We start from the raw sequence: 57,671 nt of genomic DNA, 5'->3' as shown, positions 1-57,671 counted from the left end.
CCGGTACATATATATTTTGTTCCAGTGGCATTAGCTGTCTCTTTAGGTGTAAATGTAGCGTTTGGTGAGTTGTTTCCGTTATAACTATCTGATGAGGGTAATGTTATCTCTACGGGGGTTGCTAAGCTCATAGAAGTTGAGGCTATCAACCCCGAAGATATTAAGAACCAGTAGACTGGATGTTTCATATATTCATGCTCTGGGTGATTTGAGATTTCTTAAAACGATCACAAAGATATTTAAAAGTCAATAGAATTACATAGAGTGTTTAGAGAACCCCTGCCCGGAATAGGGCAGGGAAGATGAGAGAAATTAGAACTGGATCTTAGATCCAAGATCTACATTGTAGGTTCGAGAAGAGTCTCTGAGTTCGAAACTAAATTGACTGAAGATTTCGAAATTCTTGCTAAAAGACTTATAATTTCCTGCTCTTATAGCAAAAGCTTGTCTGGCTAAGTTTGTTGCTGTTGTTGTCCAAATAGCTCCAGTAGGATTGGATAGAAGAGAGGTTGTGCAATTAGGATTGCTTCTGACAATATCAGGAATATAAGTAAGTGTTAGATTGTAAGAAGAACGATTGTTTTTAGCAGATTTTTCATATCGTATTCCTATAGGTAAGGAGACGTTTGTTAGATGACTGTTTTCAAAATGTCTTCCTCTATCATTGTTGTGTTCTTTAAAGTCCTCTTGATGAGCATATACGAACTGAACTTTCATAAACGGAGCATATGTATCAAAGAAAGCGTAGCCTAATTCGATAGGTGCTGTAGCTCCAAGCTCTACTGCAATGCAGTCATTACCCCAATCGCCTTTAACTTGTGAATAAATAGTATCTTGAGGAGGAACAGTTCCAGGAGCATTTGTTTTTATCTCATTGGAAGCATGACTATAAGTTAGTTGAGCATCAAGAATTAAGGCTACTTGTAGACCTAAAGCTCTGGTTAATAATCTCTCCCAAGCAGCAAGGGATGAGATATGCTGATAGTAGATAGATCCTGTGTAGATATTAGCAGTATTTTTTGAGACGAGATAATCCTTATCTCGACCAAATAACTGACCAAATGCAGCACTAAATATATCTTCCGAAGGTGTTTGATTAAATACTCCCAAGAGGTATCCAGCACTATCGTGACGGAATCTAAGTTTTGTTGCAGTACCACTTTTATGTAAAAAGTTTGCTAATCCTGATACCCAGAAGCCTCTATGATAGTTAGAACCATTTGCATTAACTTCCATAAGGTTTTGAATTGCTCTTACATCTGAAAAAGCTCCCCATAACGTATTAGGAACTAAAGTTCCTCGACGTTCAGGAGAGGGAGCGTAACCGGTTTTGTTCCAGATTAATGTTGCGGTTTTTGTATCCCCGGTTCCTGCCCAGGTCACTGTCCAGTTTCCTTGATAGCCATAGTGAGTTGGGGGAACATAATTAGTCAGATTTTGTGCAGGAATATCAGGAGTGCTAGCTGTAGCTGCAGTAATTTCTATACCTGTGAAAGGCTTGTTTGTGGCAAGTATAGGGTAGTCATAACCATTACCATTATCATCAACAAAGCTAACCGAATTAATGGTAACTTTCTTTCCGGTTGTTGTTGCTTTAATTTTAGCAGGAGTAGCAACTCCACCATTGCCTAACGAAGCAACATTAATAAAGAGATTAGTAAGGGTTATACTGTCTCCATCTGCATTCGGAGTCTGTAATGTAGTTCCTAAATCCATAACAACAGAACCGCCCGTTTGTGTGAAAGATTTAGCTTCTAAAGTTACACCATCTTTGAGAATTAATGATCCTGCAGATAATGTGACGGGTTGTTTTAATGTTGAATTTAGATTTTTAGGTTCTTGTTTTTCTTGAGGAGTTAGTTTTTCTCCGGAGAAGACAATTTTTCCAGTATAGGTTGAATTCCCTTCTGACTGATTAATAGTTAAGCTGGTTGCTTGTGTTCCTGATGATGTCACAGGATCGTAGAAAAAAATACCAAAACCGTCTTTAGCTCTCAGTTGAGTGAATTTCCCATCAGTACCAAGATCTATAGAATTTCTAGTAGGTTTTTGATCAGCGACTATGGTATTCCCTACAAAAGTAATATCACCAAGATTCGCACTTAGACTGCATTCTCCTGCAGAATCTTTTAAGCAAATAGCACCACCTTTGGGTGAGGTAGTGTGATGTACAGAGTTATTAGAAAATAGAGTAGGACCGCCGGACGTAATGGTTAACTTATCAGCATAGATTGCTCCGCCGCTAGTTTCGGTTATATTATCTGAAAATATGAGATTTTTATTATTCTCTAATTTTAATTCTGGATGATTAGTAGTATCACTACAATTAATAGCTCCCCCGGAGCAATTGGTTGCGGAATGATTATTCGTAAAAAATACTTTATTATTACTAGAAATGGTAGTTGTACCTGTTGCGTAAATTGCTCCACCGCTCTTTACAGATTGATTGTCTGTAAAATTAGCAGTTCCGGTGACGCCTGTTAACGAGAAGGCTTTACAATTGATTGCTCCACCGTTTTCTTTAGATTGGTTCTTTTGAAATAGAACATTGAAAGTATTTTCAAATTTTACTTCTCCTACAGATTTAATAGCTCCTGCTGCTTGTATAGCTGATTTCTGTGATGGTGGACAGTAGGAACATGAGAAAGAAGAAAATCCTGAAATAAGGAGAGTTTTTTCAGCTGTTACATCAATAGCAGCAGGTTTTGGATTTCCAGTATCAGTAGTAATATTCTCAAAGCATAATTTACGCCAATTACCTATAAATGTCAGATCTCCCGCAGTCTGGGTGAAACAACTAGTTGTTAGAGGAGTTCCTTTCCCTGCATAGGCAATACAAATATCTCCACTACATCTATAGATAGTTCCCTCATTATTGGATGTAGATCGTGTTGTGAATGTTGCATTCGTGCCATCGTTTCCGTTGAAACTATTTTCGGAAGTTAAGATTTCTTCTGTTGCTGCGGAGAAGCATAAAGAGGTCGAGGCTATCAACCCAGAGGATAAGAACCAACAAACTGGATATTTCATATTTTTAGATCATAGATAGGTTTAGATAGACTAAAACCATCATAAAAAATTTTAAAAGTCAATGATATTGAAAGAGTTGGTAGGCCCTGCCCCGTGGTGGGGGCAGGGGAGGTGGAGGTGAGTTAGAACTGGATTTTAGATCCGAGATCTATATTATAGGTTCTGGAAGAGCCTCTGAGCTCGAAACCGAACTGACTAAAGATTTCAAAATTTGGACTGAAAGATAAGTAATTTCCAGCTCTTACAATGAAGGCTTGTCTAGCTAAGTTTGTAGCTTTAGTTAACCAAACAGCTGTAGTTGGGCTAACTAGCAGAGACGTCGTACAGTCAGGATTGCTTCTTGCAATGTCTGGTGAGTAGGCCAGAGTTAAATTGTAAGAAGCACTATCGTTCGCAGAAAATCTTTCGAACTTAACTCCAATAGGCATGGAGAGATTCGTAAGATTGCTGCTCTCAAAGTATCTTCCTTCAGTACTGCTATTTTCTTTAAAGTCCTCTTGGTGAGCATGAACAAGCTGGAATTTTAAGAAAGGCGAATACATATCGAATAGGGTAGAGTATTGAGACGCGATAGGCACAACAGCGCCAAGTTCTACTCCGAAGCAATCGTTACCCCAATCACCCTTGATCTCTGAGTAAACGACATTTTGCGGAGCATACTTATCAGTCATGTTGGTCTTCATATCATTAGAAGTATGACTGTAGGTGAGTTGTACATTTAATACTAACGGAGCTTGCGCGCCGATAGTATTTTGTAGCAGCCTATCCCAAGCACTCCAGAAGGAAGTATGCTGATAGTAGATAGAGCCTGCATAGATGTTAGAGCTGTTTTTAGATACTAAGTAATCTTTATCTTTTCCAAACAACTGACAGAAAGCAGCACTGAAGATATCTTCAGAAGGCGTTTGAGCAAAGGCTCCTAACAAGTATCCTACACTGTTATGACGGAACTTGCGTTTTGTTTCTGTACCACTTTTGTGTAAGAAGTTAGCCAATCCTGATACCCAGAATCCTCTTTGATAGTCAGCGCCATTGACACTAATGTCCATAAGATTCTGAATAGCGCGTACATCCGAGAAAGACCCCCATAATGTATTAGGAACTAATGGACCTTGACGTTCTGGATTAGGGAGATAACCAGTTTGTTTCCAATCAAATGTAGCTTTTTGTTCTTGTGCATTTGTTCCTTGCTTCCAGGTGACAGACCAATCACCTTGGTAACCATAATGAGTGGACGGGATAAAAGGATTAGAAGATGTTGTAGGAAGTGTTATTGAACCGTTATTACCAGCTTTTGCTGCTATAACAGATGTGAATGGTTGTGTTAAGGAGAATATAGGATATTCGTAGGCATTGCCATCAGAATCAACTAAACTAAGATTAGTGATAGAGACCGTTTGACTTGCTGTTGTTGCTTCGATTTTGGCAGGCGGGATACCCCCCCCCCCCCCCAATGAGGCGATATTAATGGAGAGATCGGTTAATGTAATAGACTCACCACTACTTGATGGGGCTTGTAAAGTTGTGCCTGAATCCATGACAACAGCACCACCCGTTTGTGTGAAGGATTTAGCTTCTAAAGTTACACCATCTTTAAGAACTAATAAGCCCGAGCCTATTTTTACTTTTTGTTTGAAGGTGGATTTGAGATTGTCCGCAACTTGTCTTTCTTCTTTAGTTAAACGTTCTCCAGAAAAGACAATTTGACCTGTATAAGTATTATCAGCTTCTTTTTTATTGATCTCTATCTCATCGGTACCACCATTATCGGCAATAGGGTCATAGAAGAAAATACCAAAACCTTCTTTGGCATTTAATTTCATGAATTTTCCACCAGTACCTAGATCTATGGAATTTCTGACCGTTTTCGCGCTATTCCCAGTTGTTATTATTTTGTTTCCATCGAAAATAATATCACCTAGGTTAGCTGTTAAGTTGCATTCTCCATTGCTGTCTTTTAGACAAATAGCCCCGCCTTTAGGACTGTTGTCTTTTGACGCACTATTGTTGGAGAATATCGTAGTTCCACCAGAAGTAATAGTTAATTTATTAGCATAGATTGCTCCGCCACTACTTTTAGATGAATTTTCTGAGAATACCAGATGTTTGTTTCCTTCGAATTTCAATTCTGGATTGCTACCATTACTACAGTTAATGGCTCCTCCTTCTGATGTTGAGCAATTTCTATTGAAGATAAGGCTAGTGTTATTTTTTATAGTTGTATTCCCCACAGCTTTAATAGCTCCTGTTCCTGTTGTCCCTGGAGGACAGAAGGAACATGAAAATAAAGAAAATCCTGAAATATCCAGAGTTTTATTAGAACCGCTGACGTTAATAGCTCCAGGATTACTGGCTCCAGCATTAATATTATCAAAACAAAGAGAATGTCCATTACCTATAAATGAAAGATTACCTGCACTATCAGTGAAGCAACTTTTATTTAAAGCTGTTGTTAATCCTGCATAAGCAATACATACGTCACCCTCACATGTATAATTAGTGCCATTGTTATTGCTAGTTTCTTTCGGTTTGAACGTCTCGTTTGTAGTATTTCCATTAAAACTATCATTAGAAGACAGGGTTTTGTTATCTGCTTGAGCAAAGCTCAATGAGGTCGAGGCGATCAACCCCGAAGATATTAAGAACCAGTAAACTGGGTGTTTCATATTTCATGCTCTGGGTGAATTGAGATAGCGTTAACCGATCACAAAAATAATTAAAAGTCAAGGGGATTAAGAGTGTTGAAAGGAAGAAGCCCTGCCCAGGTATGGGCAGGGGGGTGCTTTTTAGAAAGAGACTTTAGCTCCAAGATCTACGTTATAGTTTCTTGAAGAGCTTCGCAATTCGAAACCAAATTGACTGAACATCTCAAATCCAGATGTTAAGGCGATATGGTTACCTGCACGAACTATGAAAGCTTGTCTAGCAAGATTCGTTGCTGTTGTTAACCAAGTAACGTCATTAATAGCTAGTCCTGTCATACAGCTTGGATTATGACGATACACATCAGGTACATAGACTAATGTAAGATCGTAAGCTGTTCTTTCTCCATAGACAAGTTTCTCAAACTTTATACCGATAGGTACGGAAACATTGAGAAGATCACTACTTTCAAAGACACGACCTTCGCTTGTAGGTTCTTTGAAATCTTCTTGATGAGCATAGACAACTTGCAATTTTGCAAATGGTGCATAGCTATCAAAGAAAGAAGAACTAAATATGGGAATGGGCACGCTAGTAGATAACGCTACACCAACAGTATCATTACCCCAAGAGCCTTTAACTTCAGGATAGTCTGTATAGGTAGTTGTCATATTATTGCCGGAGTGACAATAGGTAACTTGAGCATCTAAGAAAATAGGGATTTCTTTAGAGAATCCTGAACAACAAGTGTTTGGTCCATTAAATAGTCTTGTTAGATCATCAAACTTACTTACATGTTGATAATAGATAGAACCTGCATAGATATTCGCAGCATTTTTTGCTACAAGATAGTCCTTATCTTTTCCAAATAGCTGGCAAAAAGCTAAGCTAAGAGTATCTTCCTTAGAGGTGTTTGTTGTCGCACCTAGTACATATCCTGAGCTGATATGACGGAATTTACGATTTGCCGCACTTTGATCTCTATGGAAGAAATTCCCCACTCCAGAAACCCAAAGACCGCGACGTGTTTCTAATATGCTATCTACGCTACGTTCCATTACGTCCTGAATAGAACGTACATCCGTGAAGGATCCCCAAAGACTATTCAATACCAGGGGAGCACGACGTTCAGGATTTGGAATGTATCCTGTTTTATTCCATTTAAAAACAGCTGTTTGTGTTTTGGGATCAGATGTAGCATCTTTTACCCAAGCGACAGACCAATTTCCTTGATAACCGTAATGATGTTCAGGAACACCTACAGTTGCACTAGGTACGTTTGTTGTTGTTACAGCTCCTTTTGCAGAAAGTTGGATTCCTTGAAGAGATAGCGTTTCATTTAGCTTATGATCTTCATAGAACTTTCCGGTAGGATCAATAACACCAATAGCTCCTGACAAAGTTACATTTTTAGTATTTGCAACTGCAGCAACTACGGCTAATTTTTTTCCATCCAAAGAATTTGGATTGATAGCTAAGTTTGTCAAGGTGACGTCTTCTGTTTTCGCAGAAAGCTTTGTTCCTGTATCCATCAGGATTTGAGAACCTGCTGTTTGCGAAACAGTTTTTGCTTCTACTTCAACACCATTTCTTAAAATAAGCTCACCAGCTGCTAATGTAATAGGCTGTGTGAATATAGTCTTTAAGTTATCGGCAACAGCAGCTTCTTCTTGAGTATGCTTTTCTCCAGAAAAGATAATTCTACCATTGTAGACTTTATCGCCTTCGGCTTTGTTTAAAGTAAGAAGATCTGCAGCAGTACCCTCAACAACTACAGGATCGTAGAAGGTAATAGTTTTCCCGGAAGCAGCACGTAGATTTATGAATTTTCCATTGCCTTCAATGTTAATCGCATTTCTCTTTATCGTAGCATTGTTAGTTGTAGCTGTAAGGTTATTTTCAAAGGTAATATCCCCATGTTCAGCTGTTATACTACATTCTCCGCTAGCAGCAATACCAATAGCCCCTCCCTTAGGCGAAGCATTGACAGCTTTGTTATTTGCAAATAACGTAGGACCACCAGAAGTTAGATAGAGCTTATCTGCATAAATAGCTCCGCCTTTCGCTGCAGAAGTATTTTCCTTAAAAATCAAGACTTTGTTATCTCTTATAGTAAGGACCGGTGTCGAACCTGTTTTGCTACAATGGATAGCACCACCGCAACCATTTCCTGTTCCAGAAACAGCATTGTTGTTAAAAACAATAGAGCTGTTTCCTGAAATAGTCGTATTGCCTTCTGAATGTACTGCTCCTCCAGAATTAACAGCAGTATTTCCAGAAAATACGATTTTTCCTTGGTTGTCTGAGATGTTAGCAACTCCCGTAGCGGCAATCGCACCACCCTTTTTCGCAGTCGTATTGGTGGTGAAGCTGATTTCCTTGCTCGAGCCGGTTAGAGAAAAAGCTTTGCAAGAAATGGCTCCACCATCTTCAGCGGAGTGGTTCTGATCAAAAAGAATACTAGTATTATTTGCTAAGTTTAATGCTCCTCCAGAATTAACAGCTCCTTTCCCAGTATTTACCGTAGCCTCTGGGCATTTTGTGAAACTTAGTTTAGAGAAATCTGTTAGAGTAAGGACTTTATCCGCAGTAGAAACGTTAATCCCGCCAGGATTTGCTCCGGAGTTTACGTTTTCTATGGATAGGCTATGCCCATTTCCTTTGAAAGTTAGATCGGCTGCAGTTTGCACAAAAGCAGCCGAAGCAAGAGCCGCTGCTTGTCCTGCATCTACAATAGAAATATCGCTCTCAACATTGTAAGTAGTTCCTCCCGCAGTGCTTGTAGATTGCGGACTGAATGCTCCATTTGCATCGAGAATAGATTCTTGAGTTAAAGCCACTTCCGCATGCAATTGCGAGAAGTGAAAAGATAATGGTATCGTCAGGGTTGACGATATTAAAATCTTATATAAAGAAGGCCTCATTTTATACACTTGTGGTGAAATGAAAAAAACAGTTTCGTTAAATACTCATTAGTACAAAAGAAAGCAAGTCTAATACAGAAAAGACTTGACATGTTTTATTCATTTCTGGTAAGAGGCCCGGTCGTTTCAGAGAGAGCGGGGTTTTAGAATTTGTACCTACCTCCTAGATCAAGGTTGTAGTTTCTAGAAGATCCGCGTAGTTCGAAAGCTCCATGACAGAAGACCTCGAAACTATCTGTTAGATGGTGATGATTACAGCCATCAATTATTAAAGCTTGTCTAGCTAAGTTTGTTGCTCCTGTGGACCATCTAGTATCTATAGAGGGTAGAAATACTTTAGATTTTGGAGCATCACGATAGATATCAGGCTGATAGATAAGGCTGATATTATAAATGTTGTACTTGTTTGTTTTCTCAAACTTCATACCAATAGGTAAGGAAACATTTACAAGGTGCGCGCTTTGGAAATTCCTATTTGCATTTCCTTTAGTTTCTTTGAAATCTTCTTGTTGTACGAAGACAACATGAAGTTTCATGAATGGAGAGAACTCTTCAATAAAAGGATTATCAATGACTATAGGAAGATAGCTTCCTAGTTCTCCGGCTACGCAATGGTTATTCCATTTCCCTCTTGATGAGGGATCGGGAGTGTGTTTTGTAGTCATAGAGTTATGACTTAAACTGTAGCTAAGTTGAGCATCAAAGATTACAGGAATTTGTTCAGGAAGTTTAGTAAGGATAGAACCTTTTTTATTTGAGAGCTTGTAGTGATTGATTAGTTTTTCACGTTTTGTATGGATAGATGCTGCATAAATATGCGATCTAGTTTTTGCAAGATGGTAATCTTTAGATTTGCCAAACATCTGACAGAAAGCAATATCAATAACCCTATCAGTGATGGGTTGTGTGCTTGCGCCCACAACATATCCCGAACTGATATGACGGAATCCTTTCTGTACTTTCATGGAGTCTCTATGGAAGAAGTTAGAGATTCCTGAAATCCATATACCCTTATGGAAGTCTTCGCCTTGGGTGCTAACTTCAACAAGTTGTTGAATAGCACGAATATCAACAGCAGAGCACCATAAGCTGTTAGGAACTAAAGTTGCACGGCGATTTGGTGTAGGTGTGTAACCTGCGGATATCCATTTGAGTTCAAAGGAGACTTTACCAGTATTAGTATCTTTAACTTCCGTAACCTCCCATTTTCCTTGATAGCCAACATTAGAACTGGTTGATCCTTGAGGGATCATATTAAAACCGGTAGTATCTACTTTTCCTCCAGCAGATGTAGAAATATCTAAGATATTTGCAGAGAAGTTTTTGTTTAACATTGGATTGTCGTAGAAATTCTGACTGCTATCTTGGAATTTCAAATCTCCAGTTATAGAGACATTTCCTGTTCCTGTCGCAGCAAGAGTAATGACCTTATTTTCGCTTAGAGAATCTAAGTTAACAGCAAGGTTGGTGATTGTAATTGATCCATCTGGGTTTGTTACTTGTGAGTTAGATACAGCAGGCGCAGATGCAGAAGGACCTATTGGTTTAAAGTTCATCAAAGAGGAAGCTACTAAATCAGATATAATTTTCAGGTTTGATTTAGAGGACACATTTACAACAGGAACTACATTATTAGGAACTGCTGGCACTGCAGGAGCCTTGGAACTAGGATTTTCAGCAGCTGGGACATTCGTTATGATTGATGTTCCGCCATCCATAATGATCAAAGAACCCTCTTTCTGTACAAAAGAATCTAAAAGAAGACCAGCTCCGTTTCTTAAAACAAGAGTTCCTGCTTCAAGAGATACGTCGGTATTGAAAACGCTCATTGCATTCAATGAATTCTTAGCTTCATCAGCTGTTAGTTTTTCTCCAGAGAATACAACCGTACCATTATAAGTGGCTTGTTTTGTTTCTCCAGAAACAGCTCCTTCTTTTGCTTCTGGTGCCTGTGCATCAGGAGCATTGATTTTTAGAGGAGTTTTAGGTGTTGCAGCTTGAGCTGCTCCAGGTGCAGCGGCAACTGCGGCAGCTCTTACAATTACAGAATGTCCTGAAGGACCTGCAGGTCCAGAAGATCCTGGGCTAGCAGCAACTGGTTTTGTAGTTGTAATAGGATCGTAGAAGAAAATCGTTTGTCCTGTTCCAGCACGTAATTGTGAAATTGTCGCTCCACTACCTAAATGAATAGCATTGTGGGAGGGTTTCGTAGGAGTTTGGGATTGGTTTTGATCTGCTTTAGCGTCTACTTGAGCTTTATTAGCAAAAGTTACAAACGCGGTTAGAGCTTTATCTACTTGCGGTTGTACATTATTTTCAGCTTGTCCTGATTGGGCTGCATTTGCTTGCACATCACCGGAAACAGCAGCATCTCCTGATCCTGCTTGTGGTTTAGCAGGAAGAGTAATTTCTTCAGCCGCTGTAACCTTGTTGCCTTGGAAAGTAATTGATCCTGTAGCAGCAGTAATGCTGATATCTCCATTATCAGTAATGAAGATAGCTCCACCTTTCCCGGAAGAGTTATTAGAGAAGGTGATATCTCCATCAGAAGATAGAACTAATTTCTTAGCATAGATAGCTCCACCACTAACAGTAGAGGAATTATTATCAAATGTAACAGTAGTATTTCCTGAGATGGTTACACATGGATCAGCGGCTGCAGCGGCATTTACTTGTTTTGGTGCGGGAGTACTATCTGCTGATAGCGATACAGCTCGTATAGAAGGAAGAACTCCTCCTGTAGCAGCGGCAACAACTTTTTCTGGAACTTTAACGGCCGGAACGGAAGCATCAGTAGCTGCTAGACAATGGATAGCTCCACCAGTTCCTGTAGCCGGTGTTTGAGATTGATCTGAAATAGCAGCCTTTTCAGCAGCAGGTTCTTTGGGAGGTATTTCTTTGGCTTGATTACCAGAAAAGACGACTGTTGTGTTTCCAGTGATATCGAAATTTCCAGTAACGGATACAGCACCACCTTGATCTTTGGCATTGTTATTTGAGAAGGTGCACGTCCCGGTATTGTTTTGTATTGTTGCTGAGCCTCCACTGACGTTAATGGCTCCGCCAGCTTTTTTAGAGGAGTTACCAGAAAATGTGATATTGACATTTCCTTTAAGAATAATGGCAGGAGCAGATGCATCAGGTGCAGCTTCTTCAGCTTTTGGACTAGCAATACCATTTTCACCGGAAACACCTTCAGCAGATATAGCTCCGATTTCAGGTGCACCGGTATCTGAAGATATCGTCCAGAGGTTTGCTGCAGCATTTGGTTCTGATGCGCTATTACTCACAGAATTTTCGGGAATTAATCCGCCAACTCCTGGAACTCCTCCAACAGATCCTCCGTTACCACCTCCTGATTCGGTTTTTTTAGGTCCTACATAGATAGCACTGTCTGCTTTTGTTTGATCCTGGTTCGTAGATTTAGCGAAGGATAAGTTATTAAATCCTGATAATGTTAAAGCTGATCCAGCACTATTATTAATAGCAGCTCCTTGAGCTTCTATAGTTATAGTATCAAAAGTGAGGGAATGACCAGATCCAACAAAAGTAAGAGGGCCTGCAGTATTTAAGAAACAGCTTTTATTTGCTGCTTGGGCTGCTTCAGGGGAGCGTTGGGATCCTTGGTCTTGAGATCCTCCAGAACTCGATGAGCTGCTATCTAAAGCGGTAGCATCAGCTCTTAGTATCCCAGCTAAAATTCTAGATGTTGTTACCGTTTCAGTATCTGAACTTGATGAAACTTCAGTGTCAGAAGTAGAGTTGCTTTCGGTGCTAACATCCGTCGTAGTTGATTCTGGTGAAACTTCTGTTCTGGATGATTCTGAGACTTCAGGCCTGGGTGATTCTTCTGTTTTTGGTTCTGAACTTGAATGATCTCCTTCAGAATTCGCTTTCTTGTTTTCCTTGTCTACTTCTGAATTTGAACTCTTATCTGATACTGGACTAGATTGAGATTCAACTCCATTTTGTACTTCGGGTTTTGCTTGTGACTGTGGTTGAGACTGAACTTCAGGTTGATTGCTGGAAGCCGGTGCTTGGGTAGAAGTTACATTAGATATAGATACGTCACCATTAAGAGTATAAGTAGTTCCTCCTTCGGTCGATGTTTCCTTGTAAGTAAATCCAGATCCATTACCTCCTGTTCCTGGATAATTATCGCTAGGACCTAAATTTACGTTTCCATTTTGAGGTTGAGAAACTTTTGGTTCAGGAAGTTCTACCACTGCTTCTTCGGCAGCAACAATAGAGGATAATGGAAGTGTAATTGCTGAGGAAATTAACAACCAAGGAACGGAAGACTTCATAACAAGGTTCTTTTGGTGATATGGAAGATTCATTCACGCAATAGGAGATAGAAATTAAAAAATCAAGAGACAACAGAAGAGTAAAAAGAGAGGAAATACTTTGAGTATTGGAAATGAAAAACATCAAAAGCCACATTATTTTATGTGACTTTTGATTTTCTCGTTGATGTCTATAAAACTAGGAGAACTATTTTAGGAAGAAATCTCAGGTTTTGAGAAGAGAAGGTCTAATTTTTAGGATCGCAATGATGAGATGTATGACCCTTTGTACAGCAGTCTCCACCTTGATGCTTCTTAGAACAACAACTACAATAGCTTATTAAAGAAATAATCCCGGCGATTCCAATAACAATATAAGTAATTTGTGTTGCTGTTGCGCTTGCGCCTCCGCATAGTCGAGCAATAAGGTTTACTTTATGATGAGTTAATCCTATAATTCCTACGTTCAATGCACAAAGAACAACAATAAGAGAGGATAGTCCCCGAACGAGTTTGCCTAGCATTGCTTTTCTCCTAAGTGATGTATACTTAATTCCATCTTTTAATCTTTTTTATAATTTAATAAAGTTTTTTTTTGTTTTCAGGCATTTGGGGAGACATTGACTTTTTGCATACAACGAGTTAAGTTGAGCAAGAAGTTTTTTTCATGAAAAACTCAAAATGGACATTAGCTTCATTACAATAAATTATCGGGATTAGGAAATGACACAACCCTATGTAACTAGAGAAGAAATTTTACTTTTGGCGAAGAGCTCAGCTTTAGAATTAAGCGAAGAGCTTATTCAAGAATACGAGACTTCGTTAAACGAAGTCATCGGCATTATGAAAGAATCTATTTCTATGGATGTAACAGATGTAGTTATTGAGGTTGGTTTATCCCATGTCATCAGTCCTGAAGATTTAAGAGAAGATGTCGTCGCCTCAAGTTTCTCTCGTGAGGAGTTTCTTATTAATGTCCCCGAATCTTTAGGGGGATTAGTAAAAGTGCCCACAGTAATTAAGTAGAGATCGCGGTTTTAGGAATATGTATCAAAAGAGTGCCTTAGAGTTAAGAAATGCTGTAGTGAGCGGGGAATCTTCAGCTACAGCGATAGCAGAGTATTTTTATAATAGAATAGAAACGGAAGATAGTCGCATAGGAGCCTTTCTTTCTCTTTGCCAGGAAAGAGCTTATGAAAAAGCTGCTAGTGTAGATGCGAAACGAGCAAGAGGAGAGCCTTTAGGGAAACTCGCAGGTGTGCCTATAGGGATAAAAGATAATATCCATATTATGGGATTGCGTACGACCTGTGCTTCTAAGATGTTAGAAAATTACATAGCACCTTTCGATGCTACTGTAATTGAACGTATAGAAGCTGAAGATGGGATTATTTTAGGCAAACTCAATATGGATGAGTTTGCGATGGGATCTACAACTCAGTATTCTGCTTTTCATCCAACAAAAAATCCTTGGGATTTATCTTGTGTTCCTGGGGGATCTTCCGGAGGATCTGCAGCTGCTGTTTCTGCAAGATTTTGTCCTATAGCTTTAGGTTCTGATACTGGAGGTTCTATACGTCAGCCCGCAGCATTTTGTGGTGTCGTTGGATTTAAGCCTTCATACGGTGCTGTGTCTCGTTATGGTTTAGTTGCTTTTGGTTCCTCATTAGATCAGATAGGCCCTTTAACGACCGTTGTTGAAGACGTGGCTTTAGCTATGGACGTTTTCTCTGGTAAAGATGAAAGAGATGCTACTTCTCAAAAGTTTTTCTCAGGATCTTTCCAAGATGCATTATCCTTAGAAGTGCCTAGTTTGATTGGCGTGCCTATGGGATTTTTAGAAGGCTTGAGAGATGATGTTAAAGAAAACTTTTTTGAATCATTAAATATTTTAGAGCGTCAGGGCAGCCGGATCGTTGATATAGACCTCAATATTTTACATCACGCTGTTTCTGTATACTACATAGTAGCTTCTGCAGAGGCTACTACGAATCTCGCAAGATTTGACGGTATCCGTTATGGATACCGTTCTCCAGAAGCTCATAGTATGGAAGATGTCTATACTATTTCTCGCGTTCAAGGTTTTGGTAAGGAAGTTATGCGTAGGATCCTTTTAGGAAACTATGTGTTATCTGCAGAGCGTCAAAGCGTATACTATAAAAAAGGTACAGCAATTCGTGCGAAAATCATTCAAGCTTTCCAAACAGCTTATGAAAAATGTGATGTAATTGCTATGCCGGTATGTTCTTGCCCTGCATTTGCTGATGGGGATATTCTCGATCCTATCTCTTTGTATCTACAAGATATCTATACTGTTGCTATGAATCTAGCCTATCTACCTGCTATCGCTGTTCCTTCAGGGTTTTCTAAAGAAGGTTTACCTTTAGGATTCCAGGTGATTGGTCAGAAAGGGAAAGATCAGCAGGTATGTCAGGTTGGTTATAGTTTCCAAGAACATGCAGGAATTAAGAATTTATACCCTAAAGGATGTAACAAACTTTTTGATGGAGAGGTGAAATAATGAGCGATGTTTATGCTGATTGGGAATCCGTCATAGGTCTTGAAGTCCACGTAGAGTTAAATACCAAATCAAAGTTATTTAGCTGTGCACGAAATCGTTTTGGTGATGAACCTAATACGAATATCTCTCCTGTGTGTACAGGAATGCCAGGGTCTTTGCCTGTATTGAATAAAGAAGCTGTAAGAAAGGCTATTTTATTTGGTTGTGCGGTTCAAGGTGAAGTAGCTTTATTAAGCCGTTTCGATAGAAAGTCCTATTTTTATCCCGATAGTCCTAGGAATTTTCAAATTACGCAATTTGAGCATCCCATAGTGCGGGGAGGACATGTAAAAGCTATTGTTCAAGGTGAAGAGCGTTATTTTGAACTTGCGCAAGCGCATATTGAAGATGATGCGGGGATGTTAAAACATTTCGGAGAATTTGCCGGAGTAGACTACAACCGGGCCGGTGTACCTTTAATAGAAATTGTTTCTAAACCTTGTATGTTTTGTGCAGACGATGCTGTTGCATACGCTACAGCTCTTGTATCTTTATTAGATTACATTGGGATTTCTGATTGTAATATGGAAGAGGGATCTGTGCGTTTCGATGTGAACGTTTCTGTACGCCCTCGGGGTAGTGAAGAACTACGCAATAAGGTAGAAATTAAAAATATGAACTCGTTTGCTTTTATGGCGCAAGCTTTAGAAGCAGAACGTTGCCGACAGATAGATGCCTATTTAGAAAATCCTAATAAAGATCCAAAAACTGTCATTCCTGGAGCAACATACCGTTGGGATCCTGAAAAGAAAAAAACGGTATTGATGCGTCTTAAAGAGCGAGCTGAGGATTACAAATACTTTATAGAACCGGATCTTCCTGTATTGCAGTTAACAGAAGCATATATCAATGAAATACGTGATACGCTTCCTGAACTTCCTTATGACAAATATCAAAGATATTTGCGTGAGTATGCTCTTGCTGAGGATATCGCTGCTATTTTAATTAGCGATAAGCATATCGCAAACTTCTTTGAATTAGCTGCTACAGAATGTAAGAACTATCGAGCTCTTTCTAACTGGGTGACTGTGGAGTTTGCAGGACGTTGTAAAACACAAGGTAAGAACCTTGCCTTTTCGGGGATTCTTCCTAGCAGCGTAGCTCAGCTTGTCAATTTTATTGATAAGGGAGTGATTACTGGGAAGATAGCTAAAGATCTTGCCGATATGATGATGGAATCTCCAGAAAAGAGTCCTGAAGCTATTCTTAAAGAACATCCTGAAATGTTGCCAATGACAGATGAAAGTGCTTTAGTTGCGATTATTACTGAAGTTTTGGGGGCTAACTCACAATCTGTTATCGATTATAAGAACGGTAAGACTAAAGCTTTAGGATTTTTAGTTGGGCAAATTATGAAGCGCACTCAAGGAAAAGCCCCTCCAAATAGAGTGAATGAGCTTTTGCTTATTGAATTGGATAAATAATAGTTGAAAAATCTCAAGATTTTTTGTAAGCTGTTGAGTATCTAAGGGAAAAAATGGCTCTTTTGAGGTTGAAAAACATCAAGAGAGCCCTTTTATTTTTATCCTTAGTTAGAAAAAAAGTCTTAAAAAAACCTAGCTTTTCTTCCTTTTCTTTCTTCTACTTTGTTTACGTTGTTGTGAATCGGAATTCTCTAGATCTGAAGATTCATCATCACCTTGACTTTGATCTCTTTCTTGTCTTTCTTCATCTTCATTTCTATTTCTAGATCGCGATGATCCTGCAGCTCCTATGCGAGATACTCTCCTAGGTGTTGAGGTGACAGGGCCTGTTGTAGTAGTGTCACTAGAGACAGGCAGACCTAAAGGAACATTTTGTATGGCAGAGGAGGAATCTTCTAGAGATTGAGGAGGCTGATATACGGATGAGAATGGGTTATAGGCATCATGTAAAAAAGAAAAGTCATCTTCTGCTTGAGGAGAAAATTCATCGCCTGGAGATAGATAATCGGAATCAGCTTGTTCAATTTCTATTTGGTTTCTCGATCTATGTTGCAGCACTCCCTGAGAGCTTCTAGAGATATGTCGATGACGCGTATGCGTGCGTGTTTCTTGATCTTCGCACTCACGTCTAGCATCTGCAGCATGATCTCTTCTTCTCTCTTGAGAAACACGCTTCACATCTTTTTCGGAAGGCGTAGTCGGAGTTATTGATTGCTCGGAAACTTCAATAACCTTTTGCTGAGCTTTTATCAAAGCTTCGGTTTTAAAATGTTGGAATGTGACCTTGCTCAATGAAACTAAAGCTAATCCTATAGTCATGAAGCCCATGAGGAATTGCGGATTAGCAAGAATAAGAGTACTTCCTCCAGCTGTAAAGTATGCTGAAGCGATTAACGCTGAAGCTATTCCCAAAAGAATGAACGGTAAAAGAACAGCGGTAATGGTATCGGCGATTTTTTGAGATCTTGGTGTGTTGGCAACATCAGAAATGAGCATAGTCACTCCTAAGGCACCAAAGATAAGCCCAGGGATTAATCCGAAAAGCAGTAATCCTTGCCCCTGAGAGGCAACAAGAATACCAATGATGGAAATAACAGCAATCGCGATAATCCCAATATCGAAAACATAACGCATCTTGGGATTGCGATCGGGGAGGGAGAGAAGTCTTCCGAAAAATCCTGTGGAAGAAGCACGAATACGACTTCCAATGCCCGTATGTGGTGCGGGTACCTGACTTTTAGGAACAGGTCGGTGTGATTGCCCTAAAGGATCTATGGGATTACTCATGCACGTAGCTCTGCTTTTTTATATTGTTTTAGATATGAAAATAACTATTTTAAAATCGTTATTTCATAACTACTTGGTTATATTATAAAAGTTATTGCTGTTTAGTTGTGATAGTTTTGTTTTTTAACTATGTTAATTTTTGGTAAAGACCCTAGTGTTTATTGAAACATTAGGTAACGATTTTCCAAGAAAGAGTGAGGATGGAAGTAATAAAAAATTAAGAATTTTCGTTTTCTAAAGTAGTTTCCACGTTGTGGTTCGCAAATTCGGAAGAACCTTTCCGGCTAGGATGAGAGAGGTCCAGAGATAATGATGAGGAAGAAGATGAGGTTTCTTCTGAAGTTGAGGATTTTTTAATCTCTTCAGTTTGTAAAGATCTTAAAGCAAATAATTCCCTATGGATATTTAAAAGCGTAGCGCTGGCGCCTACAGCTCCGCAAATACCGATCATAAAGAAGACGACCTCGGGAGCGACCATAACTAAGCCAAAAATAGCGCCAATAATAAGAGCAGAGACCAAAAGACTGATGAACCATGCTGCCAGATAAGGAAGAGCATGTTCGCAACTTCTTGTGGAAATTGCTTTTAATGCGCAGGTAAAAGGAATCAATCCTAAGGCCGAGAATGTGGCTAAAGGGAAGGTAATAATTTTGATTGTCCCAAGGATAACAGATACCACTACCTCAATAGCCATTGCCGTTTTCGGATATTGCTGTGCTTTATTTTGACAGCGACGTGCAAGGACCCTCTCAGGAAATGTGCAATCGAAATAAATTTGTGAGCTTTTTTTACAAACTTCACGACAATTCATTTTAACCTAAAAATGAACTTATACATTAGAATGCAAAAAGTTTAGATAGTTGTAAAATTTAGTACAACCGAAATTCTAATTAAAACTAAATTATTCAACGTATCTACATAAGATTTTTTTTATTCTTATTTAGAAAGAAAGTACAGCAGATCCACCAAAGAAGGCAGAGGATTTAAAAGGATGGTTTGTCACGTTGTTATTGTGACTATCTGCTAGAGAAATGTCACTGCCGATAGACCATCCATAAAAGAGCTTAATAAAGCTTCCTGGCCAAGGGCAGAGTCTTACATTACCTTCGATTTCACGGCCTTGATATTCAAAAATACCTTCCGAAGAGGCAAGATCATTGGAATGAAGTTTCTTTCGTAACCGCGTTAGACGGTAGGCGGCTCCAAAATCACAAACAGAGGTGCAGTTATATTCTATGGAGAAGTTCACCGGATAGATGCAGTTGATCGTGAGTTTATCATTAGGTTTGTAGGTGGCACCTAGTAAAGGCCAGGCCTTCTCTTGGTGCAAGCCTGTTTCATTGATTACACCAAAAATCACAGAAAGCTGTTGCGTAGCTTGATATTTTCCAGAAAGTACTGCTTGATATAGCCCATAGCCTGCTTCCATATTTTCTGGATCGATAAGGCTAGAAAGAACCACAGACCATTGCCAATTTCTTAAGGATAGTGTGTAGGCACCTGCAGATAGCAAAATATAGCTATAATATGACTTGTCTTGGAAAGTATAGTATCCTAGAGAATTTGGATCCCCAGGTACGGGTTGAGTATTATCCCAAAGAATATTTGCCCCTACATAACCTGTAGAAAATAGTATTCCCGATTGTGGAGTTAGGGGAAGAGTACAAAGGAAAGTTGCATCAAATTGGCGATAGCCAAGAGATTGATTGGGGAGTTTTTTAAAGTCAGCACTTTCTACTTGTAGGTATTGCGTTTGTAGAGAAAAAGGACGTGGCCTGGGACAGGCATCACGAGCTTCTTTATCAATGCCGCAGGCATCATGAACAATGTAGATGGGTGTGGAGAGTAGATGACCAGCAAGAGTCATCACATGAAATAACAACTTCAACATATCTCTATTTACAGCTCCTGCAGGAAATATCTCTCAGAATATCTTGTGAAGAGGAAGAGATGCTATCCCGGTTTTTGGAAATGAGTCTTAGCTATTTTGATCTATCTTAATAAAAGTTAGACTATACTTTCATAGGATAGATTACTACTTATTTTCACAGGAGTTAATGATGAGCGTATTTTTTATTTCAATAGCAATCGCCGTTCTTTCCACACTATGTTTTTAAGAGGTTGTAGAGTCACAAATTTCATCAAACGTTTTAAAATGTGTCTTGCAAACAAGAGATAAAACATCTTTCCCATGTGTTTTGAGGATAGATTTTCCAGCAGTCTTTACATGTGCTGAGGCGCCTTTCGGAAGCTTAATAGAAAAGCGTTGTTCTAACTTTGTCATTGTAGTGACAAAAGCTTCTCGAGCGAGTATAGATGCAGCAGCGACAATGATATCTTGTTCTGCGCGCACTTTCTGAATTACCGAGATATCGGTATTTTTCTTTTTCAAAGCATTGAGTAAAACGCTTTCTGAAGAGGCAAATTGATCAGAAATAGCAAATACTTCGCCCGAGGGGTGTGGAGCTAGATTATCAATAACTGTAGCATGTGCCCAAGCTAAAAGGATGTTGAGATTATGAAACTTCCCATAGAGCTGATTATATTTTTCAGGGTAAAGAATCATGACATCATAGCTACAGCACGCACGAATAGTTTTTGCTAATGATACAATTTGTGTATCATTGAGCAGTTTTGAATCTTGAATTTTTGTCTTATAGAGATTCTTTAGAGTATCTTCATCATGAGCATAAACTCCTGCAATACATAAAGGACCGAAAAAATCTCCTTTTCCTGATTCATCTACACCTAGGCGAGGACGGAGATCTTCTTCTATACGGTTATGGGTAAATGTCAATAGGATTTCAGGTTCTAGGAAAAACTCGATAAATTCTTGAGATCCCTTTCCTTGTACAACAAGTTTCCCTGAAGTATAAAGAGTGCAGCTTACTGATGGAGAACGTGCTTGAAAAATCGTATATTGAGGTTGTGTTAAAGTAAAACCTTTTTCCTCAAGACGATCTTTGAGTAAGCCGTGTAAAGAAGGAGATAGTTGGGTAACAAACGGTGTGGACATAAAAAGAAAGCGTCAAATTATCTTGGCGTACCAAGGATAGAAATTCCTATCCTTATGTTTTACTAGGCATATTTATCGTTATGCTATACATAGCACAAGGATATATAGTGTATATGCGGATTTCGGAGTACAAATTAAACGTTAATCCTGTATATTCCTGCAAGTGGGCAGGATCTTAAAACAGGGGAGAGTTTCTCATTTTCTATAAATGAGAATTAGGAAACCTCTAAAAATATTTAGAGGTTTTTATTTAAGGTGCCTGCAAAGGAATCTCTATGGCGGAACAAATTCATAAAGAGCTTTTACATTTAGGAGAGATATTTCGCACGAAACGTGAAGAACAATCCTTATCCTTAAAAGATGTGGAAGCAGCAACATCTATACGTTATTCATGCTTAGAAGCTATAGAAAATGGCTATTTAGGCAAGCTCATTTCTCCAATTTATGCTCAAGGATTTATAAAGAAATACGCAGCCTATTTAGGATTAGATAGCGAGCGTATTCTTCAAGACCATCCTTATGTTATGAAAATCTTTAAAGAGTTTTCAGAACATAATATGGAAATGCTTTTAGATTTAGAATCTATGGGGGGAAGAAACTCTCCAGAAAAAGCTATTCGTAGTTGGTCAAATCTTTGGTGGGCAGGACTTATCGTAACAAGCGGTATTGTAATTTGGTGGTTAGGATCCCTACTATCTATTTTCTAGAATAATGAGAAATCTTATTGTAAAATATAAAATAGGCAAAGCTTTGCCTATTTTATTTATCTATTTTAATCTGTCTTGAACTCCTTATCCAAGGATTCCGGCTAAGCTATTTACTCCTCCAGAAAGCTTGAGTAGGTCGTCTTGATGCTTGTTGGAGAACCAATCCTCATCCTCAGGACCTTGATTATTTCCTGTACTTGACGAGGATGAAGTGCTACTTGATTGATGTTGACCATCAACTTCGGAATCATCATTTGGATTGTCAGGATCTCCTGGTCCAAATATGTGGGTATTATGATTTCTTCGTTCTCGTAAGAACTGTGAAAGTGTTGTTAAATTAGGAAGTGTAGTTGTGGGAGCTCCTCCGTCTTTATCTGTAGGAGCATAACCTAATGATAGAAGAGAAAGAAGAATCAATTTTAATAATTTATCAGAGGTAATTGTAAGACCATAGCCCCCCCCTTCTTCAAAGCATGATGCTCCTTGAGTTAGCCAATATAAGGTATTTTTTAATACCTCTATAGCTTTTTTCCCTTCTTTCCCTCCTAAAGGAAAGTTGTCATTATTATCTAATTGTATAACGCTAAGATGATTTAATTGGTGACGAAGTTTTGTCCAGTCTAACTGCTTAGTATAGTGAATCTTTGAACCCCCAACAGCTCCTGCAGAATCATCTTTAGAACCTTCGTCATTATCATAGATAATCCAAACAGACGGAGGTCTATGATATATTCCACTTTCGACATCACCATAACCTCGTTTTGTCATGAGAGTATCATTGTCATTTATTTTTGGGAGTTTTTTAGGATCATTAGCTGTTTCAAATAACTCTTTTTGAAGACCACCCATTAAGAGCTTTTTTAAACTAGCTTTTATCTCTGAACATTGTTTATCGAAATTGTCTTTTTGATTCTGACTTAAAGTTTTTCCTTCAGATATAAGAGAGGGGAAATCTGTTCCACCATGCTGCATCCCCATCCCTAAGACAATGGAGCCATGCTTTTCTTTCATATCTGATAGGAATTGTGAAAGATCTTGATTTGTTCTTTGAGAATCACTGGGATTTATAATACAAGTGCATAAACATTGGAAACAATGTGATAGCCAATTCGGGCAGTGACTATCACACCAGGGCCCACAATGTTCTCTACAATATCCAGCCCCACGTTGTGTACTAGGAGCATTTAATACCGTAGATACTATTTTTCCTGCGCATTTTATTTTGTCTAGTATATCATTCCCATCACCGAGCTTCATCTCTAAAGATATTTTTCCCCCAGGCTGTGTAGTTATAGGATTCTGTAACGGTTGGTTTTCTTGCTGGTTATGACCATTACCTTCTTGTACAGTAAATTTACAACCACAGCCAATGGGACAGCACATAGCTCTTCTCCGAAATTATAGTAAAAGACAGGGCATAAGATGTTCATGGCCTGTATTTTGTGATTAAAAAAATACAACATAATCTCAAAATGTGATTTTTTTTAGCCAGGAGTTTTTTCGATAAGGCATTGAAAATCTGTGAGATGAGCAATAGGGTTGTAAAGATAGATACAAGGATCAGAGTTGTGTGAAAATTCCTAGATTTTCACGTAGTCAAGATTGTTAGATATCTGTATAAGTTGAAGGGCTTGTTGGATCGAAGAGGCGGAGGAAGCCGCCTCTAAATCGTGTGTTGATGATTATCTTAAAAATAGACTTGAAGTCATAGCAGTGATGCTTTTAGCTGTTTTCAAAAGAGCTTCTTGAGATTTAGGATTTGTAGGATCCCAAAGCTCAGCACCATTTTTGGCTCCTGGTGTTACTCCATCGACGCACGATGCTCCAGCACTACTTACTGTGCTTATAGGTAAACGTCCGTTAAGAATCACTCTCTGTCCATATTTAGGTAGAGGAAGATTTGCTCCAGCATTGACTCGTACTTCGGTTCCTAAGGAGCGTGTATCGAGTCTGGGAGATTTAGGAGCACTTTTATCTTTTGTGCGTAGTTCCTTACTTGTATTTTGTAATTGCTCTAAGCATATAGGCTGTTCTTGCTCGGCACCTAAAGGAACAAATCCTAAAGATAGTAAAGAAAGAAGAAGTAAAGTACGGTATTTTGATTCTTCAATGTTTAAGCCAAATCCTGGGGAATCAAAGGTATTTCTCGCTTCATCTACATATTTATTCAAAGTGAGTTGTAAAACATTCACAACTGCTCGAGATTGAAACCCTAAGAAACCAATATCTTGAGAATTTAAATCCAAGACTTCTAATTGGCTAAGCTGATGCTGTAATCTTTGGATATTGAGATTATAGCCTGATCTTTGGTCATTAGAAGCTCCTTCATTAGCTTCAGAAGGATAAAGAATCAAACATGTAGGAATAGAAGGAATAGACGCACCATCAATAGATTCTTCTAAAGACTTTTTCACATTTTCTACTTCTGTAGATCCTTTTGAAGGGAGTTGATGAGCACTATTCGCTACTTTAAAGAGTTCTTGCTGGGACCCACCTTTTAAGCATCTTCCTAACTGATCTTTTGCTTCTCGACATTTCTCAGAGAATTGATATTTCTGTTCTGCAGATAAAGTAAGACCTTCTGCTAACAGTTTAGAGATATCCCAGGGCCCATTTTTCATTGCGACACCAACACAAATAGGGCCAAATTCATCTCTTTGATTTTGTATGAATCCGGATAGATCGTCGTATTTCTCTTCGGATCCTACTTGATCATCAGGGGTGATCATACAAGTGCAAAGGCAGTCAAAAAAGCAAAGGAAAGGACTCCAACAATTATCGGCACACCAGGGTCGGCAAGAATCTTGACAAAACTGGCTTGTACGTTGAACTCTCGCAGAATTTAAAGCATCTGAAACAAGATCTCCAGCAGCTCGAATCGTATCTAATAATGATGGATCACCCACTTTCAAATTAAATTCTGAAGTGGATCCAGGTTGTTTTGTAATTCCATTTAAAGAAACTGTTTCTTCTGTGTAGGCATCTTGATTTGAGCGGCAGCTCATGTTAATCCCAGGGCAGCACATAATTTACTCCATAAATAACAATGTTTTTTACTAAGAATCCTCATACTATCGATGATTCTTAATCCCATGCTAAATGGCTTTATGCACTTTTAAAGTTGTTTTTAAGAGGGTTCATAAGAGTTATTCACCCTTATGAAATTGGGGAGTATACATTGCTAAGTTTGAAGAAAATTTTTAAGAAACCAAAGCGTGGATTATCCTCATTTTCTGTGCTAACAAGCATTTAGGCGGGCATATATTATTCAAGAAATTATTTTAAGTCTATAAATTTTTTTTGAATTTAAGTGATCTCTTATTTCAAGAAACCACTTAAACAAGTTTGACGAAGATGATTTATATCCTTTTATTAAATATTTGCATGGCAGCAAATATATCCTTTAGACCATTAGAGCTGCCGATGAGCATTCTCTGTTGGAAAATATCGGTATCATCATCATCGTCATCATCATTACCATCGATCATGTTCTTTAGCCAATCATCATCATCCCGGGGTTGATAATCATCAACAGGGTTATGTATGCTATGTTGACGTTGAAGTATTCTTCTCTGTGATCGGCTAGATCCATCTGTACTCGTTGTTGAAGTCGTGGACACAATTGTTCTTACAGAAACATGAGAACTTCCCGATGTTCCTAGAGGGAAAGTTATTGGTTGATGTGTTATAGCGCCACCAACAGCTCCAAGTGGCGTTTCGGTTGTTGCAGGTGCAGTTGCCTTTTGTTTTTGGGTATAACTACATAGAGATCGTTTATATATTTTTACAAATGGATCAGTATCATCATCATGTTTTACGACCGTATCCCCATCTTTATCCACAGGGACATAACCGCAGCAAAGCAAAATTAACATCAAGAGTTTGATAAATTTGTTTATATCGTAGCAGACACAGCCACCACTGAGTACTAGAGGGGAATGTTCACCAGCAACTAAACAGAGAAAGAGTTCAAATATTGTAATAACTAGATGAGCTTCCTTTGCTCCTAGTTTTCCCACAGCTCCAGTTTCAAGGGATAATACATCAAGATTCGCGAGGCATTTTGTCATTTTTTTCTTATCATATTTTGTAGCCGTGGCTCGATCATAGTTTTCATTTTCTTCTGGTTGAGGGAATAATGAAGGTCTATGCAAATCTAACTGGAGTGGAACCGAAGTGGGTGATGTTGGACCAGTTTTTGCTGCAGGTTCTAAAACCCAGCATTTTGGAGGATTAGGTTTATGTTTAGGATCTTTCCAAGCTTGATCTCCCATAATTTTAAGTAAAGTAGGTAAAACGTGTTCTAGGTTTTCATCATCGAGAATATCTACAGATTTATCATAGAAGCATTGTTGAGAAAGTTGATTAAAACTTCCTGTAAGTTGTTTTTTAGCTTTTTTACATTCATCTTCTAATTTTTTTTCCTCTTCTGTAGATAGATCACGCGAGTGTTTCACCATATCAGGAACGTCCCAACCTAAATGTTGTACAGCCATAGCTAAGCTTAAGGGACCATATCGCTTATCCATGTCTCTCATAATATCGGGAATATTGGTATCCATAGGTGTTTCTAAAATACAGCATGCTTTAAAGCAGGCACAAAACCAACTTCCAAACCATCCACAACGATTCATGCATGGACCGCTGCAGTGATCATAACAGACCATACAGCCTTTTTGTACTTGAGGGTTAAGAATAATATTTTGTGTCGTTTCTACTATTGTTTGAATTTGTGCGGCAGTACCCTCGACTCCGCCCTCTTCATTGTCTTCATTAGCACCGCCTCCGAAAGAAATTTTTAATTCTGTTTTTGTTTTGCTTTTTGATTGTGTGGAAGTTGGTTGTTGTGTAACTAACGGCACGGATTGATTACTCGTACCGGGTTGATTTTCATCAGTTTCATTTTCAGTTGTTCTCTGAAAACTGAATGAAAAACCAGGAATATTGGGGAAACCAGGAAAGCACATATTATTACCTCTTTTAAAAGTTGTTCAAAGCTGTGCATCCGTGATGTATTTTTTGTGCATAGCTAGGTGCTTTCTAAATACACAAGGAAAAACAGCCGCAATCTGTCTTGTGAATTCACAACTAAAAACGAACCTTTCTGTTTTTTAAGTGCTCATGGGGAAGAGCTCATAAGAATTTCCTATTCCTAAAAAGCTCTTGTTTCTGACCCTAAGCACTTTAAGTGGGAAGCAGTATTATCAAATAATTTTTTTAAAATCTATATTTTTCAAAAAAATACTTTATACTTTGGTTGAGGCTGGGAGAGACAAGACTGGGATTTTTTTTGGAATTTGTATTTTGAAAACAAAAGAAAAAATGGTTGAGAATACGTTGTGAATAGGAGAAGTTTTTCTTTAGATAAAAATTTTTTAGTTGATTTTATTTCAAAAAATTCCTATGACTTTTCCCCTTATTATAACCAGGATGCGGTAAATCGTAATGAGATTGCTGAAATATCTTCCTAAGTGTGCTGTGGTTACAGTTATTACCTTAGGCATGTTGACTACAGCTGAAGCTGCAAAGAAAAAGCCCTTGCCAATGACAATGGCGTATTCTTTTGGCGATATTTTTGCACATTTAGAAAAAAGCAGTGAGGAAACGTTATTTTGTATTAATGTAGATAGCGTGATTCAACATAAGTATATAGGTTCCCCAGGTTGGTATCAAAATAGGTTGACTAAGCTATCCAAACGTTATGGAGATTTTTTTCAAGCAAAAAAGCGAGTCAATGAAGAGCAGATTATTATAGATACACTAACAAGCAAAGAATGTTTAGAAGCTAATGTTATTGATCAGTTTTCCCGTATACTTTCAGAATGTCAATGTTCTGTATTAGGGATTTCTTTATTAGGAATTGAAGGAGTTTCTTCAACCTTAAAAAATCTTAAAGACTGTGGTCTAGAAATACATTCTCGAGCATTCCCTACAGAGGATTTTTTCTTAGGGACAGGAACAAAGTGTAGTGATTCTGCGTTAGTGCAAGAGGGAATTTTATTTTGTGGAGCTTCAGAGCTTTCGGAAGCTATGAAGCAATTGTTTATTTATGAAAATAAAATACCAAAAAATATTGTATTTTTGAGTGATAATCCTGAAGAGATCAAATCCTTAGGTAGAGAATGTATAGATTTTGGGATCACATTTTTTGGTATAGTATATTATCCTGCTGCGGAAACTCTATTTTCCTATGTATATCCGTATTCGGCAGCTGTAGAGATTCAAGAAGAACAGGCATTGACAGTTATATCTGATTCTATCGCACAATTATCTCTAGATTCCCTTAATCAAAAGAGTTAACATCATTTACTTGAAACAAGCCTTTAGTATCCTCTCTTTCCCCCTGAGAGGATGCTTGGGGCCCTTTTTAATTTCTTTTCACATAGAAAAAAGTTCAACAGATAACTTTATATAAAAAAATATTTCCTCCTAAAGGGATGCTCCGTACAATGAGACGATTTTTTTCTTTGAGAGCGTTACTATGAAGGTAGTATTTTTTATTACGTTTTTCTTTTCTGTATTTTCCTTAGACGCAAGTATTATCAAAGTTTCTGATGTACAGGCTATCAATAAATACGCAAAAAAAGGTTCATTAGTTTTACTAGCATTAGATGAAACCATTATATTTCCTAAACAAATGTTAGGAACAACGGCGTGGTTTCGAGAACGTTTGGAAAATTTGAAAAAAGAAGAATCAGATCTTGATCCTATTGAAAAAGCTTTTGGTGAAAAAATTGCTGTGTTTTTCGCTACAGACTACGAGCTTATTCATCCTGAAGTTCCTAAGGTTATAGCTGCCTTATCACTATCCGAAGCTTGGGTAATGGGAGTTTCCCAATTGCCGATACCCATGGCAAGCCATTTTCTCCGTTCTGCGGTTTCTTTAGGTTTAGGATTTTCATCATGCTTACCTTCTCGTAGTGACGGATGGATACAACATCTAAAAACATTCGGAAGACCTCAACACACCATGTTTATAGAAGATCAGGTACTCTTTACAGGAGGTCTTATTAACAGAATTACCATGGAAGAGGTTCTTTCTACTCTATTTGCAACTTTAGAGAGACTACCGCAACAGGTGATCTATTTAGATGCAAATAAAGATAACCTAATCTCTGCAGAAGCGGCTTGTAAACAAGCTAATGTCTATTTCATAGGTATGCACTATAGCCCAGCTGTAAAACGTATAAAAGGATATAAATCAGATATTGCGAATTTACAATGGCTACAGCTAAACAACCAACTTTCCGATAAGTATTTTCAATCTTTGCTTACCTATGTGATTGGTCCTGAGGGCCAAGGATAAAGTCTTAAGAAATTAAGGAGAAGCCTTCTAAGACACAAAGTCTAGAGACTTTTCCTTAATTTTTAATCATTTAAAAAATAGAAAACGGAAGAGAAGGGATTCGAACCCCCGGTTCCTGTAAGAGAACTTCTGATTTCGAATCAGATGCATTCGACCACTCTGCCACTCTTCCGTGAACACTAGTGTAGGCATTCCTCACTAGGAAATCAAGCTCAACCATAATTTTCTCTACACCTCCTAAAGTACTAAAAACAAGATCCCACAGCTCCCCTTTTACGTTTTTCTATTTCTATATCTTAGAACAGATTCTCAAGGCAGTTTATTGAAAATAAAAGAGATGGGAATCTCTTTTGTTTATACGGTGAGTATAAAATAAAATTAATTAGAATTATAAGTTTCTAGATAAGCGAGTTAATAAAATTAAACATATAAAAACCATATTAAAAGTACATTTTTTGATTTAAAATGAATTATAGATTTTTGGTTTTTTATTTTATTATGTCGCAGCCGCTATATACGAACAGACTTATCAGTGAAAAATCTCCGTATTTGCTTCTTTATGCTCATACGCCGGTGAATTGGTATCCATGGGGTAGCGAGGCTTTTGATCTCGCTATAGCACAAGATAAGCCGATTTTCCTTTCCATTGGTTGTGCGCACTCGCGATGGTGTCAGGTGATGCTTCAGGAGAGCTTTGAAAATCCTGAAGTTGCTGCAATGCTAAATGAGCATTTTATTAATATCAAAGTAGATAAAGAGGAGCTTCCTCATGTGGCGCATCTCTATTTTGATCTTGCGCAAATGCTTTCTATTTCTGAAGAACATCAGAATTCTTCTTCTTGGCCTCTGAATGTGTTTTTAACTCCCGATTTATTGCCATTTTTCTCAGCGAATTACCTAGGGGCTGAGGTAAAATTAGGAGTGCCTTCGTTTTCTCAAACGATAGAGAAGCTTAATTTGATGTGGCAGGATCCCGAAGAACGCGAGATTCTTGTTCATCAGGCACACAAAATCCTTGAAATCGCTTCATTTATAGAAAGATGTTCAAGAAAAGAAATGCTAGAAGAGGGGACTTTACGTAAGACAGTAGAGGCTCTATACAAGGATGTTGATCCTCATTATGGAGGAGTGAAGGCATTTCCAAAAACCCCACCTGGACTATTGAGCCAGTTTTTCCTGCGCTATGGCGTGGAATATCAGGATAACAGAAGTTTATTCTTCGTAGATCGTTCTTTGGATATGATGGCTAAAGGAGGAGTTTTCGATCATTTAGGCGGGGGATTTTATTGCTATACTATAGACGATAAGTGGTTGATTCCCTGTTTTGAAAAACGTCTTATTGATAATGCCTTCTTAGTACTTGATTATCTTGATGCGGGCATATGTCTTAAAAAACCCGAATATCTCTCAATTGCTAAGCAAACCCTACGCTATATCCTTTCCGAACTTTATAACCCTGAAGTGGGAGCTTTTTATACCTCAGAACATGGAGAACATTGGGGAGTGTCTGAAGGGAAGTATGCTACCTGGTCAGGAGAGGAAATTCGCAATGTGCTTGGAGAAAACGCTGAGCTATTTTGTGAATATTATGGGATTTCTCGAGAAGGCTTTTGTAATGGGAGAAATATCTTACACATCCCTTCTCATATCGATATTGAAGAAATTGCAGATAAGTACGGCTGTAGCGTTGAAGAATTTCATGAAGTTATCGATAGGCTAAAAGAAAAATTACGTCTCCATAGAGATACTAAAGCTCACCCTTTTAAAGATGATCAATCCTTAACATTTCAAAATGGCTGGATGCTCTATACCTTGGCCTATGCAGGGAGAATCCTAGGAGATTCTTCCTATATAGATATAGCGAAGAAATGTGGGGAGTTTATCTGTAAGAATTTATGTAAGCATTCTACCTTAATGCGTAGATGGCGCGACGGTGATGCTAAATATTCCGGAGGTTTAGAAGATTACGCAGGGGTGATTTTAGGAGCCCTCGCCCTTTATGAGACAGGCTGCGGCGCACGATGGTTACTGCTAGCTGAAGATCTTATGAAAGAGGTAATTCTATCTTTCCGTTCGGAAAGTGGGGGATTTTATACTACAGACGGGAGAGACGCCGCCCTACTTTTAAAACAAGAGAATCTCTCCGATGGAGAGACAATATCCGGAAATGCTCTTGTTTGCCAAGCATTGATAAAGCTACATATGCTTACAGAAAAGAAGCATTACCTTACCTATGCTGAAGATATCTTACAAATTGCCCAAGCTCGATGGCACACGCATAAGTTTTCTTCTTTGGGAAATTTATTGGCAGCGCAGGCATATTTTTCACGTAGCCATCAAAAAATTCTTATTTCTCTAGCTAACGATCACGATCGTGAAGCTGTTTTATCTTGCTTTTCAGGATTGTTCCTTCCTCAGGTTTCTGTTGTTTGGATGAGTGCAAAAGATCGCGAATCTCTAGAAGAAATTCTTCCTGAATATGAACACTGTCTCATCCCTAAGGAAGGACAAACATCCACGGTCATTTGTCTTTTAGAATCAGGAATGGGAAGGAAATTTTCTAATATTGAAGAGTTTCGCGCTTACCTAAATTCAAAATAACTCTTTGTATTTCATGTATTTCGTATGAAGATTTTTCTCGAAGTGGTCAAAATTTGGTTAATTTCTTATAGTTAATCCCTAGACACGTCAACCATTAGGGAGTAGCAAATCATGAAGAACAAAACACTAAGCGTTTTCTCTTTGGTGGGTTTGGTTTGTTCGCCGGGATTTTTATTAGGACATGAAGGTCCTCTTCCTACGCAACGCGAGTATCAAAATCTTACAGAGAAAGTTCCTGAAGATCCTGCAGGAATTGCTATTCATGATCGTGTGCTATTTAAAATTGATGAAGAGAATGTCGTCACCACTTTAGATGTTATCCAAAAATTAAATCTTCTTTTTGCTTCTTCTTATCCTCAGCTCATAGATTCTTATCCTGCACGTTCACAATATTACACGGCAATGTGGCCGGTAGTCTTAGAGTCCGTAATTGATGAGTTTTTGATGGTGGCTGATGCTAAAGCTAAAAAAATTTATGTGGATCCTACTACAGTGAATCAAGAAATTGAAGCGATGTTCGGTAGAGATTTGTCTTACTTTTACGTACATTTCGATATGACTCCTGAGGATATATTCAATGTAGTAAATCGTACATTGATTGCTCAGAGAGTGATGGGCATGATGGTACGCTCTAAAGTCATGTTAAAAGTTACTCCAGGAAAAATTCGCGAGCATTACAATCAATTAGCTCAGGAAGCAGCAAAGACCACAGTATGGAAATACCGTGTAGTCACAATTAAAGCAGCTACAGAATCATTATCGAGTCAGATTGCTGATAAGATATGCGCACGGCTAAATGAAACACAAAGTTGGAATAAAGAGCGTTTATCTGCTCTGGCTCTTTCTCAAGGAGGACAGTTTGTCTGTTCCGAAGAGTTTTTGCGTAATGATAAGGAACTATCCGATGCTCATAAAACGGAATTATCTAGTGTGGACTATCCTATAGCTATTTGTAGTCAGCCTAAAGCACATAAATCTGGATACAAGCTTTATGTGCTTCTTGATAAATCTGCAATGGCCATGCAGTCTTTAGAAGAAATGGAGACGCAGATTAAGCAAACGTTATTTATGAATTATGGTGAAACAATAGAGAGTCAGTATAAAATGAAATTACGTGCTCGTTATGGCTTTGACTCTTCTATGATTGCTAAATTGCTTTCTGAAGAAGCTCCACCGCTATTTTCATTGCTTTAGGAGATCGCTTGTCACGTAGTTCTCCTGAACAACTTACTAAGTTTTTAGCCCAGGTTCATGGGCGTCCTAAAAAAGGCCTATCGCAGAACTTTTTAATAGATGGGAATATTCTAAGAAAAATTCTTTCTGTTTCTTGTGTGGAAGCGGGAGATTGGGTTCTAGAAATAGGACCAGGATTCGGAGCTCTTACCGAAGTACTCGTTGATCAGGGAGCCCGCGTTATTGCTTTAGAAAAAGATTCCATGTTTGAGGAAACATTAAAGCAACTTCCTATAGATTTAGAAATTACAGACGCTTGTAAATATCCTCTAGCGCAACTGCAAACCAAAGGTTATCGGGGGAAAGGAAGGGTGGTTGCGAACCTTCCTTATCATATCACAACACCTCTGTTAACAAAGTTGTTCTTAGAAATTCCTAACCAATGGAAAACGGTCACGGTGATGATGCAAGATGAAGTTGCTCGTCGTATTACCGCTCAGCCGGGAGGGAAAGAATACGGATCATTGACTATCTTTTTGCAGTTTTTCGCTGACGTGCGCTATGCTTTTAAAGTCAGCCCAGGCTGTTTTTTACCCAAACCTCAGGTATCCTCAGCGGTTGTCCATATGACAGTGAAAGAAACCTTTCCTTTAGAGGCCCCTCTTCATGCGCAATTTTTTTCTTTAACTCGGGCAGCTTTTGGACAGAGAAGAAAGCTCCTGGCTAATTCTCTTAAAGATCTTTATCCTAAAGAACAAGTTTTTGAAGCTCTAAATCAATTAAAACTTTCTGAAAAAACTCGTCCAGAAACACTTTCTCTCGATGATTATATAAAACTTTTTCATCTTCTATCTTCGCATTCTTAAGAGGCCCTAGAGACCTTCTTAAAGAAGGTTTTTACTTTATATATTTAAAATATAAATTAAATATATAAAATTTTAATTTCATTTTTTTATTAGTGATTTTTTTATTTTATAAAGACGTTTTTTTTAACGAAAAAGAAAGAAATAGAAAGCACAATATGATATTATCTTTCGTCAAGATTACAGAAGAATAGGGGTTTAATCCCTAGGATTTTGTTTCTAATAAACATTTCAATAAATACTCTAGGAATCTCTCATGGAGACTTGGTTATACTATTCCAAAGTGCGTACGCGTAGTTACATTCCCTGCCTTCCGATTTTATCCCCAATCATGTTGCAAGCGGATCAATGTCTTCCTACGTTATATTTATCACCTTTTAGCCGTTGCTGTGGAACGACTACATTTGTAGCTTCCGTAATAGGTTAACTGGTAGAGAGGCTATTTAGAGAATTTCATAATTCCCAAGCAAATCATATTTAAACAATACTCAGTTTGTTAGACGGCGATTTTTTTGTGCGGAAGTTAAAGTGTGTAAGAATACGTTTAACCATGCTATCAGTATCTAATCCCACCCTTTTTAATAAACTATCCTTATCCCCATGAGAAAAGATCGCATCGGGGATGCCAAAGTGTAAGACATCAACTTTAAAGCTGTAGGTAGCTAGGAAATCATTAAATTCCGAGGCTAAACCTCCGCGGATAGAGTGCTCTTCTATAATGATGACTTTAGAATGGTGCATCAATAGGATGCTAAAGAGATTATTATCAAAAGGTTTGATGAATATAGGATCAACAACAGTTGCGGAAATTCCGTGAGCAAGTAGTTGCAATTTTATCGATAGGGCAGCGCTACACATGTGCCCAAGACCTACGATCAATACATCCTCTCCCTGACTGAGAATTTCTCCTAATCCTGGATCACGATGCATATGGATATCTGTAGCTATAGGATCACCTTGAAGTGCTGCGATATTAGGATAGCGAATTGCAGAAGGACGTGTCCATTGAAGTGAAGATTGAAGAAGTTGTTGGAAAACTATTGCGCTTCTTGGCTGGCAGATAATCATATTGGGCATAGCACGAAGGAAACCCAAATCGTAAATGCCGTGATGGCTGCAGCCATCACCATAAGCTAAGCCTGCACGATCTATAGCAAAGATTACCGGTAGACTTTGCAAACATACGTCATGGAATAGATTATCCATAGCGCGATGTAAGAATGTAGAATAAATAGAACAAATAACAGGAGCATTGGCTTTGGCAATGCCCGCTGAAAACGTTACGGCATGGCCTTCAGCAATGCCCACATCTACAAAACGTTCTGGGAATTTCTCTTTAAAAGCTTCTAATCGTGATCCCAAAGACATCGCTGGAGTAATAACATGTAAATTCGGAGAGCTTTCTCCAAGAGAGCAGAGTGTTTTTCCAAAGATGTCGGGATAGGTAAGCTGTGGCTTAACCGTGGGAAGTAGCTTATCTTCTGCAGCAGCATTAAAATTTGCCTTCACTCCATGGTATTTGGAGGGATTTTCTTGGGCGATTTCTAGCCCTTTACCCTTTTTTGTACAGACATGAATAAGAATAGGGAAAGGTAAATCACGTACAGTTTGAAATAGAGATACTAACTTTTTTATGTTGTGACCGTCTACAGGTCCCATATAGGCTAAGTTAAACTGCTCAAAAATAGGAATGGGACAGAAGAAAGATTTTAAGCAGGTAGATACTTTATGCGAGCGTTTAGCTATACTATTGCCGTAACGGGGGATCTTCATTAGCCATTTTTCTAACTTTCTAGAAAGTAAACTGAATTTGGGATGGTGTATCCATCGAGATAAACTCTTAGACATGACACCCACGTTTTGAGAAATGGACATGTTGTTGTCATTTAAAATGACAATGAATTTAGATAGATCGGGATTTATGTTATTCAATGCTTCTAGAGTTAATCCGCAGGAAAAAGCTGCGTCACCAAGAATAGGAAGAACGTGAGTTCTAGAATTTTCTGTAGCCTTTGCCATGCCTAAAGCTAACGAAAGTGCGTTGCCTGCATGACCTGAGAAGAAAAGGTCATGGACACTTTCAAAAGGCGAGGTAAATCCACTCAAACCATGATCATGACGAATCCGATTAAATTCCGCAGTATTCCTTCCAGTAAGTAATTTATGAGGATAGGCTTGATGACCGACATCAAAGATAAATTTATCCTCAGGAGAGGAGAACACATAATGCAAAGCTATCGTTAATTCAATGATACCTAAATTAGAAGCTAGATGCCCTCCAGTTTTGGTGAGAACAGAAATAATTTTATGACGCATTTGCTCAGCAAGAAGAGCAAGCTCAGCAAAAGAAAGCTTTTTTAGATCTGCAGGAGAGGATATCTGACTTAAAATAGAGAAAAATTGAGAAGTCATGGCTTTGTGGTCATAGCAAATGTTTGTAAAACAGGCTGGTCTAACGTATCTTTTAGAATCGTGCCATTAGGCTGTACGGAAAGAATATAACATTGTTGATCTTTGACTAAGATCTGATCTAAACCCTGGTGTATTAAAGAAAACATTTTTTCATAAGTAACTAAAATATCATCCAAAGAATCAAGAGAATCTAAGTAATTTTGTAGGGAACGAAGTTCTTGAATTATGGAATCTAAATCCTTAGGTAACATCGCTCACTCTACAATTAGTGCGCGAAAGATTCTTCTTCAGAAAGAAGATCTTCATTTCGCTTTTCTGATAACTCACGTACACGTTCTTCTGCTTTATGAATACGTGACTCGCAAATACGCATTAGCGCATCTGCTTCTTCATAAAGCTTTAAAGAAGAATCTAAAGATGTCGAAGGTTGATTCATGAGATCTACGATCTCTTCTAACCTTTCCATAGCCTTTTCAAAGGGAATTTCTTCCATGGTTTAAGACTCTTGAGTTTCAAAATTCTGAATATCCGTTACAGTAAGAGTGGCTTCCCCATCCTGCAGACGTAATCTTACACAACTATGTTTATGTAAGCTTTTTGCGGAGATAATAGCGAAATTTTCATTAAAGTCAAAGAGCATAGCATACCCACGTTTTAAAACATTTTTAGGATTTAATGAACTCAGTTGTTTAGAGGCTGTGTGATATTTTTCCCGATTTCTTTCTACAAGATGGTGTAGGGAAAGTATAAGATTTTCGCGAGTGCGAAAATAGTGCTCTCGATGCTCGTATACAGTATTGATAAAAATACTAATTAAACGTTTCTTTAAAAGATTAAGAGCATGTTTTTCCTTAATAAATTGCTGATTTAATTTAATTTTAAAATGTTTTAATAGTGTTTGCTTGTGTTCTAAGGATTGATGAAAATATCTTAAGCGTTGAGATAAAGCTCTATGAATTTGTTGTTTCCAAGGATCTAGTCTTTGAGAAAACAGCTGTGTATTATGAAAAACAAGATTTTTTTTCATATGTACACAGAGGTGTTTTAAAGCGCGTAGGCGATTGTGGAAGGCCTGAACGATCATTTTCCAAAGATCCTGAAGACGGTACTTCATACGTTGTAACACGTCACTTTGCAGCCACCGCGTATATTGTGTATAACGCTGTTTGCATTGTGAAAGCTTTGTTTGTATAGACCGTTGTACGGATAAGCAAAGGTAGTCTAAAGACTGCTGCGCTGAACGGAAAAAATCTACGTGATCTAAATAACGCTTCCATTGCTGAATTTGTTTTGTTTTCCCTGAAAGAAGTTGTTGTGAATGCGCATTTAGGTAGTGTAAATAACTTTTAAATACCTGGATTTGCTGTTGACTACTTTGACAAACAATTTCTGCAGCAGCAGAAGGTGTGGGAGCTCGAACATCCGCAGCAAAATCGCATAGTGTATAGTCAGTTTCATGACCTACAGCAGAAATGATGGGAATCGAACTAGCGTCTATCGCTTTGATAATGATTTCTTCATTGAAAGCCCAGAGGTCTTCAATGCTACCGCCACCGCGTGCTAAAATAAGAACATCCGCTAGTTGTTCTTGATTCATTACTTCAATAGCTTGAGAAATCTCTTTCGCTGCCGTTGTTCCTTGGACTGTTACAGGATAAATAAGAAGTTTGTATTGATAACAACGACGAGAAAGAATACGTAAAATATCTTGAATTACTGCACCTGTAGGGCTGGTAATCACTCCGATACATTTAGGGATGGCAGGAAGGGTTTGTTTTTTCTCTATAGCAAAATAACCTTCAGCAGCGAGACGCTTCTTAGTCTCTTCAAATTTTTGTAAGAGATCTCCCTCTCCAGCATAAACTAAGGCGTGGGCTACAATTTGGTATTGACCTCGTGGAGCATATACCGTGAGTTTCCCATGAATGATTACAGAATCACCATCTTTAGGACGACGATCGAAATATTTACTTTTAAAATGGAAAAAAGCCCCATTTAAAAAAGATTTATTATCTTTAATACCGAAATATAAATGCCCACTAGGTTGTAATGAAACATTACTTAACTCTCCTTTGACCACAATGTGGCAAAAATTGGACTCAAGGAGATTCTTTATAGATTCTGTAAGAGTCGTTACTGCTTGAGGAGAAGATGAAGTTGTCATGCTCTGGAATACCGAGAGGTTTCAAGTTCTATTTATTTTTAAAATAAATTACCTTCTTAGTAGAAAACTAGCAAGAACGGTGAATCCGTGTCTATAGTGAGATATGGGTGTTAAATAACAAATTGAGGACATAGATGGAACGTAAGAGTTATGTTTTTGGTAATTGGAAAATGTATAAGACAGTTAAAGAAGCTAAGGAATACATAGCTGTTTTAGGTCCACTGCTTAAAGAGACATTACCTGCGTCTGTAGTCGGTATTACTCCCGCATTCACGGCATTAAGTGCTTGTGGTGAGGTGATAAAAAATTCTAACTATCCTATTTGGTTGGGTGCGCAAAATATCCACCAGGATAGTTCTGGAGCTTTTACGGGAGAAGTGTCCCTGCCTATGCTCAAAGAATTTGATGTAGATTATGTGCTTTTAGGACATTCAGAACGTCGTCATATCTTTCATGAAGAAGATGCTACAATCGCTCTTAAAGTTGCAGCTACATCTCGTGAGGGAGTTGTCCCAGTGTTATGCATCGGAGAAACTTTAGAAGCCAGAGAGAAGGGCACGACAAAAGATATTTTATCTAATCAGTTAATGTTGGGTCTGGCTCAGCTTCCTGAAACTGCTTCTGTAATCATTGCTTATGAGCCTGTTTGGGCAATAGGTACCGGTAAAGTTGCCTCAACTGCAGACGTACAAGAAGTCCATGCGTTTTGTCGCGAGGTTCTTGCTCGGATATTCTCAAAAGAAAAAGCCGATACAATTTCTATTCTTTATGGAGGTTCTGTAAAGGCCGATAACGCTGAGGGCTTTGCTCATTGTCCAGACGTAGATGGTTTGTTAGTTGGGGGAGCTTCCCTAGATCCTAAAGTTTTTGCCAGCGTTATAGAGAACTTTAACCTCTAGATTTTGTGATATGAAAAATTTTATTGATTTTTGAATCGATGGTTTATGAAAAATTTTCATAAATTATGCTAGAGTTCAGTCTGAGAATAGTGTTTCAAAGCAATAAAATGTTTTTCAATATGGTGATTAATTTAGTTTTATAAGAGAATGTTATCTGAGCCTTTTTAGGGATTTTTACAGACTATTGAGAAGCCTGCATAGAAAAAGATCTTTTACATGCTAAGCAGTGCTTTGTTTTTTTGAGACTGTAGATGAGAAGATAATAAATTAAAGGGCTAGAAATTCACCCCAAGTAGGTTTGTTGATTTAGGAGAAGCGTCGTGACTGGCTTGTTTTATTCATTTTTATTTATTTTTCTTCTGTTGTGCGTAATTCTTTGTGGATTGATTTTGATTCAAGAAAGCAAGAGCATGGGACTAGGTTCTTCTTTTGGTGTAGATTCAGGAGATTCTGTTTTTGGTGTATCTACCCCAGATATCTTAAAGAAAGTAACAGCTTGGCTTGCCGTAGCTTTTTGTTTTAGCTGCCTGCTTTTATCTTTCGCCACAACACACTTAGGAAAAAATTCTCAAGAGCTCCCTGTCAACGCTCTAGAACAAGTTTCTCCGGATGGAGAGGAAGTCCCTAATGAATAACATCTCTATTAAAGATGACGAATCTTTATGTAAGGTGAGATATTTATTCTTAGGAAATAAATTTTAAACAGTCATGATCTTATGAAAAAAATCTTCTATATATTCTGTTTCTGTGGTCTACTACCTGTCGCTACAACGTTTTCTGTAGAAGAAGTTCAGGAAGAGATAGAGCATCCTTCATTATTACCTACGGTCTGTCCCTTCTATTTAATAGAAGAAGCTAATTAGTAGCTTAATCTGCGGGTGATAAATAATGATTAGAGAATTAGAATACTACGGCAGCCATACATTACGTAGAAAGGCTGATATAATTCCTGAAATTACTGCTGAGATTCGTCAGTTAGTTCAGGATATGTATGAGACTATGGTAGCTCATAAAGGTGTAGGTTTAGCTGCTCCTCAAGTGGGAGAAAGTGTAAGTCTTTTTGTTATGTGTGTTGAGGGAGAAACAGAGGATGGAGATTTGATCTTTTGTGACTTTCCTAAGGTATACATCAATCCTGTTCTTTCCAATCCTTCTGAAGATCTTGTAATTGGTAGGGAAGGGTGTTTATCTATCCCTGGATTGCGCGCAGATGTTTATCGTCCTCAAAGTATTACCGTAACCGCTCTTAATCTTGATGGTCAGGAATTCACAGAAAAGTTAGAGGGATTCCCAGCACGTATTATCATGCATGAAAACGATCATCTTCTTGGTGTTTTATACATTGATAAGATGGAAGAGCCTAAAGATCCTAAGAAATTTAAAGCAGCATTAGAAAAGATACGACGTCGTTATAATGCTCATTTAAAGGAAGAGGATCGCGCCTCTTAGTTCTTTATTTCAAGGATTTCTCTAAGTCTTTTAGAAATCCTTATCTTTCTTATCCAAAGATTATTTATTAAATAGGCGTTTAGGTTTATCTAATTTTAGATAGAAGAAGAAGCGGTTATCTGCTTCTCGTTTCTCATACACAGAATATAGCTGCCAATGTTCAAAGACTTTTGTTCCTAAAATCATCTGGTATTCAAGATAACTTGGTGTATTTGTCCTATGCCAGCCATATCTTAGTGTTAAATGGTAATTCCAACAGGGATGAGGACGAATAAAAACCTTCCCCAAAATGAGATTCCGACGATCAGATAGAGGAGAATTAAAAAGCTCTTCAGGAGAGCGGCTAACATCTAAGATATAGTTTTCCTTATCACATTTAAGAAGACTATATTTACTTCTATGAAGGAACTCTAACGTTAAGCCTACGTTATCACTTCCTACCCATTGCCAAAGAAGATTCATGTGATCCCAGCAATGTTTTTTCCATATCCATTCAGCATCCAAAGATAAAGTGTTTTTACGATCCAAAGGTAGAGAAATCGTACATGCTGTTTTTGGAAATGTTGATCTAGCAAATGTATTTTTAAAAATTTGCGTTGTCCAGAGTTTTGCCGATGCTCGCGGAGCACTAGGGGAAACCCTATTTAATATGAAAGACTCTATACCAACTTTACATAAATGTAGAGAGGAGAAGGCATCGTTTATAGAAAAGATGTAGTGTTCATGATTTTTTGCTAAAGGATGCGTCGCCGAAGTAAAAGAAATAAAAGGTTCTACGATATGTTTTGTATGGAGGTAATTTTTATATGCTGAGAAACGATAGTCTAAATTTACCTGTGCCGAGGCTTGAGTATGCCTTAAGGAAGTCTTTGGAACATTACTGTAGTAAATCGCCGATGCAGATACTGTCGGTGTTAGCGTTCCTATCAGCAAAGGAATTGTACGGTAGATCTTAGGAGATGCTGAAGCTCGTAATGAAGAAAAATTCGATCCTGGAATATTATTGCTAAAGGCAAAGTTTAAGTACCCACACTCAAACAGGTTCTCAATAAAGATTCCCGTATTTTTGATATTCACAGGGTGCTGCTTCAAAGATAAATAGGGAAGCTCCTGATTTACATTCTGGAAAGGATTGACCTTCACCGAAGAAGATAAGCTGCCATCAAATAATGTATCTCGCCATGTTAGACTAACTTGCGTAGGACCTGTATTTTTTAACGAGAAATTATTGGGGAAAATATCTGCGACGGTTTCCCAACTATCACTAACATGATATTCTCCTGATAATTTTGCTTGTTTTCTTGATAGAGAAAAGTTCCCATGAAAGCGATAGCGATCTCGAGGTTCTGCCATATCAATCGCTAGACGATGGGCATAGTAACTTTTCATATTAAAGACATTTTCAGGATTGTCTTTTTGGCAAAAATGCATGTTATAACCGACACCAATGCCGTGCTTGAAAAAGCTATCTAAGAAAAATGTAGATTGGAAATGCTTTTTAGAAATCGGTGAATAGCTAACTCCTAAATACGACCCCAAGAAACCTCCCGTACCTCCACGGAAATTAATTGGAGGTTTAGGGATTTCCATAGGCATAATGGAAAATTGCGGAAGAAAGAGTATAGGAATATTACAAATGCTAAATGTCGTTTTCCCTATGGAGAGCACATTGTCAGAAGAGTATTCTAAATAATCTCCAGAAAGGCAAAGATGTTTTCTAGGCCCCTCGGATGTGGATATATATCCCTTATGGATAATCAGAGTTTCTGGAGTCAATGTCATCATTGACCCACCTAAAAACCATGGATACATAGCAAATCTACCGTTTGTCAAAAGACACGAATCGGTATCTTCGTAATACTCTAGGTAATCACAAACTAATGTCTTCCCTCGATAATTAACCATCACATTGCCGTGGGCAATTAACTTCATCCCACGATCAGGAACGTTATCTACATAGGCACGATTTGCCTGTATGCGAAGATTATTATGAATATTAAGCACACCATCTTCGATATCTAAAGTTCCTGATAACCCCTTAAAATGACTAAGATAAGAGACTTTTTTCTTTGCGGCTTCTTTATGCGTTAATGCGTCAGCTGAAAATGAAAATGCCAGGAGGGAGGATACGAGGAGATAGGGGAAACAACGCTTCATAGATCTCCCATTATTCTACGATTTTCATCAACAGACCAGCTAGAATATGACTATTTTTTGCCTTCGTTTGTGTCATAAGCTGGATGAGTAAGCGGATATCTTCATGAGTTTTCGAGGCTACTAAAGTTTCAAGGATATCTAACATAAGCTTAGCTCGTGTTTCTGGAGTGATCTGATAGCGAAGATAGGGAGAATCAGGATGGGGCTGTTTATCTTCAGTATCAATAAACAATAAAGTTTCTTGAATGAGATCCTGAGCATAACGATGTAGAGATAATTTTTTCTCAGGATCTTTAGTAAGATTATACAAAGCTAAATCAGCATAAGCACGAATTACAGGTTCTCCAGGGAGCTGGGAAGCCCGTGAAAGAATTTCTAAAGCTTGTTGATGTGAAGAATGTGCTAAAAAAGTTATTGCCTTAGAAGCTAGGGATGTTTTTTGGCTTAATAGGATCTTTTCTATATAAGGAAGATACGCTTCTTTGGGCAGTTGTAATAGGGACATAAGAATTTGTTCTTCAGAACTCTGAATTGCTGATAAAGCCTTAGCACGTTCTGTAGGATTTTGAGGAAGGATAATTCCTCGACATTTCCATGCTTGTGTAGCGCGCCCTCTAGAAAATGCTGGAATAAGTGCTTGGCTATAGTGTGGTTGTATTAACCATTCTGTAATGTAGTCAAGAAGGTGAGGATGAGTGCATCCTAAATGTATTAATGCTAAGCCAGCATTTAACTTTGCTTCGCTGTTTTTGGTATTTAAAAATACAGGAAGAAGTAGAGGAACTCCCACTTCTTTTGATAATAATCGTCCTGTGTAGAGAGCATTCGAGCGTTCTTCTTGTATCTGTTTTTCAAAAATAGGAAGAGCCTCTTCTTCTTTGCCAATAGCAATTAATGCTTGAGCAGCAGCCAAGGATAAATCAGGATCATTTCTTTCTGAGAGTTTTTTTATAGCATTGTAGCTTTGGCCATCTTTTAGCATACCTAAAGCATAAACAGCAGCTTCACGATCTAAAGGAGAAGCGCTTGTTAATAAATGCCGTAATGTAGGTAGAAATCGTTTTTGTTGATACTCTCCAATAAGTAGGGCTGCGTAATTTCTTGTTGTGGTTTTTGTTGATGAAAGCAGCTGGCGTACATAAGTGTCTGATTCTTCAGTTTCTAATCTTAGGAAGATAGCAGCAGAAAGACATTGGATTTCTTCAGGGAGCTTATAAATGAAAGAATGGAGGTAATCGATAACTTTAATATTTTTTGATCCCGCTAAGCGATAGGCTGCTTCTAAACGAATCACAGGATAGGCAGAGGCTAGAGCCTTGAATAACAGCTCATCGGATGTTTTCCCTAGGTGCGAAGATAGAGCAGATAATACTAATAGTTGCTGCAGGGGATCTTCTGTTTCCATAGCTTGTGAGAGGATCTCTAATGCTTCTGAAGAACCTACAATACCTGCACCTATAATTGTACTTTTTCTTCTGTAGGGATCTTCTGAGCGTAATCCTTGTCTCAAGCAATTCTCAGAGATTTTTCTTAATAAAGAAAAATCGTGTCCCCCATAAGTATCTAAAGCTTCTAAATAGGCAACAAGAGCTTGTTCTACAGATTTTTGGCTAGTGTAAAGGATCTTATGGCTTAAAGGATCAGGAAAGTTGCCAAAAACTAAACAAGGTAAACTAAATAGTAGTCCTAGGGGTGCGATTAAACGAGATAATCCCATAAATTAACGTCGAACTCCAACAAGAGATGTTGCAATGTTTTAATAGGAAGACCCTGGACGTTATATGAGCAGCCCTGGATATTATGAATAATTAATCCCCCGCCTTCTTGAATGCTATAGCCTCCACATTTATCCAAAGTAGAAAATGCCTGGACATACCTTCCTAAGTATTCTTCTGGGAGTTTAGTAAATGTCACTTGTGTTGTCTCTTCTCCAGTTACTAGTTTCTGATCCTTGAAAAGAGCAATACTGGTGATTACGAAATGTGTTTGACCGCTTAATGTTTTCAACATTTCAATAGCTTCATCATAAGAGTTTGGCTTATTGAAAATTTTTCCTTTATAGACGACAACAGTATCGGCAGTAAGGATCAAACCTTCAGGATTATGGTCTTTGACTATAGATTCGGCTTTCCCTACAGCTAATTCTCGTGAATATGCAATAGGATCACCTTGATAGGGAACAGCATGTTCTTCGAATTTTGATGAGATGCAAGTAAAGGGAATACGAAAATATTGTAGAATTGATTTTCTTCGTGGAGAAGAAGAGCCTAAGATCAATTGTGGTTCCATATGCCCTCAATAAAATATATTCTAGACTATTACACAGCTTAGGCTAGCTTGCTGCTGCTTGTGTAGTCTGCCATGGTTCCATCAAAGAAAGTGATCTTACCTTTATCGAAGATAAGAAGTTTTGTTGCGCACTCGTCGATTAAAGTTCTATCATGAGAAACAAATATGGATGTCCCTTTATAATCATTAATGGCCCAGGCTAATGCAGAAACAGATTCTAAGTCTAAGTGATTATTTGCTTCATCAAGAATAAGTACGTTGTGATTTTCCAACATCATCCCTGCCATAAGCAAACGTGCGGTTTCTCCTCCAGACAATGCTTTAATTTGTTTAAAGGCATCATCACCGCCAAACAACATCTTTCCTAAAACACTACGGATTTCTTGATCATTGATACCTGTTTTGCGGTTGCGCAACCATTCAAATAGTGTCTCGTCTCCGCAATCCTTTAAGACATCAGAATGATTCTGAGGAAAATAGGAATAAGCAACCTGATGACCAATTTTAATGGATCCTTGATTAGGGGACTCTACACCGGCTAAAAGCTTCATTAATGTAGTTTTGCCAAGACCATTGTTTCCAATAATCCCTAACTTATCTCCTTGATAGATCTCTAAAGAGAAAGGCTGAAATACAGGATCTTCATTATTATAACTTTTAGTGATACCCTCTATGGAAAAGACCACCTTCCCAGAAGCTTTTTCTGACAAGGGGAAGCGTATATAAGGACGCTGAATATTGGATTTTTTTAATTCTTGAGGTTGAAGCTTTTTAATTTCTCTTAAGCGAGATTGCACCTGACTTGCTCGAGAACCTGCTCCAAATTTGGCAACAAACTCTTTAAGCTGAGCAATTTTTTTCTCTTTAGATTTAATGTCAGCTTTCTCTTGATCTCTAGAAGCTGTTTTCATTTCTACCATCGCATCGTAATTACCTGGATAGATGATGACGGTGTCATAATCAATATCAGCAATGTGAGTGGTAATGGTATTTAGGAAATGCCTGTCGTGGCTAACAACAATTACAGTGCCGTCGTAATCTTTTAAAAAATTTCCTAACCAGTTGATCGAATAAATGTCTAAATGGTTTGTAGGCTCATCAAGAAGTAGGGCTTCTGGATGACCAAACAAAGACTGACATAAAAGCACACGAAACTGCAAATCTATAGGAATCGTGGACATTTTATTATTGAATAATTCTTCAGGAATACCAATGCCTGTGAGAAGCTCTTCAGCTTCAGATTCTGCTCGGTAACCATTTTCTTCGCCGATGATTTCTTCCATCTCGCCGAGTTTGATACCAATGGCATCGGTGAACTCTTCTAGGTATAAAGCATCTCTTTTTTGCAGAGCATCCCACAAACGGGCATTACCCATAATCACGCAATCTATGACAGAAATGTCTCCAAAACTATCAATATTTTGACGTAAGATTCCAACTTTTTTAGGTAAAGAAATTGACCCGCGAGTAGGCTCTACGAAACCTGTGATTATTTTTAATAATGTAGATTTCCCCGCGCCGTTAGGTCCTGTTAATCCATAGCGATTTCCAGGATTGAAGACGACAGAAACGTCGTCGAACAGTACGCGTGTGCCTAAAGTTTTGCCGATTTTGTCAAGTACGATGCTCATAGCGTCTAGCATAACAAAGAGGCTCTTAGAGCACAAGAGGTTTGCCTAAGGTTTAACTATGGGGATGAGACTCATCATGAGTTTGCTTTTTAAGCTTCATAGATACATGAGTATAGATAGTTGTAGTTTCTAAAGAACTGTGTCCAAGAAGTGCTTGAATCGTTTTTAAGTCCATACCGTTCTCTAGCCAATGTGTGGCGATCGTATGACGGATTGTATGAGGCGTGATATTCGCTGACAAGCCTGATTGACGAAGATATTTTTGAAATTTTCTATCAATAGAACGCGTGGTTAATCTTTTTCCAAAACGATTTAAAAAAATTGCTTGAGCGTCTTGTTCTATAGTCGTTCTTTCTGGATGATTTAGGTATTGTTGTAACCATTGGGCTGCATGAGGGGTAATAGGGACAAGACGTTCTTTTTTCCCTTTTCCTTGGATACGGATAAGATTAGAATTAAAATCGATATCCCAATGATTGATAGCTACGATTTCGCTAATACGTAATCCTGAGCTATAAAATAGTTCTAGTAAGCAGCGATCACGAAACCCTGTATATTTCGATAGATCAGGGGTCGCCATCAGGATTTCTACTTGTTCATAAGTAATAGGTGAGGGTAATTCTTTAGGGAGCCTAGGTCCGTGAATTGTTTCTGTAGGATCCTCAAGGATAATCCGATGTCTTATACAATATTGTGAGAAACTTTTAATTGCTGAGAGGCGACGTTTTATCGTGCGTTTTGCTTTATTTTCTTGCATCAATTCTAAAATATAGAGACGCACTAGATCTTTCGTAAATAAAGAGAAAGAGAGCTCGGCTTCTTTTCTTTCTTGTGCAAGTAAGCAAATAGGTGCAGATGGAGAGAGTTTATTCTGTTTTTCTAAGAAACTTTTAAAACTGTTTAGATCTATACAATAGTTTCTTAAAGTATGAGGAGATGCTGTTTTTATGTTTTTTAGGTAATCAAGAAAAGCATAAAAAGCAGAGACCATAGTTTCCCTAAATATTTTTCTAAAGTATCTCCTTACTGAGATTTATTTAGAAGAGGGGTTTTTAGGAAAGGGATAACTGCGGAATTCTTCAGCGGCAGCAACATTAGGGAAAATTTTCCCAGCTTCTAATTCAAATTCTTTAGAATTTAAATACCGCGCAGAAAAGTGCGTGAGTACAAGCTGTTGTGCTCCTGCAGCTAAAGCTTGCGTAGCCGCTTGTTTTGCTGTCATATGGTAATGACTCTCTGCTAAATGACGATGCTCTTCAAGATATGTGCTTTCACATAACATGATCCTTGCATCTTTGGCTAAATCTATAACAGATTGGCAAGGGAGAGTATCGGCAATAACAGCCACGCTATCCCCTTTTCTTACATAGCTTACATCTTTAAGATATATAGTATTTCCATTTACTGTTACCTGATCATCGCGAATGAGATCTTGCATAATAGGTCCACGCAATCCTGAAGCTTTAATTTTTTCTGGAATGAATTTTATCGTGTCGGGTTCGGTGATTCTCCACCCCAAAGTATCTACAAGGTGATCGAGTTTACGCGCTTCAATACGAAAATTGCCGAAATCTTCAACAATTCCTTCTTTATCTATAGGGTGTTCTACAACATTTATGGTTTCGTGATAGATAGTGCCATAACGTAGGCGATCGAAGTACTTTTTCCCTGAAGCTGGGTAATAGCAGTGTATGGGATGGGTAACTTTATCTAAGTTCAGCCTCATAAGCATGGAGCCCAAACCTAAACAGTGATCCCCATGAAAATGGCTGATAAAAATTCTGGAGACTACGGTGGGAGCAATATTAGCAAAAATGAATTGTCTTTGTGTTCCCTCGCCTGGATCAAAAAGCAAGCCTTCGTTATTCCAACGAAATAGATAGGCTCCTTGATTACGCGTTCGCGTAGGTTGTTGACTAGAGCAACCTAAAATGATTAATTCTCTACAGCTCATAAATTTAGGGGAAAGTTTCCGAGGAAAAAAATAGAATAAACTAATCTAGTAAAAATACTCTACTAGAACTTATCTCTAGATATTATGAATTTTATTTTTAATCCACGCAGTTGAAGTAATCGCGATACTTCGAGGGTAAAGAAGGTTTGGTTACAGGGTTAAGTTGTGTTCTAGGGCTGGAGGAATCAGAATCTGAGTCAGAATCAGAAGAGGACAGATTAGAAGATGCGCTAGTAGAGGAACCTTTGGGCCGAATTAGACTTAGAACTGTTGAAGTTTTTCTTCGTTGTTTTGGTGTTTCATCAGAAGATGTACTTTGAGCTTGTGTCTGAGGACGAGCTTTTAGAGTTCTTCGTTGTCTTCTACGGATTTTCCCTTCCTGTTCTTGAGCATATTTTTTCTCATCATCTTTGATGATTTCATGAAGTAGACGGTTGTGTCGTGTATCTAGTTTGGACAGATCTAAATCCCTAGGGCGTACAGCAACGAGAGGTTTTGATAAACAGCTCATGATTATGGGAAATAGAACCATGCCTACAAGAAGTGAGGCTAAGGCAGTGATACCAATGTAAATCCCTTCAGGGAGAAATGGTGTAACTAGAAAACCTCCCATCATAACTGCTGTTAGCAAAGCTAAGACAAGCATGCAAATTAGAGCAATAAGGTTACTGCCTTTCTTGCCTTCTACTTTCTTTGTCGGATCTGTTGTTATAGTATGGTTGGTATGATTTTTTTGGACAGCAACATCGGGAGTTAATCCAGGGACGGTCATGAAAGTCTACTGCATGGGTTTATTTTAAGAATGTGCAGTTTAGAAATTTTGAGAACGTTTGTAAATATACAGTTTTTTTTCTAGTTGGAGTTTAGAGCCGTTAATTTATAAAGAAAACGGCTCTAAATTATCTCATGAGAGTTAATTAATGCCTGGAAACGCAACTTTGAAAACATCGTCATAATGTGCAACAAAATGAATCTTCAGACCTTTTTTTAGATAGGCGGGCAGTTCTTCATAATCACGACGGTTATCCTCTGGAAAGATTAAGACGTTTAATCGTGATCGACGTGCAGCTATGAGTTTCTCGCGAATTCCTCCCACTCCTAATACACGTCCTGTTAGTGTGATTTCACCCGTCATACCTAAGTTCTCTAAAATAGGTGTGTCCAAAAGTAAAGACAATAAGGAAGTCACCATCGTTACACCTGCTGAAGGACCATCTTTAGGTGTTGCCCCTTCAGGAATATGAATGTGCACCTGAGATTTAGAGAAAAAGCTATAACCAGGAGCATAACGTTCCAATGCGCTATGCAGATATGTCCAAGCAATCTGAGAGGATTCTTTCATAACATCTCCAGCTTGTCCTGTAAGATGCATATCAGTTTTCATTGAAGGAACTTGAACACTTTCAATATATAAAGTAGCTCCTCCTAAAGATGTCCAAGCTAATCCGGTAGCGACACCGATAGGTGTGTTGTCATAAAAACGATCGCTGGAGAAGATAGGCTTGCCTAAATAATCCTGAAGGTTACTTACATTAATTTTATATTGTGTATGTTTTGGATGCGTCTTTTCCTGATTTTTAACTATTTTAAGTGCGACTTTTCTTAGGACTTTTTTAATGTTTCCATTTAATGTACGCACACCAGCTTCCCTAGCATAGTTATTAATCATATGCTTTAAAGCTTCGGGTTGGAATACAATCTCACGAGCTGTTAGCCCCATTTCCTTTCGTGCTCGAGGAACAAGATATTTCGTTGCGATCTGGAGCTTTTCTTCAAGAATATAACCTGAAAGACGGAGAATTTCCATACGATCTAAAAGAGGATCAGGAATAGTATCCAATACGTTTGCCGTTAGAATAAATAGAACGTTAGATAGATCTACTCGTACGTCAAGGTAATGATCTAGGAAGTCTTTATTCTGTTCCGGATCTAAAACTTCTAATAAGGCCGATGCAGGATCGCCGTGGTAGCTCGCACCGATTTTATCAACCTCGTCAATCATGATGACGGGATTCATAGCTTGACTTTGTTTTAATGCTTGGACCATTTTTCCAGGCATAGCACCGATGTAGGTGCGTCGGTGTCCCTTGATTTCAGCTTCATCACGCATTCCGCCTACTGAAAAACGGAAAAATTTACGGTGTAAAACTTTGGCTATACTACGACCGATACTTGTTTTACCTACTCCTGGAGGCCCTACTAGACAAATAATACTTCCTTTAAGACCCTTCGATAATTTTCCCACACTAATCAGTTCTAGAATACGTTGTTTGATGTCTTCCAGGCCGTAGTGGTCTTTATTAAGAATTACTTCAGCTTTCTTGAGATCGTGGTATTCTTTGCTCTGAATTCCCCAAGGAATGATAGTTAACCAATCTAAGTAGTTACGGCATACGGTATATTCTGCTGAGGATGTTTCCAAGGTTTGGAGTTTTTCCATCTCATCTTGAATAACTTCCATGGCATAATCAGGGACCTGGCGTTTTTTTAACCGGTCCATGAATTTTTCTAAATCAATAGCGCGATCTTCTTTTTCTAGCCCCAGCTCCTTTTTGATCGTTTTCAGCTGTTCTTTTAAGAAGAATTCTTTCTGACTTTTGGTGATCGTTGCTTCGATCTTTTGATTGATACTACTTTGTAGACGGCTAAGATCCAGCTCTTTTTTAAGGAGGATCAAAGCTTTATCAATACGATCGTGCATATTTGTTGTTTCAAGCACTTCTTGAAGTTCTTCCCTAGTAGCTGTTGTTAGCGCTACAGAAAAATCAGCGAGCTTTCCCGGTTCAGTAAAATCTGAATGTCCAAGAAAGATTTGGAGCTCTTCCTTAAATAGGGGATTAAGTTTTAAGAGGTCTTTAATTACAGAAACAATACTAATAGAATATGCTTTTAGCTCTTCTGTTAGTTCTTTATTGTCTTTATGATAGGAGACGCGTGCTTTAAGATATTTATCTTTGAGAGGCTCTACAATGCGGATGCGTTCTTCTATGCTAAGTAATATTTGCGCGCTGCCTCCTTCTATAGGCATAATACGCAAGATGCGCGCTGCCACACCTACACGATAAAGCTGGTTGAAACCAACTTTTAAAATGTCCGCATCTTCCTTTTTGGTAAGAACTAAACCTATGTATTTTTGCGAAGACTTTGCTAGAAGCTTTAATACCTCGTAATAGGGTCCTGATTCTATAAGAATTGGAGCCGCCATACCCGGGAAAAAAGGACGTTTATTTAGTGGGAGGATAAATAATTCGGAAGGTAAGGAACGATCATCTGATTTTTCTTCGACTTCCTCAGATTCATCTAAAAGTTTTTCTACTTCTTCAGGATTGGGATCCAAGATCTGAGAGTCGTTATTTATTGTAGAGTCCACAATTGTCCTTATACTAAAATCATCGGATACATTTATCTAAGTTGCTCTGATAACTTATTGATAGCAGCACTTTCAACAATAAAGATCCTCTTTTCGATATATTACAAAATAATCGAAATTAGTGCACCTACACAACTACTAGAGAAATAGCAGAGCCAAGGAATAAGAATTAAAAAAGATGAGGGTTTTACGCAAATCGTTTTTCTTGATTTTTAAAAAAAACAATTCTCGAATATTTTTGCCTATATGTTTCAGATTAAATAATTTCTCATGTTTTTTTATCAGATCTTGATTTAGAATAATTTTCAGATCATCGGTATCACTCTTGTTGCTAGCTATTTGAATTGTCTAAGATCTGTAAAAGATTTTCTGATAATCAAGAAAATTGTTATCAATTTTCTAGTTTACAAGAGATTGTCCGAATTCTCTTTGCAATAAGAGAATGAACGGTCGTTCAATCAAAATAACAACATTTTTAGATTAAAGAAAAGTTTTCAAGCTTTTTAGAACGTAATAAATCTATTTTAGATTTATTGTGTTTGTATGCTGAGTTTAAATATTTCTAAATCTTTAGAGATGCTTATTTATTATTTAGTTTTGTTATTTTTTTTGATTAAAAGTTTTTTAGTTGCTATAGTTTACCTGTTCGATTCTAATTTGAATTATGCATTTTCATAGATATGTTATTATTGATACTTCTGGGTATCAACCATTTTTAGCCTACGTAGACCACCAGAAGGTATTGAAACACTGGCATCTACCCGTTGGTCCAGATCAAGGATTGGTCCTAGAATTTATTTTTAAAAATAGTTCTTTATGTTTCCAGGGGATTGGAGTTGCGGCTGGTCCAGGGAATTTTTCTGCAACGCGTGTTGGGTTGTCTTTTGCCCAGGGGTTGGCCTTATCTCGAAAGGTGCCTATGATAGGTTATAGTTCCTTGGAGGGATATTTGACTCCGAAGGACAAGGGAAAGGCTTTGATGCTTCCCTTAGGAAAGAAGGGCGGAGTATTAACTCTTAGCTCAGATCTCTCGGAAGATGGGTTTATCTATGAAAAGAACGGGGTTGGTCCCGGAATTTTATTACCCTATGGAGAAGCTTCCGAGTATTGTTTAGCAAATAATTGCTACCACGTCATCTCTCCCAATCCACAACTTTTCATTGATAGTTTTTCAAATAGCATTCGTATAGAAGAAGTAGCACCTTCAATTGACCATATCAGGAGAAATGTAGTTTCTCAACTTATGCTTTTGGAGTGTAGTCAGCAACTGATCCCAGACTACCGCAGTTGTTCTTGTTTTTTTTAATTTAACAATATTCCAATCAGTAGGCACGCTGGATTAAAATCAATCCTACTGCTTTTTCAGTGCGTTGCACGTCAACTAACTCTTGAAGGGTAATAGATCTGATGTTACAATCGAGGCGCCTCTAACATAGCAGAGTGAGACGTATAGCTGTATTGTTTTAGGCTTAACAGTGATTATTATGCGAAATAAGGTAATGCATGCCCAGTGTTAAAGTTAGAGTTGGTGAGCCTGTAGATCGAGCTCTGAGAATTTTGAAAAAGAAAGTTGATAAAGAAGGGATCTTAAAGGCTGCTAAAGCACACAGGTTTTATGATAAACCTTCAGTAAAGAAGCGAGCTAAATCTAAAGCCGCAGCTAAATACCGCAGTCGTTAGAAAAATATCCCATCTAGTGGTGTTTGATTTATGGATTACTATGATGTTTTAGGTGTTTCTAAAACTGCCTCGCCCGAGGAAATAAAAAAATCTTACCGTAAGTTAGCCGTTAAGTATCACCCTGACAAAAATCCAGGAGATGCTGAGGCTGAAAAACGTTTCAAGGAAGTCTCCGAAGCTTATGAAGTTTTGAGTGATCCTCAAAAGCGAGAATCTTACGATCGCTATGGTAAGGACGGACCTTTTGCCGGAGCCGGTGGTTTCGGTGGTGCGGGCGGCATGGGCAACATGGAAGATGCTCTGCGCACCTTTATGGGAGCTTTCGGCGGAGAGTTTGGTGGCGGCGGAAGCTTTTTTGAAGGTCTATTTGGTGGTCTTGGAGAAGCTTTTGGCATGCGTGGCGATCCTGCGGGAGCCCGTCAGGGAGCTAGTAAGAAAGTTCATATCACCCTAACATTTGAAGAAGCTGCTCGTGGCGTAGAGAAAGAGCTCCTCGTCTCTGGATATAAAACTTGTGAAACTTGTTCTGGTAGTGGTGCTGCTAGTGAGCAAGGAATTAAATGCTGCGATCGATGCAAAGGTTCTGGACAGATCGTTCAGAGTCGTGGATTTTTTTCTATGGCATCAACATGTCCTGAGTGCGGTGGAGAGGGGCGTGTGATCACGGATCCTTGTTCCAATTGTCGAGGACAAGGAAGAATTAAAGATAAACGCAATGTTCATGTACAAATTCCTGCCGGAGTTGATTCTGGAATGCGTTTAAAGATGGAAGGTTATGGAGATGCCGGGCAAAACGGAGCTCCTGCTGGAGATCTCTACGTTTTTATTGATGTAGAAACGCACCCTGTTTTTGAGAGACGCGGGGATGATCTGATTTTGGAATTGCCTATTGGTTTTGTCGACGCAGCTTTAGGAATGAAGAAAGAAATCCCCACCCTCTTGAAGGAAGGCACGTGCCGCCTTACGGTTCCTGAAGGAATCCAAAGTGGAACAATTCTTAAGATTAAGAATCAGGGATTCCCGAATGTTCATGGTAGAGGACGCGGAGATTTACTTGTTCGAGTTTCTGTAGAGACCCCACAAAATCTATCAGAAGAACAAAAGGAGTTACTCCGCAAGTTCGCAACTACGGAAAAGGCAGAGAATTTCCCTAAGAAACGTAGTTTCTTGGATAAAATAAAGGGTTTTTTTTCCGACTTCGCCGTATAGATAAGGGATAGCGTGAGTCTATCCGAGGAGCAGGTATGGTAGCAATACAGCATGAACTAGGATCTTCTATTAAGGAAGTTCTGAAATTAGTCTGGAGTTTAAGATTTGCTGAGAACAAAATGCTCCTTCTTTCTCGACAAAGCGACTCTGGAGGAACTTTCCAGTTATCTTGTGCTGGTCATGAACTTGCAGGAGTTGTCGCAGGAAAGAGTCTCATCCCAGGTAAAGATTGGTCTTTCCCTTATTATAGAGATCAAGGATTTCCTATAGGGTTAGGATGTGATTTTTCCGAGATCTTTGCTTCTTTTCTTGCAAGATTAGCTCCCAATCATTCTTCTGGTAGAATGATGCCCTACCATTATTCCCACAAAAAATTGCGTATTTGTTGTCAGTCTAGTGTTGTCGGTACACAATTTCTTCAGGCTGCAGGACGGGCTTGGGCTGCGAAACATACAAAATCTAAAGAAGTCGTCTATGTCTCTGGAGGAGACGGAGCTACATCTCAAGGAGAGTTCCATGAGATGTTAAATTACGTTGCCCTACATAAGCTACCCTTAGTTACAGTAGTCCAGAATAATGCCTGGGCAATTTCTGTTCCTTTTAAAGATCAATGCTCTACAGACTTAGCTCGTTTAGGAGAAAGTTATCAGGGTCTTTCAGTATATGAAGTAGACGGTGGCGATTATTTCGGTCTGGTAGATGTATTTTCTAAAGCTGTGGATCAAGCTAGACATGATTCTATTCCTGCTTTAATTCTTATCAAAGTTATGCGTTTAGAGCCGCATAGCAACTCTGATAACCATGAGAAATATCGTAGTCGTGAAGACTTAGATCATTGCATAAGTAATGATCCTCTAATTCGTTTAGAACGACAAATGATAGAGGAATGCGGTATTTCATCTGCTGAGATTTTAGAAATAAAAGCTGAAGCAGAAGCTGAGATTGCTCGTGCTTGCGAACTTGCTGAAGCGCTCCCTTTCCCTAGCAAAGGTTCTACAAGTCATGACGTATTTTCTCCACATACGATTTCTCTAATTGATTATGAAGATTCTTTAGAAGCTCAGCGTTTACGCGATACACAACCGAAAGTAATGCGCGACGCAATTACGGAAGCTCTGATTGAAGAAATGAACAGAGATTCTGGAGTAGTTGTTTTCGGTGAAGATGTTGCTGGAGATAAAGGTGGAGTTTTTGGTGTTACAAGAAATCTTACTGATAAATTTGGTATAGAACGTTGTTTTAACACGCCGTTAGCAGAAGCTACAATTATAGGAACTGCTATCGGTATGGCTATGGATGGTATTCATAAGCCTGTTGCTGAAATTCAGTTTGCTGATTATATCTGGCCAGGAATTAATCAGTTATTTTCCGAAGCTTCTAGTATTTACTACCGTTCTGCAGGAGAGTGGGAAATCCCTTTAGTTATTAGAGCTCCTTGTGGAGGGTATATACAAGGTGGTCCTTACCATTCTCAAAGTATAGAAGCATTTTTAGCACATTGTCCGGGAATTAAAGTTGCGTATCCGTCTAACGCTGCGGATGCAAAGGCTTTATTAAAAGCTGCAATTCGTGATCCCAATCCAGTAGTTTTTTTAGAGCATAAGGCGTTATATCAACGACGTATTTTTAGCGCTTGCCCAGTATTTTCTTCGGATTATGTTTTGCCTTTCGGTAAAGCAGCGATTACTCATCCAGGTTCGGATCTAACAATTGTTTCTTGGGGAATGTCCTTGGTTATGAGTATGGAAGTTGCTAGGGAATTAGAAGCTTTAGATATTTCTGTTGAGGTTATCGACTTACGAACCATAGTTCCTTGTGATTTCGCTACCGTTTTAGAATCTGTGAAGAAAACAGGGAAACTTCTTATTGCTCACGAGGCTTCAGAGTTTTGTGGATTCGGTAGTGAGCTTGCTGCTACTGTAGCCGAACAGGCATATTCGTATCTTGATGCACCTATCCGTCGTGTTGCTGGATTACATGCTCCTGTTCCCTACTCAAAGATACTCGAAAATGAAGTTCTTCCACAGAAAGAGAAAATTCTTCAAGCAGCAAAAAGCTTAGCAGAATTTTAATTGTTGTAAGCTTTTTGTAAGATAGACAACAGAGGGAGTTCTTTTTGGTTGTTTACGGTAATTTGTTTTACCGTTCGTTCTTTGCATCTTTCTTCTATACGTATAGCTTCTAGTAAGGCTAAGGCACATTGAGAATACCACATTTCGTATTCTTCTTGATGTGAGCTAATATCATTTAATCCTAGAAGTTCGAGCTGCAGCGAGGTAATTTTATTTTCCCTACAAATACGGAAGCATTTGAGATAAGCATCTACGAGATTTTTAAAGGCTTCCTTATGGTTGAAATCTTGAAAGGTAATAGCTCTTTGTAATTGTTTAGTATAGAGAAGAACTTCGATAGTAGGTGGGTTGATAAAGATCAAATGAGAGGCAGGCGCTATTTCCTCAGACTTATTTATCCAAGGTCCATAAGCTATAGAACCTGGGGGGAATTTCGTGGAATTAGGTTGTGTAATATCATTCCAACATTCCTTTTCTATACGTCCAATTAATGCTAGTGTTCTATTAATTACATAACTGGAATCTCTGTCAGAGTTCGTACAGAGCATAATCGCAGAATCTTTAT

Annotated in this window: 43 protein-coding genes, 1 tRNA gene and 1 pseudogene (2 of these 45 only partly in view); 18 read left to right on the top strand and 27 right to left on the bottom strand. The window is 38.4% G+C overall.

Annotated elements, in window-relative coordinates; translation table 11 throughout:
• The 6 genes and pseudogenes from O6937_RS04365 to O6937_RS04340 form a co-directional block, all read right to left on the bottom strand.
• Positions 1 to 188: pseudogene (locus tag O6937_RS04365) on the bottom strand (Pmp family polymorphic membrane protein autotransporter adhesin) (its annotated part extends 1,223 nt beyond the left edge of the window); the annotation flags it as partial.
• A 124-nt stretch (positions 189 to 312) separates the two neighbouring features.
• Positions 313 to 3,030 (bottom strand): autotransporter domain-containing protein, encoded by a 2,718-nt coding sequence (locus tag O6937_RS04360; protein ID WP_213240491.1) that lies wholly within the window; start codon positions 3,028 to 3,030, stop codon positions 313 to 315.
• A 122-nt stretch (positions 3,031 to 3,152) separates the two neighbouring features.
• Complete coding sequence (locus O6937_RS04355) at positions 3,153 to 5,696, bottom strand: polymorphic outer membrane protein middle domain-containing protein (protein ID WP_332390430.1); 2,544 nt, start codon at positions 5,694 to 5,696, stop codon at positions 3,153 to 3,155.
• A gap of 120 nt (positions 5,697 to 5,816) precedes the next feature.
• On the bottom strand, positions 5,817 to 8,597 hold the full coding sequence (locus tag O6937_RS04350; protein ID WP_332390429.1) for a polymorphic outer membrane protein middle domain-containing protein: 2,781 nt from the start codon (positions 8,595 to 8,597) through the stop codon (positions 5,817 to 5,819).
• A 143-nt stretch (positions 8,598 to 8,740) separates the two neighbouring features.
• Positions 8,741 to 12,904 carry a polymorphic outer membrane protein middle domain-containing protein gene (locus O6937_RS04345; protein WP_332390428.1) on the bottom strand — a complete coding sequence of 1,388 codons (4,164 nt, stop codon included), beginning with the start codon at positions 12,902 to 12,904 and terminating at the stop codon, positions 8,741 to 8,743.
• A 227-nt stretch (positions 12,905 to 13,131) separates the two neighbouring features.
• A complete protein-coding gene (locus tag O6937_RS04340; RefSeq protein ID WP_213240498.1) occupies positions 13,132 to 13,407 on the bottom strand; it encodes a DUF378 domain-containing protein in 276 nt (91 codons plus the stop codon).
• Between the two features lie 199 nt (positions 13,408 to 13,606).
• Between O6937_RS04340 and gatC the strand changes: the two genes are divergently transcribed.
• The 3 genes from gatC to gatB are packed head-to-tail and all read left to right on the top strand — an operon-like array spanning position 13,607 to position 16,867.
• Positions 13,607 to 13,909 (top strand): Asp-tRNA(Asn)/Glu-tRNA(Gln) amidotransferase subunit GatC, encoded by a 303-nt coding sequence (gene gatC / locus O6937_RS04335; protein ID WP_332390427.1) that lies wholly within the window; start codon positions 13,607 to 13,609, stop codon positions 13,907 to 13,909.
• Positions 13,910 to 13,928: 19 nt separating this feature from the next.
• A complete protein-coding gene (gene gatA / locus O6937_RS04330) occupies positions 13,929 to 15,404 on the top strand; it encodes an Asp-tRNA(Asn)/Glu-tRNA(Gln) amidotransferase subunit GatA (RefSeq protein ID WP_332390426.1) in 1,476 nt (491 codons plus the stop codon).
• Positions 15,404 to 16,867 (top strand): Asp-tRNA(Asn)/Glu-tRNA(Gln) amidotransferase subunit GatB, encoded by a 1,464-nt coding sequence (gene gatB / locus O6937_RS04325; RefSeq protein WP_332390425.1) that lies wholly within the window; start codon positions 15,404 to 15,406, stop codon positions 16,865 to 16,867. Before gatA ends, gatB begins: the two co-directional genes overlap by 1 nt.
• A gap of 132 nt (positions 16,868 to 16,999) precedes the next feature.
• Here the strand turns inward: gatB and O6937_RS04320 are convergent, their stop codons facing one another.
• The 4 genes from O6937_RS04320 to rnhC all read right to left on the bottom strand — a co-directional run bounded on the left by O6937_RS04320 (position 17,000) and on the right by rnhC (position 21,170).
• Positions 17,000 to 18,154, bottom strand: coding sequence for an IncV family inclusion membrane protein (locus O6937_RS04320; protein WP_332390424.1), 1,155 nt, complete (start codon positions 18,152 to 18,154; stop codon positions 17,000 to 17,002).
• A 217-nt stretch (positions 18,155 to 18,371) separates the two neighbouring features.
• Positions 18,372 to 18,965: a DUF5422 family protein gene (locus O6937_RS04315; RefSeq protein WP_332390423.1), complete on the bottom strand. Its 594-nt coding sequence runs from the start codon at positions 18,963 to 18,965 to the stop codon at positions 18,372 to 18,374.
• 129 nt (positions 18,966 to 19,094) lie between these two features.
• Positions 19,095 to 20,045, bottom strand: a complete 951-nt coding sequence (locus tag O6937_RS04310) for a hypothetical protein (protein ID WP_332390422.1) — start codon at positions 20,043 to 20,045, stop codon at positions 19,095 to 19,097.
• A 222-nt stretch (positions 20,046 to 20,267) separates the two neighbouring features.
• On the bottom strand, positions 20,268 to 21,170 hold the full coding sequence (gene rnhC / locus O6937_RS04305; protein WP_332390421.1) for a ribonuclease HIII: 903 nt from the start codon (positions 21,168 to 21,170) through the stop codon (positions 20,268 to 20,270).
• 275 nt (positions 21,171 to 21,445) lie between these two features.
• On the opposite strand from rnhC, the gene O6937_RS04300 reads away from it, so the two are divergent.
• A complete protein-coding gene (locus O6937_RS04300) occupies positions 21,446 to 21,877 on the top strand; it encodes a helix-turn-helix domain-containing protein (RefSeq protein WP_213240512.1) in 432 nt (143 codons plus the stop codon).
• Between the two features lie 84 nt (positions 21,878 to 21,961).
• On the opposite strand, the gene O6937_RS04295 is transcribed toward O6937_RS04300, so the two are convergent.
• The 3 genes from O6937_RS04295 to O6937_RS04285 all read right to left on the bottom strand — a co-directional run bounded on the left by O6937_RS04295 (position 21,962) and on the right by O6937_RS04285 (position 26,844).
• A complete protein-coding gene (locus tag O6937_RS04295) occupies positions 21,962 to 23,260 on the bottom strand; it encodes a hypothetical protein (RefSeq protein ID WP_332390420.1) in 1,299 nt (432 codons plus the stop codon).
• 299 nt (positions 23,261 to 23,559) lie between these two features.
• Positions 23,560 to 24,903: a hypothetical protein gene (locus tag O6937_RS04290; RefSeq protein WP_332390419.1), complete on the bottom strand. Its 1,344-nt coding sequence runs from the start codon at positions 24,901 to 24,903 to the stop codon at positions 23,560 to 23,562.
• 333 nt (positions 24,904 to 25,236) lie between these two features.
• Positions 25,237 to 26,844: a hypothetical protein gene (locus O6937_RS04285; protein WP_332390418.1), complete on the bottom strand. Its 1,608-nt coding sequence runs from the start codon at positions 26,842 to 26,844 to the stop codon at positions 25,237 to 25,239.
• A 478-nt stretch (positions 26,845 to 27,322) separates the two neighbouring features.
• Here O6937_RS04285 and O6937_RS04280 point away from each other — a divergent pair, with 478 nt between their 5' ends.
• Both O6937_RS04280 and O6937_RS04275 read left to right on the top strand, forming a co-directional pair.
• Positions 27,323 to 28,177, top strand: a complete 855-nt coding sequence (locus tag O6937_RS04280; protein WP_332390417.1) for a DUF2608 domain-containing protein — start codon at positions 27,323 to 27,325, stop codon at positions 28,175 to 28,177.
• Positions 28,178 to 28,358: 181 nt separating this feature from the next.
• A complete protein-coding gene (locus O6937_RS04275) occupies positions 28,359 to 29,183 on the top strand; it encodes a DUF2608 domain-containing protein (RefSeq protein ID WP_332390416.1) in 825 nt (274 codons plus the stop codon).
• Between the two features lie 85 nt (positions 29,184 to 29,268).
• Here the strand turns inward: O6937_RS04275 and O6937_RS04270 are convergent.
• Positions 29,269 to 29,355: transfer RNA gene (locus O6937_RS04270), tRNA-Ser, on the bottom strand.
• A gap of 326 nt (positions 29,356 to 29,681) precedes the next feature.
• On the opposite strand from O6937_RS04270, the gene O6937_RS04265 reads away from it, so the two are divergent.
• The 4 genes from O6937_RS04265 (at position 29,682) to O6937_RS04250 (ending at position 34,247) form a co-directional block, all read left to right on the top strand.
• On the top strand, positions 29,682 to 31,784 hold the full coding sequence (locus O6937_RS04265) for a thioredoxin domain-containing protein (protein ID WP_332390415.1): 2,103 nt from the start codon (positions 29,682 to 29,684) through the stop codon (positions 31,782 to 31,784).
• 111 nt (positions 31,785 to 31,895) lie between these two features.
• Positions 31,896 to 32,978: a hypothetical protein gene (locus tag O6937_RS04260; RefSeq protein WP_332390414.1), complete on the top strand. Its 1,083-nt coding sequence runs from the start codon at positions 31,896 to 31,898 to the stop codon at positions 32,976 to 32,978.
• Between the two features lie 8 nt (positions 32,979 to 32,986).
• Entirely contained in the window at positions 32,987 to 33,823 is an 837-nt protein-coding gene (gene rsmA, locus O6937_RS04255) for a 16S rRNA (adenine(1518)-N(6)/adenine(1519)-N(6))-dimethyltransferase RsmA (RefSeq protein WP_332390413.1), read from the top strand.
• Between the two features lie 253 nt (positions 33,824 to 34,076).
• A complete protein-coding gene (locus O6937_RS04250; RefSeq protein ID WP_332390412.1) occupies positions 34,077 to 34,247 on the top strand; it encodes a hypothetical protein in 171 nt (56 codons plus the stop codon).
• Positions 34,248 to 34,297: 50 nt separating this feature from the next.
• Here O6937_RS04250 and O6937_RS04245 read toward each other — a convergent pair whose 3' ends face one another.
• From O6937_RS04245 to xseA, 4 genes are read right to left on the bottom strand one after another with little or no spacing between them, the layout of a single operon-like run.
• Positions 34,298 to 36,232 carry a 1-deoxy-D-xylulose-5-phosphate synthase gene (locus tag O6937_RS04245; RefSeq protein WP_332390411.1) on the bottom strand — a complete coding sequence of 645 codons (1,935 nt, stop codon included), beginning with the start codon at positions 36,230 to 36,232 and terminating at the stop codon, positions 34,298 to 34,300.
• A complete protein-coding gene (locus tag O6937_RS04240) occupies positions 36,229 to 36,483 on the bottom strand; it encodes a hypothetical protein (RefSeq protein WP_332390410.1) in 255 nt (84 codons plus the stop codon). The genes O6937_RS04245 and O6937_RS04240 overlap by 4 nt, the downstream gene beginning before the upstream one ends.
• A 14-nt stretch (positions 36,484 to 36,497) precedes the next feature.
• On the bottom strand, positions 36,498 to 36,725 hold the full coding sequence (locus O6937_RS04235; protein ID WP_332390409.1) for an exodeoxyribonuclease VII small subunit: 228 nt from the start codon (positions 36,723 to 36,725) through the stop codon (positions 36,498 to 36,500).
• Positions 36,726 to 36,728: 3 nt separating this feature from the next.
• Positions 36,729 to 38,396, bottom strand: coding sequence for an exodeoxyribonuclease VII large subunit (gene xseA / locus O6937_RS04230; RefSeq protein ID WP_332390408.1), 1,668 nt, complete (start codon positions 38,394 to 38,396; stop codon positions 36,729 to 36,731).
• Positions 38,397 to 38,530: 134 nt separating this feature from the next.
• Between xseA and tpiA the strand changes: the two genes are divergently transcribed.
• The 4 genes from tpiA to def all read left to right on the top strand — a co-directional run bounded on the left by tpiA (position 38,531) and on the right by def (position 40,744).
• Positions 38,531 to 39,295: a triose-phosphate isomerase gene (gene tpiA / locus O6937_RS04225; RefSeq protein WP_332390407.1), complete on the top strand. Its 765-nt coding sequence runs from the start codon at positions 38,531 to 38,533 to the stop codon at positions 39,293 to 39,295.
• A 320-nt stretch (positions 39,296 to 39,615) separates the two neighbouring features.
• Complete coding sequence (secG, locus tag O6937_RS04220; RefSeq protein ID WP_332390406.1) at positions 39,616 to 39,930, top strand: preprotein translocase subunit SecG; 315 nt, start codon at positions 39,616 to 39,618, stop codon at positions 39,928 to 39,930.
• A gap of 81 nt (positions 39,931 to 40,011) precedes the next feature.
• Positions 40,012 to 40,158 (top strand): hypothetical protein, encoded by a 147-nt coding sequence (locus tag O6937_RS04215; RefSeq protein ID WP_332381230.1) that lies wholly within the window; start codon positions 40,012 to 40,014, stop codon positions 40,156 to 40,158.
• 25 nt (positions 40,159 to 40,183) lie between these two features.
• Entirely contained in the window at positions 40,184 to 40,744 is a 561-nt protein-coding gene (def, locus tag O6937_RS04210) for a peptide deformylase (protein ID WP_332390405.1), read from the top strand.
• Between the two features lie 60 nt (positions 40,745 to 40,804).
• Here def and O6937_RS04205 read toward each other — a convergent pair whose 3' ends face one another.
• From O6937_RS04205 to lon, 8 genes are all read right to left on the bottom strand, one after another.
• On the bottom strand, positions 40,805 to 42,901 hold the full coding sequence (locus tag O6937_RS04205) for a CT351 family outer membrane beta-barrel protein (RefSeq protein WP_332390404.1): 2,097 nt from the start codon (positions 42,899 to 42,901) through the stop codon (positions 40,805 to 40,807).
• A gap of 10 nt (positions 42,902 to 42,911) precedes the next feature.
• Positions 42,912 to 44,618: a HEAT repeat domain-containing protein gene (locus tag O6937_RS04200; protein ID WP_332390403.1), complete on the bottom strand. Its 1,707-nt coding sequence runs from the start codon at positions 44,616 to 44,618 to the stop codon at positions 42,912 to 42,914.
• Positions 44,600 to 45,190 carry a Maf-like protein gene (locus O6937_RS04195; RefSeq protein WP_332390402.1) on the bottom strand — a complete coding sequence of 197 codons (591 nt, stop codon included), beginning with the start codon at positions 45,188 to 45,190 and terminating at the stop codon, positions 44,600 to 44,602. The genes O6937_RS04200 and O6937_RS04195 overlap by 19 nt, the downstream gene beginning before the upstream one ends.
• Positions 45,191 to 45,228: 38 nt before the next feature.
• Positions 45,229 to 46,821 carry an ABC-F family ATP-binding cassette domain-containing protein gene (locus O6937_RS04190; protein ID WP_332390401.1) on the bottom strand — a complete coding sequence of 531 codons (1,593 nt, stop codon included), beginning with the start codon at positions 46,819 to 46,821 and terminating at the stop codon, positions 45,229 to 45,231.
• Positions 46,822 to 46,873: 52 nt separating this feature from the next.
• Complete coding sequence (locus tag O6937_RS04185; RefSeq protein WP_332390400.1) at positions 46,874 to 47,812, bottom strand: tyrosine recombinase XerC; 939 nt, start codon at positions 47,810 to 47,812, stop codon at positions 46,874 to 46,876.
• A 42-nt stretch (positions 47,813 to 47,854) separates the two neighbouring features.
• On the bottom strand, positions 47,855 to 48,775 hold the full coding sequence (locus O6937_RS04180) for a ribonuclease Z (RefSeq protein WP_332390399.1): 921 nt from the start codon (positions 48,773 to 48,775) through the stop codon (positions 47,855 to 47,857).
• Positions 48,776 to 48,872: 97 nt separating this feature from the next.
• The gene (locus O6937_RS04175; protein WP_332390398.1) at positions 48,873 to 49,547 is read right to left on the bottom strand and encodes a hypothetical protein; all 675 of its coding nucleotides are present in this window, start codon (positions 49,545 to 49,547) and stop codon (positions 48,873 to 48,875) included.
• Positions 49,548 to 49,688: 141 nt separating this feature from the next.
• A complete protein-coding gene (gene lon, locus O6937_RS04170) occupies positions 49,689 to 52,145 on the bottom strand; it encodes an endopeptidase La (RefSeq protein ID WP_332390397.1) in 2,457 nt (818 codons plus the stop codon).
• A 664-nt stretch (positions 52,146 to 52,809) separates the two neighbouring features.
• Here lon and O6937_RS04165 point away from each other — a divergent pair.
• The 4 genes from O6937_RS04165 (at position 52,810) to O6937_RS04150 (ending at position 57,106) form a co-directional block, all read left to right on the top strand.
• Positions 52,810 to 53,451 (top strand): tRNA threonylcarbamoyladenosine biosynthesis protein TsaB, encoded by a 642-nt coding sequence (locus O6937_RS04165; protein ID WP_332381246.1) that lies wholly within the window; start codon positions 52,810 to 52,812, stop codon positions 53,449 to 53,451.
• A gap of 197 nt (positions 53,452 to 53,648) precedes the next feature.
• Positions 53,649 to 53,825: a 30S ribosomal protein S21 gene (rpsU, locus tag O6937_RS04160; protein WP_006343002.1), complete on the top strand. Its 177-nt coding sequence runs from the start codon at positions 53,649 to 53,651 to the stop codon at positions 53,823 to 53,825.
• Between the two features lie 30 nt (positions 53,826 to 53,855).
• Complete coding sequence (gene dnaJ, locus O6937_RS04155) at positions 53,856 to 55,034, top strand: molecular chaperone DnaJ (RefSeq protein WP_332390396.1); 1,179 nt, start codon at positions 53,856 to 53,858, stop codon at positions 55,032 to 55,034.
• 35 nt (positions 55,035 to 55,069) lie between these two features.
• Positions 55,070 to 57,106, top strand: a complete 2,037-nt coding sequence (locus O6937_RS04150) for an alpha-ketoacid dehydrogenase subunit alpha/beta (protein ID WP_332390395.1) — start codon at positions 55,070 to 55,072, stop codon at positions 57,104 to 57,106.
• On the opposite strand, the gene O6937_RS04145 is transcribed toward O6937_RS04150, so the two are convergent.
• Positions 57,103 to 57,671: the 3' portion of a hypothetical protein gene (locus O6937_RS04145; protein WP_332390394.1), read on the bottom strand. The gene runs 472 nt beyond the window's last position; the window shows 569 of its 1,041 coding nt (coding positions 473-1,041); its start codon lies beyond the right edge, outside the window — the gene reads right to left on this strand; it ends in the stop codon at positions 57,103 to 57,105. The two genes, O6937_RS04150 and O6937_RS04145, sit on opposite strands and share 4 nt — an antisense overlap.

Source organism: Chlamydia sp. 04-14 (assembly GCF_036632095.1).
Taxonomy (GTDB): domain Bacteria; phylum Chlamydiota; class Chlamydiia; order Chlamydiales; family Chlamydiaceae; genus Chlamydia.
This window is presented reverse-complemented; position numbering and strand designations above follow the sequence as displayed.

Bases quoted from the DNA above. Each gene is read 5' to 3' on its own strand.
- O6937_RS04360 (WP_213240491.1), bottom strand. From the start codon at position 3,030: ATGAAATATCCAGTTTGTTGGTTCTTATCCTCTGGGTTGATAGCCTCG.
- O6937_RS04355 (WP_332390430.1), bottom strand. From the start codon at position 5,696: ATGAAACACCCAGTTTACTGGTTCTTAATATCTTCGGGGTTGATCGCC.
- O6937_RS04350 (WP_332390429.1), bottom strand. From the start codon at position 8,597: ATGAGGCCTTCTTTATATAAGATTTTAATATCGTCAACCCTGACGATA.
- O6937_RS04345 (WP_332390428.1), bottom strand. From the start codon at position 12,904: ATGAAGTCTTCCGTTCCTTGGTTGTTAATTTCCTCAGCAATTACACTT.
- O6937_RS04340 (WP_213240498.1), bottom strand. From the start codon at position 13,407: ATGCTAGGCAAACTCGTTCGGGGACTATCCTCTCTTATTGTTGTTCTT.
- gatC (WP_332390427.1), top strand. From the start codon at position 13,607: ATGACACAACCCTATGTAACTAGAGAAGAAATTTTACTTTTGGCGAAG.
- gatA (WP_332390426.1), top strand. From the start codon at position 13,929: ATGTATCAAAAGAGTGCCTTAGAGTTAAGAAATGCTGTAGTGAGCGGG.
- gatB (WP_332390425.1), top strand. From the start codon at position 15,404: ATGAGCGATGTTTATGCTGATTGGGAATCCGTCATAGGTCTTGAAGTC.
- O6937_RS04320 (WP_332390424.1), bottom strand. From the start codon at position 18,154: ATGAGTAATCCCATAGATCCTTTAGGGCAATCACACCGACCTGTTCCT.
- O6937_RS04315 (WP_332390423.1), bottom strand. From the start codon at position 18,965: ATGAATTGTCGTGAAGTTTGTAAAAAAAGCTCACAAATTTATTTCGAT.
- O6937_RS04310 (WP_332390422.1), bottom strand. From the start codon at position 20,045: ATGTTGAAGTTGTTATTTCATGTGATGACTCTTGCTGGTCATCTACTC.
- rnhC (WP_332390421.1), bottom strand. From the start codon at position 21,170: ATGTCCACACCGTTTGTTACCCAACTATCTCCTTCTTTACACGGCTTA.
- O6937_RS04300 (WP_213240512.1), top strand. From the start codon at position 21,446: ATGGCGGAACAAATTCATAAAGAGCTTTTACATTTAGGAGAGATATTT.
- O6937_RS04295 (WP_332390420.1), bottom strand. From the start codon at position 23,260: ATGTGCTGTCCCATTGGCTGTGGTTGTAAATTTACTGTACAAGAAGGT.
- O6937_RS04290 (WP_332390419.1), bottom strand. From the start codon at position 24,903: ATGTGCTGCCCTGGGATTAACATGAGCTGCCGCTCAAATCAAGATGCC.
- O6937_RS04285 (WP_332390418.1), bottom strand. From the start codon at position 26,844: ATGTGCTTTCCTGGTTTCCCCAATATTCCTGGTTTTTCATTCAGTTTT.
- O6937_RS04280 (WP_332390417.1), top strand. From the start codon at position 27,323: ATGAGATTGCTGAAATATCTTCCTAAGTGTGCTGTGGTTACAGTTATT.
- O6937_RS04275 (WP_332390416.1), top strand. From the start codon at position 28,359: ATGAAGGTAGTATTTTTTATTACGTTTTTCTTTTCTGTATTTTCCTTA.
- O6937_RS04265 (WP_332390415.1), top strand. From the start codon at position 29,682: ATGTCGCAGCCGCTATATACGAACAGACTTATCAGTGAAAAATCTCCG.
- O6937_RS04260 (WP_332390414.1), top strand. From the start codon at position 31,896: ATGAAGAACAAAACACTAAGCGTTTTCTCTTTGGTGGGTTTGGTTTGT.
- O6937_RS04250 (WP_332390412.1), top strand. From the start codon at position 34,077: ATGGAGACTTGGTTATACTATTCCAAAGTGCGTACGCGTAGTTACATT.
- O6937_RS04245 (WP_332390411.1), bottom strand. From the start codon at position 36,232: ATGACTTCTCAATTTTTCTCTATTTTAAGTCAGATATCCTCTCCTGCA.
- O6937_RS04240 (WP_332390410.1), bottom strand. From the start codon at position 36,483: ATGTTACCTAAGGATTTAGATTCCATAATTCAAGAACTTCGTTCCCTA.
- O6937_RS04235 (WP_332390409.1), bottom strand. From the start codon at position 36,725: ATGGAAGAAATTCCCTTTGAAAAGGCTATGGAAAGGTTAGAAGAGATC.
- xseA (WP_332390408.1), bottom strand. From the start codon at position 38,396: ATGACAACTTCATCTTCTCCTCAAGCAGTAACGACTCTTACAGAATCT.
- tpiA (WP_332390407.1), top strand. From the start codon at position 38,531: ATGGAACGTAAGAGTTATGTTTTTGGTAATTGGAAAATGTATAAGACA.
- O6937_RS04215 (WP_332381230.1), top strand. From the start codon at position 40,012: ATGAAAAAAATCTTCTATATATTCTGTTTCTGTGGTCTACTACCTGTC.
- def (WP_332390405.1), top strand. From the start codon at position 40,184: ATGATTAGAGAATTAGAATACTACGGCAGCCATACATTACGTAGAAAG.
- O6937_RS04205 (WP_332390404.1), bottom strand. From the start codon at position 42,901: ATGAAGCGTTGTTTCCCCTATCTCCTCGTATCCTCCCTCCTGGCATTT.
- O6937_RS04200 (WP_332390403.1), bottom strand. From the start codon at position 44,618: ATGGGATTATCTCGTTTAATCGCACCCCTAGGACTACTATTTAGTTTA.
- O6937_RS04195 (WP_332390402.1), bottom strand. From the start codon at position 45,190: ATGGAACCACAATTGATCTTAGGCTCTTCTTCTCCACGAAGAAAATCA.
- O6937_RS04190 (WP_332390401.1), bottom strand. From the start codon at position 46,821: ATGAGCATCGTACTTGACAAAATCGGCAAAACTTTAGGCACACGCGTA.
- O6937_RS04185 (WP_332390400.1), bottom strand. From the start codon at position 47,812: ATGGTCTCTGCTTTTTATGCTTTTCTTGATTACCTAAAAAACATAAAA.
- O6937_RS04180 (WP_332390399.1), bottom strand. From the start codon at position 48,775: ATGAGCTGTAGAGAATTAATCATTTTAGGTTGCTCTAGTCAACAACCT.
- O6937_RS04175 (WP_332390398.1), bottom strand. From the start codon at position 49,547: ATGACCGTCCCTGGATTAACTCCCGATGTTGCTGTCCAAAAAAATCAT.
- O6937_RS04165 (WP_332381246.1), top strand. From the start codon at position 52,810: ATGCATTTTCATAGATATGTTATTATTGATACTTCTGGGTATCAACCA.
- rpsU (WP_006343002.1), top strand. From the start codon at position 53,649: ATGCCCAGTGTTAAAGTTAGAGTTGGTGAGCCTGTAGATCGAGCTCTG.
- dnaJ (WP_332390396.1), top strand. From the start codon at position 53,856: ATGGATTACTATGATGTTTTAGGTGTTTCTAAAACTGCCTCGCCCGAG.
- O6937_RS04150 (WP_332390395.1), top strand. From the start codon at position 55,070: ATGGTAGCAATACAGCATGAACTAGGATCTTCTATTAAGGAAGTTCTG.